We start from the raw sequence: 57,671 nt of genomic DNA on the forward strand, positions 1-57,671 counted from the left end.
GGAAGCTAAGCCTCACAGCGCCGATGGTACTGCAGGGGGGACCCTGTGGGAGAGTAGGACGCCGCCGAACAAATTTTGAGAAGAACCCCCGCCGGTTATCCGGCGGGGGTTCTTTGCGTTTCCCGTTGACGTGTCGTCACAACATGCCGAGCGGGATCATATGTGATTCTTGTCATGCGGGAGAGGGCAGAACCGTTTCGGTGTGGGGGGTGGGGCCCAGTTAGCATGTGAACACCCTCCTAGCTCGAAAGATGGACTTGTGACTGTCAACGACGACGTGTTCACGGACTGGAAGAACCGCGAGGAGATCGCGGAGTCGATGATCCCGATCATCGGCCGACTGCACCGGGAGCGGGACGTCACCGTCCTGCTGTACAGCCGTTCCCTGGTGAACAAGTCGGTGGTCAGCATCCTGAAGACCCACCGGTTCGCCCGCCAGATCGCCGGCGAGGAGCTCTCGGTCACCGAGACGCTGCCCTTCCTGCAGGCGCTGACGACCCTGGATCTCGGCCCCTCCCAGATCGACCTCGGCATGCTCGCCGCCACCTACCGCGCCGACAGCCGCGGTCTCTCGGTGGAGCAGTTCACCGCCGAGGCCGTCGCCGGCGCCACCGGTGCCAACAAGATCGAGCGCCGCGAGTCGCCGCGTGACGTGGTCCTCTACGGTTTCGGCCGGATCGGCCGCCTGGTGGCCCGTCTGCTGATCGAGAAGGCGGGTTCCGGCAACGGCCTGCGTCTGCGGGCCATCGTCGTCCGTGGCGGCGGCGACCAGGACATCGTGAAGCGCGCCTCGCTGCTGCGTCGCGACTCCATCCACGGGCAGTTCCAGGGCACGATCACCGTCGACGAGGCGAACAACACGATCGTCGCCAACGGCACCGAGATCAAGGTGATCTACGCCAACGACCCGTCCGAGGTCGACTACACGGCGTACGGCATCCGGGACGCCATCCTGATCGACAACACCGGCAAGTGGCGGGACCGCGAGGGTCTCTCGAACCACCTCCGTCCGGGCATCGAGAAGGTCGTCCTGACGGCGCCGGGCAAGGGCGACGTGCCCAACATCGTGCACGGCGTCAACCACGACACCATCAAGCCGGACGAGCAGATCCTCTCCTGCGCCTCCTGCACCACCAACGCGATCGTCCCGCCGCTGAAGGCGATGGAGGACGAGTACGGCGTGCTGCGCGGCCACGTGGAGACCGTCCACTCGTTCACCAACGACCAGAACCTCCTGGACAACTACCACAAGGCCGACCGTCGCGGCCGCTCGGCACCGCTGAACATGGTGATCACCGAGACCGGTGCCGCCTCGGCCGTCGCCAAGGCGCTGCCGGACCTCAAGGCGAAGATCACCGGCAGCTCGATCCGCGTGCCCGTGCCGGACGTCTCGATCGCCATCCTGAACCTCCAGCTGGCCCGCGAGACCACCCGCGATGAGGTCCTCGACTACCTCCGCAACGTGTCGCTGACCTCGTCGCTGAAGCGCCAGATCGACTTCACCACCGCCCCCGACGCGGTGTCGAACGACTTCATCGGCTCGCGCCACGCCTCGATCGTCGACGCCGGCGCCACCAAGGTCGAGGGCGACAACGCGATCCTCTACCTGTGGTACGACAACGAGTTCGGCTACTCCTGCCAGGTGATCCGGGTCGTCCAGCACGTCTCGGGCGTCGAGTACCCGACGTACCCGTCCGCGGCGGTCTGATCCGCGGGACGCACGACGCATGACGCCCGTGGGGCGGCAACCGGTCTCCGGTTGCCGCCCCACGGGCGTTTTCGCGGGCGGGTGGGAAGGGATGTTGGAGGAGTGTTCACGTCCGCTTGACCTGCTGCTTCGCGAGGGCGGGGGAGGTGGCGCGGAGGTGGCGTCCGGGAGCCGGACGCGGGATTAATGGTCTATACCAATGGGGTACTGTGGCCCGTGGAGCTGTCAGAAACACGGCTGTGGGGGCCATATGACTGTTCAACAGGTATCTCCTGTTTCCTTTGTGTCTTCTTCCTCTTCCGAATCTCCTGAACAACCGCCGCATCTGCCGCAACCGCCGACCGACCAGGAGTTGTACTGGTACTTCGGCCCGCAGCGCAGGTGGGTGCTCGTCGCCAGTTCGGCGGCGTTCGTGTTCACCGCCGGGACGATGCTGACGTTCGCGCTGCGGACGCCGGCGCTGTGGGTGTTCCTGGCGGTGCTCGCGCTCAACGTCGTCGCGCTGGTGCTGTCGTCCGTGAACAGCCTGCGGCAGCGGCGGCTCACCCGGCAGTCCCACGAGGTGCTGGTGCACGCGTGGGCGCCGGAGGAACTGCCGACCGTCGACCTGTACCTGCCGACCTGCGGTGAGCCGCTCGACGTCCTGGAGAACGCCTACCGGGCGGTCGCCCGGGTGGACTGGCCGGGCGCGCTGACGGTGTGGGTGCTCGACGACGCCGACCGGGCCGAGGTCGCCGACCTGGCCGCCGCGCACGGCTACCGGTACGTGGTGCGGCCCGACCGCGGGCACCTCAAGAAGGCCGGCAACCTCAACCACGCGCTCACCCTGAGCGGTGCCGAGCTCATCGCCATCCTCGACGCGGACTTCGCGCCGCGGCCGGACTTCCTGCGCCACCTCGTCCCGTACTTCGCGGACCCGCGGATCGGCATCGTGCAGAGCCCGCAGTGCTTCGACACCGATGAGACGATGAGCTGGATCGAGCGCGCCGCCGGTGCCGCGCAGGAGTGGTTCTTCCGCTGGATCCAGCCCTCCCGGGACGCCAGCGACGCCGCCATCTGCTGCGGCAGCAACGCCGTCTACCGGCGGGCCGCGATAGACGAGGCCGGCGGCTTCGCCCGGCTCGACCACAGCGAGGACCTCTTCACCGGCCTCGGCCTGTACGCCAAGGGGTACCGCACGCTGTACGTCCCGGTGCTGGTCGCCAAGGGCACCTCGCCGGACAACCTCGCCTCGTACGTCAACCAGCAGTACCGCTGGGCGATGGGCAACCTGCACCTGCTCGGCTCGCCCGAGCTCAAGCGGATCGGCGCGCCCTGGCGGATGCGGCTCTGCTTCTACGAGGGCATCGTCGGCTACCTGGCCGCCGCCGTGAACATCTTCGTCGCGCCGCTGCCGCCGCTGGTGATGATGTTCTTCTACCCGGACCAGATCCGGCCCTGGCACGTGCTGCCGATGCTCGCGCCGCTCTGGCTCTGGCACGTGCTGCTGCCCAGGGTCAGCCGGACCCGCTGGCGGATCGAGGTGATCCGCTCCAACGTGCTGATGAGCGTCGCCGCCGGTGTCGCGTTCTGGCACACGCTGCGCGGACGCAGCGCCGCCTGGGTGCCGACCGGCGCGGCGGGCGCGGGCGCGGGAGCGGGTACGGCCGAGACCGCGGGCGCGCGCCGCAAGGCCCGGTCCGGCGGGATGGCCCGCAAGGTGGTCCTGCTCTCGCTCGGCTGGCTCTGCGCCTCGCTCGGCGCCGGCGCCCTCGGCCTCGCCCTGGCCGTCGCCGGGTACGGCTGGGCGCCCAACTGGGGCCTCGGCCTCTACCTCCTGGTGCAGGCGCAGATCGGCCTGCCGCTGATCCGCGATCTCCTCGGCGAGCTGCGCGGCGGCGCCCGCCGTGACGCCGCCGCCGACGGGCCGAAGGCGTCCCGGATCGGCATGCTGCCCCGTCGGTGGCCCGAGGGCCTGGCCGCCACCGCCACCCTCGTGCTCACCGCTCTGCTCGCGTCCGGCTGGGTCCGCCCGATGCTGCCCTGGCTGGGTTGAAAGGTCGTCGCCTTCCATGCCGTCCTCCCCGATACCGTCACCGGTACCCTCAGCGCCACCGTCATCCCCGTCGGCCGTTCCCGAGCTGCGGCCGGACGCCTTCACCATCCCCGGCCGGAGCGCCGGCGCCGCCTCCCGGGGTTCCGATGCCCCGGGCCCGGCGCCCCGCCGGGCCGGCTTCCGCCCCGACATCGAGGGCCTGCGCGCGGTCGCCGTGCTCGCCGTCCTCGCGTTCCACGCGGCCGTCCCCGGCCTGGCCGGCGGCTTCGTCGGCGTGGACGTCTTCCTCGTCATCTCCGGCTACCTGATCACCGGCCTGCTGCTGCGCGAGGCCACCACCACCGGCCGGATCCGGCTCGGCGAGTTCTTCTCCCGCCGGGCCCGCCGGCTGCTGCCCTCGGCGGCGATCGTGCTCGGCGCGGTGGCCCTGTTCGGCGCCTGGCTGACCGTGCCACTGCGCCGCGCGGACCTGGAGTACGACGTGCTGGCGGCGGCGTTGTCCGTCGGCAACTGGCGCTTCGTCGCGCAGCAGACCGACTACCTGGCCGCCGGGCGGGACGAGAGCCCGCTGCTGCACTTCTGGTCACTGGCCGTCGAGGAGCAGTTCTACCTGCTCTGGGGCCCACTGCTGGCGCTGACCGTCTACCTGGTGCTGCGGGTGGTGCGGCGCGGCCGGGTGGACGGGCGCGGGCGGGCGGTGCGGCCGGTCGCGGCCGGGCTCGCCGCCGTGCTGACGGTCGGGTCCTTCGCGCTCTCGCTGCGCTGGACGCACGACTCCGTCTCGCTCGCCTACCTCGGCACTCCCTCCCGGGTCTGGCAGTTCGGGGTCGGCGCGCTGCTCGCCCTGCTGCCCTGGCACCTGCTGAGCGGCCCGCGCGTGCTGCGCGTGCTGGTCGGCTGGGGCGGGGCGGCGGCCGTCGTAGGGTCCGTGCTGGCGTACGACAACACGACCCCGTACCCGGGCTGGGCGGCGCTCGTCCCGACCCTCGGCACGGCCGCCGTGATCCTGGCCGGCACGCCCGGGCGGGACGGCGCAGCGGCGCCCGGGTTCGGGGTGGACCGGGTGCTCGGCCTGCGCGTGCCGCGGGCGATCGGCCGGCTCTCCTACAACCTGTACCTGTGGCACTGGCCGGTGCTGGTGCTCGTCGGGGCGAAGTTCGGCCCGCTGGACTGGCCGGTGAAGGTGGCACTCACGGCCGCCGCCGCGCTGCCCGCCGCCGCCGTGCTGCGCTGGGTGGAGCGGCCGCTGCGGCACAGCCGGACCGTCTCCGAACTCCCGCGCCGCGGGCTCTCGTTGGGCCTCGCCGCAGTGGTCATCCCGGTGGTGCTGGCGCTGGTGGTCGGCTCCGGCACGCTGCGGCTGCTCGGCCCGGCCGCGCCGGTCGACCTGCAGGGCCTGCCACCCGGGTCGGCGGACGGCACCTCGCTGCTGGTGCGCACCGCGGCGCAGACCCGGAGTCCCGCGGTGGTGCCGGACGCCGTCCAGGCCCGCAAGGACTTCCCGCCGGACGGCGAGTGCGAGGTCGCGCCGACCGCCGTCACCAGCCCCGACTGCCGCTTCGGTGTGGTCGGCAGCCCGGACCGGATGGTGCTGCTCGGCGACTCGCACGCCGGCCAGTGGTTCTCCGCGCTGCTCGCCCTCGCCGCCGAACGGCGTTGGGAGCTGGAGGAGTTGGTCAAGCAGGGCTGCCCGCTTCCGGAACTCGCGGTGGTCAACCCGCAATTGGGCCGCACCTACCGCGAGTGCGACACCTGGCGGGCGAACGCGCTGACCCGGTTGAAGGAGGGCCCCAAGCCCCGCCTGATCGTGGTCTCCACCCTCAACCGGTACACCGACGACCGCGAGCTGCTGCTCCAGGGCTGGGAGCGGACCCTCACCCCGCTGCGTGAACTCGGCGTCCCGATCGTCTACTTGCGGGACACCCCGATCCCGGGCACGGACGTGCCGGCCTGCGTGTCCGGCCACACCGACGATCCGTCCGCCTGCGAGTTCCCACGCGACAAGGCGCTGTGGGCGGACCCGCTCGCCGACGAGATCGCGGCCGGCCGGGTGCCGGGAGTGCGCGGCGTTTCGGTGAACGATGTCATCTGCCCGGGCAGCGGCCGCAGTTGCCCGGCGGTGCTGGAGCGCATCCTGCTCTACCGGGACGACGCGCACCTCACCAACGTGGCCGCCGTGGTGCTCACGCCGCGCCTGGAGCGGCTGTTGACGGAGTCAGGTGCCCTGCCGCCGAGGGCCGCGTCCGCCGCGGCGCCGCCGGCCACCGTGCCGTCGGTCACCGTGGACGGCTGGACGCAGCTGCTGCGCGACGACTTCGACGGTCCGGCCGGCAGCCGCCCGTCCGAGGCCGACTGGCAGTACGACCTGGGCACCTGCTACCCGGGCTGCCCGGCGCCGCAGTGGGGGACGGGCGAGATCGAGACCATGACGGACTCGACCGCGAACGTCCGGCTGGACGGCCGCGGCGCCCTGGAGATCGTGCCCACCCGGGACGCCGACGGGCGCTGGTCCTCCGGGCGGATCGAGTCCCGCCGCGCCGACTTCGCCCCGCCGCCCGGCGGTGTGCTGCGGATCGAGGCCGGGATCGCCCTGCCCGATGTGACCGGCCCGGCCGCGGCCGGCTACTGGCCCGCCTTCTGGACCCTGGGCGGCGAACTGCGCAACGGCTACACGGGCTGGCCGGCCATCGGCGAGCTGGACGTCATGGAGCAGGTCAACGGCCGGGACGCGGTGTTCGGCACGATGCACTGCGGAGTCCTCGACGGCGGCCCCTGCCAGGAGCCGCGCGGTCTGGGCTCCGGGGACCAGCCCTGCGGCGCCGAGTGCCGCACCGGCTTCCACCGCTACGCGGTCGAGGTCGACCTGCGGCCGGGCGCGGAGCAGGTCCGCTGGTACCTGGACGGCCGGGAGCACCACCGGGTCACCGCCGCGCAGATGGACCGGGCGACCTGGGACCGGGCCGTGAACCACGGCCTGTTCCTGATCCTCAACGTCGCCGTCGGCGGCAATCTGCCCGCCGCGTTCGGCGGCGCCGTCACCCCGGCGACCGAGCCCGGGCACCCGATGCGGGTCGACTACGTCTCCGTCGCCACGAAGCCGTAGCCGGGACAGCGAACGAACAGGCCCCGGGCCGGGGAGCGCACCGCTCCCCGGCCCGGGGCCTGTCGTCGGTCGGGGGCGGTCAGCCCCAGTTGCCGACCAGCGGGGTCCCGTTGGTGGTGACCGCCGCCCGGTAGACGGTCACGTCGCTGCCGACGGCCGCGCCGGAGAACGACCCGTCGGACGGGCGGTAGACGCCGATGCTGTCGATGCCGGTGCCGTCCCAGTCGCCCTTGACCGGGATGTCGCCGAGGTTGCCGTACGTGATGTCCTGGACGTGCTCGGTCTCGTTGGAGTTGTTCAGGTGGAAGATCCGCGTCTGCGGGTCGTAGACCGCGACGGTGGTCGTGCCGTTGCCGTCCCAGTCGCCGACCAGCGGCTTCCAGTCGGGGTTGCCGAGCTTGATCGGGTACTTGACGGTGGCGTTGTCGTCGGAGAGGTAGAAGAACTGGTCGGACGGGCGGTAGACGCCGATCGTGGTCTTCCCGCGCCCGCTCCAGTCCCCGACGACCGGGATGTCACCGGTGTTGCCGTACTTCACCGGGGTGCCGAAGGTGCCGTCGGGGCCGGGCAGGAAGAACTCCCGCGTGCTGGGGCGGTAGTAGCCGACGGTGTCGACGCCCGGTCCGTTCCAGTGGCCGACCAGCGGGACGTCGTCCGGGGCGCCGAGGGTGGCCCGGGCGATCGTGACGCCGTTGTGCGACGTCTGGGTGACGCTCCGGTCGGCCGCCTGGTACACGCCGACGGAGGAGGGGCGGCGGGTGGGGGTGGCGTTGACGATCGCCTTGCCGGCCGCCTGCTCGTGGGCGGCGGTCAGCGGCAGGGTGGCCGCCGTGTTGTCCACCCAGCGGAAGGGGTGCAGGTAGACGACGCGCGGGTCCTGCGCCGCGACGGCCTCGTACTCGGCGTTGAACGCGGCCATCTGCGCGTCGGTCTTGTCGCCGCAGCCCAGCGAGCCCTTGTGGACCTCCGGGTAGAGCATGAGGTGCTGGTTGTCGTCGGTGAGCTTGGACCGCAGCTTGTCCAGCAGGTTCTGGACGGTGTCGCGGCCCTGGCAGTACCGGTTGAAGCCGACGATGTCGGCCTGCCTGGGGGCGAGGTTGAGCCCGGGGCCCGTCAGGATGTCGCCCTCGGCGTAGTCGAAGATCAGCAGCTTGTCGGGGAAGGCCGCCCGCACCAGCTCGGCCTGCCGCTCGGCCTGGGCGGGGGTCATCCGGTGGTAGTAGGCCTCGTCGGTGAGGTAGACGGCGCCGATCTTGTCGAGGTTGGCGCCGATCCGCTTCTTCAGGTCGTCGAGGTTCTTGGTGACCACGTCGTCCGGCTTGGGCGTGAGGACGGGGTCAATGCCCGGGGTGACGGTTTCGGGGTTGACACCGAGGACGCAGGAGACGGGCAGGCAGCGGTCCAGGAAGTCCAGCGGGACGTCGTCCGCGTCGCGCCCGTAGCCGTTGAAGTTGGTCCAGCCCGCGAATTCGCGGGTGTAGTCCGGGTGGATCGTCCCGAGGGGCTCCACGGCGCCGTAGTACCCGTAGTAGCCGAGTCCGCCGAGCATGGAGATCCGCAGGTCGTCGACGGTGGTGACCCGGCCGGGGGCGGTGGTGTGCGAGCCGAGGACGACGTAGCCGTCGCGGGGCAGTTCGGCGGTGGTGGCGCCGGTGAAGACGGCGGTGCCGTTGACGGTCACGGTGGCGAGCCTCTCCGGCCCGGTCGCGAGCGTCAGGGAGACCTCGTAGGCGGGGGCGGCGGGCACGGTCGGGACCGGGAGGGTGAGGGTGGTGCCGCCCTGGAAGAGCGCGAGCCCGCCGTTCGCCTGCACGCGCAGGCCGAGTGCGACGTCGGGTGCGTCCACGGCGCCGGTGCCGTTGCTCGCGCGGCTCACCGCCAGGGAGGCCCAGTCGGTGGCGGTGGTGCTGCCGACGACGGGCGTCAGCTTGGCGCGCACGGTGTAGTCGCCGGCGAGGTTCGCGGTGGCGGGCTTGGTGAGGCGTACCGCGGCGGTGCCCTTGGGGAAGGACAGGACGTTGGGGTGGGCGGGGGAGTTGACCTGCACGGCGCCCGGGACGGGGTTGGCGATGAGGCCGTTGACCCCGGATTCGGCGGCGTAGTTGCCGGAGAGCAGGCTCGGCTGGCGGGCGCTCAGGTCCTGGTTCAGGCCGAAGTCGGCGGTGGCGGAGGGGGCGCCGTCGAAGGTGTCGACGAGCGGTCTGGCGGTGGCGCCGGCGGAGGTGTCGATGCGGCTGACCGACAGGCCGTGTCCGGCGTCGTCGCCGAAGGTGGTGACCTTGGAGGGGTCGGCCTGGAGGTAGGCGCCGAGGTAGAGGAAGGCGCTGCTCGGCCAGCGGGTGACCGAGGGTGGGGCGGTGGCGGTGAGCGTGGTGCCGTTGACGGTCAGTGTGACCGTGCGGTCCGCGCCGGTGGAGACGGTGAGGGAGACCGCGTAACTGGTGGCCGGGGTGACCTGGCCGGACCAGAACGCGGTCTCGCCCCCGCCGCCGTGGTACAGGGCGAGCTCGCCGTTCGACTTGACGGTGAGGCCGAGGTCGACGTCGGCGTTGGTGACGTAGCCGGCGCTGCGGTGGCTGCGGCTGAGGACGATCGAGGCCCACTCCTGGCTGGTGGTGTCACCGACCGAGGGGTCGACCACCGTGGAGACGGTGTACGTGCCGGTCTCGTCCGCGACGGCGGGCGCGCCCAGCATCACGGCCGAGATGCCGTTGCCGAACACCAGGCGGTTGGGCTGGTCCGGCCGGCTGACCTGGACCACCTGCGAGCCCGCGGGCTCGGCGGTCCACCAGCGGCCGGAGACCCGGGTGTAGGAGACCGCCCGTTCACCGCCCGTCGACTGCCGGGTGGTGAGGTTGTTGTCGAGCCCGCCGTTGAGCCCGTAGAAGGGGGCGGTGGCGAGTGCGGTTTCCTGCCGGAAGGTGTCGTTGAAGGCACGGGTGGTGTTCAGGTTCGCCGGCTTCGGCGGCGGCTTCGGCGCGGTGTCGGCGACGGCCGTGGCGCCGCCCGGTCCCGCGGGTATCAGTGCCAGGGTGAGGGCGGCGGTCGCGGCACCGAGGGCGCCGCGGACACGTGGGGTGAGGATCACCGAGTCTCTCTTCCGATCTCTCGTCCGGCCTGGTCGGACCTGATCGGGCCCGGCCGCCGGAGCGTCGGATCGGCGGTGCGGGTGCGCCGCCGATCGGGCGGACACACCGGCGCACCGCGCGCGGCACACCCATCCCCGGGCGGATCATAGAGGACGGACACGAACCTTCGGCAGAGTCGCGTGCCCACCGGGCTTCACCGAAGGGGCGATTGAGGGAGCATCGGGACTCTTGCCGTGCTGTGGCCCGCCGCTCCCCGGGATCCGGCCCGGGGTCAGGACGCCGGGTCGGGCGGGAAGGGCGCGGGGTAGGCCTCGGCGAAGTCGGCGGAGCGGGCCACCTCGCGCCACCTGGTGTCCTCGTCGAGCAGCCGGCGGTCCTGGGCGATGGAGGCCTCGGCCGCGTGGGCTCCGATCGGCAGGTGCTCGGGGATGTCCTGCCGCTTGGCCACCCGGACCAGGATCTCGGCGGCGCGCACCGGGTCGCCGGCCGCGCCCGCGCCGCTCTGCCGCACGCGCGCGTTCATGGCGCCGACCGTCTGGGCGTACGCCTCCGGGACGTCGTGGACGGTCATCGACGAGCCGGCCCAGTCGGTGCGGAACCCGCTGGGCTCGACCACCAGCACCTTCACGCCGAAGGGGGCGGTCTCGGCGCGCAGCACGCGGCTGAACCCGTCGATGGCGAACTTGGCCGCCTGGTACGAGCCGAGGCCCGGGGAGCCGCCGACCCGGCCGCCGACCGAGGAGAACTGCACCACCAGCCCGCCCCGCTGCTCGCGCAGCAGCGGGATCGCGGCCTTGGTGACGTGGTAGACGCCCCAGAAGTTGGTCTCGAACTGCGTGCGGAAGTCGGCGTCCTCGGTGGTCTCGATCGGCGAGACGTTGGCGTAGCCGGCGTTGTTCACGAGGACGTCGATCCGGCCGAAGCGGGCGTGCGCCTCGGCGAGGGCGGCCCGGGCGGCCGCCGGGTCGGTGACGTCGAGCGGGAGGGGGAGGATCCGCTCGCCGAACTCCTGGACGAGGTCGGCCAGTTGCTCGGGTCGGCGGGCGGTCGCGGCGACCCGGTCGCCGGCCTCCAGGGCCGCGCGGGTGAGGGTGCGGCCGAAGCCGCGGGACGTTCCGGTGATGAACCAGGTCTGTTCCATGGGTTTAGTGAAACACCGTTGCGCTAATAGTGCAACGGTGTTGCGCTACTCTGGATGAGTGACCGGATCCGACTTCCAGCGCGCCCGCTCGCCCGAGGCCAAGCGCCGGCGCGAGGCCGCGATCCTCGACGCCGCCCGCTCGCTCGGCGGCGAGCGCGGCATCAGGGACATCACCCTCACCGACATCGCCGCCGCGGTGGGCATGCACAAGTCGGCGCTGCTGCGCTACTTCGAGACGCGCGAGGAGATCTTCCTGCGGCTGACCGCGGAGGGCTGGGCCGAGTGGTCCGACGCGCTGACCGCCCGGCTGCGCGCCGCCACGGACCCGGGCCCGGCCGCCGTGGCCAGGGAGTTCGCCGCCACCCTCGCCGCCCGCGGTACCTTCTGCGACCTGCTCGCCCACGCGCCGCTCAACCTCGAACGCCATGTCTCGCCGGACGCGGTCCGCGACTTCAAGCTCGCCACCCTCGCCGCCCGCGAGCCGATCACCGCGGCCGTCCGCGCCCAGCTGCCCGCCCTGGACGAGCAGGACGTCACCGACCTCGTCGCCACCGCCGTCTCCCTCGCCGGCGCCCTGTGGCAGATCGCGAACCCGGGCCCCGAGGTCGCCGCCCTGTACCGCGGTGACCCCCGCCTCGCCCACGCCGTCGTCGAGCTCGAACCGCGCCTTGCCCGCATCCTCACCGCGACCGTCAGGGGCCTGGCGGCGGGCGCGGGCACGGGTGAGACCGGCGGGAAGGGCGGGCACGGCGGCTGAGCCCAGGGGCGGGACCGTGGAAGCCGCAGCCCGTCCGCTGCTCAGCGGTCGCTCGGCCGGCCCTCACACAAGCGGGTACGCCGTTGGAGGGAGATCGCCCCGCGTAGGCGTTGCCCACCGTCGGGGCTCGGGTGGCTCCGGATCACGGCATCACGTGCACGGCAGAGATGTCCGACGTGGTGTCCTCACAGGTCCGCGTACCAGTCCGGAGGCTCGGCCTCATGGATCCGGCGGAGTGGGAACTCATGGAGATCCAGCCGGCGTTCGGCGCGCTCGGCCTCCTCGTCGGAGAAGAGTTCGCGGAACCAGGGCAGGCAGACGGCGTACTCCACGCTCGCATCGAGGCGGCCGAGTGTCCACAAGGTGGTGAACCCGGCCGACGGACCCGCCGCGGACGCAAGAAGTCGCTTGGCGGCTCCCACCGCACCGTGCTGGCGGACCATCCGGAGGAACAGTGTCGGGTTGTAACCCCGGCGCTGGAGATCGGGTATCCCGGCGAGGACATACCGTTCGAACTGCCGGCCGAGGACGGCCTGCCTGTGTTCACTGTCCATGCGTGGAACTCCTCGGAAGTGTGGACGAGCCGGTCAGCGCGGCAGGAAGCGGCTGGGCCCGCCGTGCCAGGAGATGCTGAGGGAGTCGCGGGCGCGCGTCGTCGCGACGAAGAGCAGGGCGCGCGCCTTGCGGAGCTCACGTTGGTACCGGGCGTGGTCCGTGGTGCGGTACTGCTCGATGAAGGCCCGGGGAAGGATGCCCTCGCCGGCCGCGGCGATGGCGAGCCGCTGGTACTCAAGGCCCTTGAAACGGTGCATCGTCCCGACGTGGACCTCGCCCTCGCCGCGCGGTCCCTCCTTGGTGAGCTCGGCGCAGGTGATGCCGGCCGTAGTGGTCAGGTAGTACATGACCTCGTTGACCTTGTTGCGGTCGGCGACGCAGACGGCCATCAGGCCGCGGGCGTCGCGCTCGGTCCGTCCGGCCTCGTCGGTGGTGAGTTCGGTCCGCCAGGTCCGGAGGGTCTCGGCGAGTCCGGCGAGTTCCTCGCTCCAGGTGGAGTACCCGGTCAGGACGGGGTCGGGGCCGCTGAGCACGGAGCGGAACCCGTTGAGGTTGTCGCGGCCGTCGTCGAGGTCGTCGAACTCCACCTCCTTGCCGGTCACGACGGTGATGGCCTTGCTGAGGATCTCCTTGGTGGTGCGGTAGCTGAGGGTGAGCCTGCTGGAGCGGCCCCGGATGTTGACCCCGACGGCACCGAGGGAGACCTGGTTGTCGTAGATGCGCTGATGGGTGTCGCCGGCGATGAAGAGATCGTCGGGGCCGTCGGCGACCATGGCGCGGAGCATCTTCCAGTGCGCGGGGCTGAGGTCCTGGGCCTCGTCGACGATGATGTGCCGGTAGCGGTGGTGGAGGTACCGCATGCCCGACTCCGCGTCGCGGTGGATCAGGTCCTGGGCGCCGATCTGCTCCTTGTAGTCGGCACGGGCGCGGACCTTCGCGGCGCGGCCGATCTCGAACCGGGCGGCGCGCTCGGCGGCCTGGCTCCAGGTCTCCATGTTGAGCTTGTCCAGACGCGCGGTGTACTGCTCCAGCAGCTTCCAGACCGCGGTGCGCTCCGAGCGGTTCAGCGGCCGGCCGCGGCCCGCCCGCCGGGCCTGGAGGTAGGCGGTGCGGGTCGGAACGGCCTGCCCGAGGACGACCTGCTCCCATTCCTCCAGCAGGAATTCGGGCTCCCAGCCGCGTTCGTCGAGCTCCAGGAGCATGTCCCGCAGCTCCCTGAGGGCGACCTGGTTCTCCACCCGGCTCCGGGTGCGGCCGGCGAGGCTGTTCTCGGCGAGGACCCGGGCGGTGAGCTGGTCGATGTGCGCGACCTCGACCCGTGCCAGCTTCTCGGGCTCCAGCAGGGAGGCGAGCCGGGCCCGGAGGTCGGTGGTCAGGTTCTTGGTGAAGGTGGTGAGCAGGATCGGCTTGTTCTCGCCGGGCGTCAGCTGCTCGGCGAGGTGCGCGACCCGGTGCAGGGCGACGACGGTCTTGCCGGTGCCGGGCCCGCCGGAGACCCTGGCGGGCCCGCTGTAGGCACGGTTGGCCAGCTTGGCCTGGGTGGGGTGGAGGAAGACCTTCCAGGCACGGAAGTCGCCCTCCTCGATCGCGGCGGCGAGCGCCGCGTCCGAGGTGACCACGGTGACGGTGGTGCGGGCCAGGGCCGCGTCGAAGTCCTCGGGGTTGGGCCGCTCGTCCAGCTCCACCGGGGCGGTGATCTCCCGGCGGACCTCGTCGAGCGGGACCCCGGCGGCCAGGCCGTAGAGCACGTCCTTCGTCAGCAGCGGGGCGCCCTGGACGAGCTGGTCGAGTTCCTCGCTGGTGGTGATGACCAGCGCCAGCTCGACCAGCGCCTCGGCGACGCCCAGTTCGCGCAGCAGGTCGGCGTCGTAGGCGGCGAGCAGCGGGGTCGCGAGGTCCGCCGCCGGGTCGACCGGGGCGGGCGCGGGCGCCGGGGCGGCGGGAACCTCGTCCGGATCGGGATCGGGTTCGGCCGGAGTGAGCGCGATACCGGCTCTGCGCAGCGCGCTCTCGCCGACCACGGACAGGTCGACGAACTCGATCTCGCCGGTGACCCGGTTGACGGCCACGGAAAGCTGCTCGTACACGTCACGGCGGTGCCGCACAGCGATGGCCAGCCAGCTCTCCACACCGTCGGTGTGGACGCCCGTGCGGGTGAGCAGCACGCGGTACGAGGCGTTGAGGCGCGCGGAGAAGATCCGGCCGTCGCCCTTCAGGGGCTTGAGGCGGAGCTCGGAGTGCCAGGGGTTCTGCCGGAAGAGCCGGCTGAAGTCGTAGAACTTCCCCTTCACCTGGTGGTCGAGCTTGTAGAGCTCCTGTTCGGCCTTCTGGTACAGGCTGAGCCGGGCGGTCATCGCAGAGAGCCTTCCACGTCGTGCGGCGCGCCGGGCGAGGACGCGTCGGGGAGCAGGGAGTAGAGGGTGTCCAGGTGGTCGAGCCAGTCGGACGCGGTGCGGGCCGTCCATCCCGCAGCCCGGTAGGCGGCGATCCGCCGCTCGGTCTCGTCGTCCGCCGCGTCGTCGGGTTCGCCGGGCAGCTGCGGCGGGACGGGCAGGACGGCGACCTTGACGGCGTCGTCGGCCCAGACGAAGTCCGCCGGCCACCGGCTGTCGCCGAGCTCGTAGCCGAACACGGTCGGGGCCGACTTGCCGCGCTCGGCGAGCCGGACCGCCAGATCGAGCAGGGCGGCCTCCTCGTCGGGGTCGATCTCCGGCAGGAAGTCGTTGTCCCACGTGCGGTCCCGGAGCAGCACGACGACCTTCTCCTCGAAGGGGGAGAGGGAGGGGGACGGCGGCTCGGCCGGGGCCGCCTGCGCCGCGTTCAGCGACTCCAGCTCGCCCGCGCCGCCGCATACCGCGAGCGCTTCGAACGGGAAGCCGGCGGCCAGGCCGGTCGTCAGCTGGACGCCGTCGCCCCCGGCGCGGGGCAGGAACTGGAGCAGGTTGGACCAGTACAGCCAGGCCCGCCAGCGCTGCTTGTGCTCGTCGGTGTCCAAGCCGACCGGGTCGTCGTCCAGGCAGGCGAGCGCCGTCCAGGCGGGGGCCTGCTGATCGGCGTCGCGTACCGCGAGGACGAGCGTCAAGCCGTTGACGTCGGTGCTGCGCAGGACGTGCACCGGTTCGACCGGCCCGTCCTCGCCGCGCGCCCCCGAAGCGGGCAGGCCGAGGGCCGTCCGCAGCGTCTCCACGAGGACGCCGCGCCGGTCGGCGGAGCCGGCCAGTGCGGTGCCGGGGTGCGCGGTCAGCCCGCTGACCAGCGCGTTGGCCCGGCGCGCCCACAGCCGGGGCGAGGGGTCGCGGAGGTATCCGAGCAGGGTCTCGATCGGGTTGGTGTGGACCGCGCCCGCCAACTGCGGCCGACTGCCGCCCAACTCCTCGTAGACGCCCTTCGCCGCCTCCTGGGCGGCCCACTCGTACGGGGGCCAGACGGGAGTGCTCCGGGTCGGGCGCCCCTCGAACAGGTCGAGGTCGTCCCAGGTGAGCTGGAACACCACCGATCCGTCGGCGCGCAGCCCGGTGCGGGCAGCGGCGTCGGTGGCGAGGCGGTTGTGCTCCCGGCTGGCGTGGTAGCGGCGTCCGTCGAGGTAGACCTTGACGCTCCCGGAGGGGCTGCCGACCCGGGTGAAGGTGAAGTCGGTCCTCGAGCCGGCCGTCCGTTCCTGAGCGGTCAGCCGCCAGTGCAGCCGTCCGTCGTCGCCGCTGATCTTCAGATGGCCGCTGGCGCGGCCGTCCTCCTCCAGGACGGCGTCCTCGCTCTGCTCGCTCCACGTCCGCAGCGCGGCGAGGAAACGGGCCTCCAGGTCGGACTCGACCTGGCGGTCCAGGCCGATCAGGCCGGTGGAGGCGAGTTCGGTGGTCTGCCAGGCGTCCGCACCCTCGCGGTCGAAGAGCAGCGATTCCAGCAGGGCCAGCGCCTCCAGCCGGGAGACCTTCGCCTGGAAGCGCTCGGCGGTGTACCGGTAGAGGCAGCGGTGGCAGGCCCGGCGGTGCTCGTCGTCCTTGCAGGCGCAGTCGAGCAGCGCCGCCCGGGCCTTGAGCAGGGTGGCCCGGAACACGGCGGGGTCGGTCAGCCGGTGCAGGTACCCGGTGCCGCCGGGCAGGGCGTCGAACAGCACCAGGAACCAGCGCCGTTCACCGGTGCCGCTGTCCGGCATCGAGGCGAGCGTGTGCTCCAGGTGCTGGGGGTCGCCGCCGAACTGCTTGTCCACGCCGAGCCGCAGCGCCGCCCGGAAGGAGTGGATCTTCTCCTCGACCAGCACGGTCGCGGCCGGCAGCAGGACGCGCAGCGCCTCCGTGCGCAGCTCGTGGCCCAGCAGGACGGGAAGCTGCTCGGCCTCCGAGGCCTTCCCGCGGCGCACCGGGCACCACGGTCGGTGGTGCTTGAGCCGGGGGTCGCGGGCGGCGGAGGCGCTCAGTTCGTCGGTGTCGTGGTCGAACACCGGCCGGCCGTCGGCGGTCGCGGCGCCACAGCCGGTACAGACGTGGAACGGGTTGAGCCGCACCGTGTGCCCGGCGAACTCGTCGGCCGCGGGGATGTCGAAGCGGGCCGGGCCCACGTTCACGGTGCGGATCACGGCCGTGCGGGAGAAGTCCACACCGAAGGTCTCGGTCGTGTGCCGCCACGAGCCGGGCTCCAGCGACTCCTCCGGGATGTCGACGGCGTGCACGACTTCGTAGAAGCGCGGGTCGCGCTCGTCCCGGTCGTCCCGGATCCGGGCGTCGTCGCGCTTGTCCCGTGCCGTCACCAGGCGGGGCTGGACGACCTTGAACAGGCACGAGCCGTCGTCCGCTATCGCCCCGCTGCCGCAGCGCGGGCAGGCCGAACGGTCGCCCTCGGCGCCCGAGGTCCGGACGTAGCCGCACTGGGGGCAGACCCGCCAGGTCTGCCAGCCCGGCTGGGAGGCCGTGCCGATGTCGAGGCCGGTGATCTCGTGCCGGTACCGGTTGACGTAGAAGGTGTTCCCCGGCGCCAGTTCGGTCAGTGCGAGCCGCTGGGGCCGTTCGTAGGGGCGCAGCTCGGAGTCGTACGAGGGGCGTTCGCCCGGGGCCTTCTCCTCGGGCCAGTACAGCGTCGCCTCCAGCACGGTGGACGCGTCGACCAGGGCGTAGTTGGGCAGCAGCCCCAGTTCCACCAGGGCGCCCTGGCCCGGGGTCTCCTCCAGCAGCTTGCCGAGCTGCTTGCCGACGCCTCGGCGCTCGGCCTCCAGCTCGGCCTTCTGCCGGGCCTCCTCGGGGTCGGCGTCGTGCAGTTCTGCGACGGCCGCGTTGATGTGGGCGATCCGGGCGCGCAGGGTCTCCTCGCGAGCCGCCCAGGCCCGGCCGGCCTGCTCGATCGCGCCCCGCAGACCGCCGGTGGCGTAGACCCGGAGATCGGCGGCGGCCTGGTCGCTCACGCCGGTGGGGAAGAGCGCCAGGAACCCCGTGACGGCGGCCTCGCCGTGCGCGAGGGCCGCCTCCGTCAGGTCGACCAGGTAGCCGTGCGGACCGAAGAGCTCCTTGGCCCTGCGGGGGAGACCGGGCAGGACCCGCCCCCCGTGTCCGGTCAGCCGGCCGCGGGCCGCGAGGTCCAGCAGGTGGGCGAGGTACTGGCGGCGCAGGATCTCCACCGCGGAGAGGTGGCAGCCGGGCGGGGTGATCGGACCGGCGATCATGTCCTTGGGGCGGTCCAGGTAGTAGAGGTCGCGCTTGCGCCGCTCCGGGATGGTCAGCAGGAAGGCGTTGCCGGTGTGCCGGCCCGCCCGGCCGACCCGCTGCGCGTAGCTCGCCGAGGTGCGCGGCAGCGAGGCGAGCACCACGGCGGACAGGTCGCCGATGTCGATGCCCAGCTCCAGGGTGGGCGTGCAGGAGAGCACGTTGGGGTCGTTGAAGACCCGCCCGTCGCGCCGCTTGCGACGGAACGCCGCCTCGACGCTCTCGCGCTGCTCGCGGTTCAGCATGCCGGTGTGCTCGGCCGTCACCACTTGGTACGGGCCCGCGTTGTGGTAGAGGCGGCGGTAGTAGTCCTCGCGGAACTGCCGGTCCCGGGCGTGCACGTCCGCCTCGCGGGCGTGGGTACCGGCCACCAGCCGCCCGGCGGAGCAGCGGTAGGACGGGCATGGCGCGTCGTGCCACTGTTCCAACAGGGAGGGGTGAACGGTCTGCTCCCAGAAGCAGACCCGGCAGCGCACGTACGCCGTCTCCACGTCCTCGTCGGACAGCAGCAGGGCGTCGATCGCCCCGGGCTGGAGGCCGTGGATCCGGGTGGCGCCGTCCTTCGCGGTGCGCACGGACAGCAGCCCGGCGTCGTGCAGGGCGGGCAGCAGCGCGTCCCAGAAGGCGGGCGACTGCTCGCGCGGCACACCGAGGGTCCGCCCGGCCCAGCGCTCGTGCCAGGCGAGTCGGCCGCTCACCACGTCGAACTCGCTGCCGTTCTTCGCGGCGGAGAGCAGGAACACCGGCGCGGCGACGCCCTTCGGGAAGGCGGGCATGCCCTGCGGACGCCGTCCCCAGACGAAGTAGCGGCTGGTGCCGGTCTCGGAGAGGTACTGCTCCAGCCAGCGGTGCTTGATCGCGCCGCGCCAGCGCAGCCGCTCCAGGAAGACCCGCAGGAACGCCAGGTAGCGGGCGTCGTCGAGCGGCTCCAGCGTGTCCGCGCGCACGCTCGACGCGTGTGCCTCGCGGACGAGCGCGACGGCCGCCGCCGGGTCGTCGATGCGCACGTGAGCGGCCGCGGTGCGGGTGAGCTCCAGAGTGCGGCCCTGGCGGGCCCGCAGGCCGAACTCCATCAGGGTCTGGAAGGCCAGCCGCTCGCCGATCAGCTGCCAGGTGGCCTTGTCGCCCTTGGACTTCCCGGACAGCAGCCGGGCGACGCCGCGCAGGTCGTGCAGGTCCGGCGGGACGACGGCGACCAGGGTGTCGGCGTCGGTGCTGCCGGCGATCACCTCCGCGATCAGGTCGTTGAGCGCCGTCGGCCGCTCCTGTGACAGGTGTGAGACCAGCAGGGCGCGCAGCGAGAAGGTGTAGGAGCGGTTGGCGACGAAGCCGGCCCGGTGCGCCGCGTCCTGCACCGAGTCGTTGAACATCAGGGTCTTGCGCTCGTCGGCCTTCTCGTCGAGCTCGCCGCCGGTGAACAGCCGGGTGATGGAGGCCGCCGCGAGCGCCGCCTGCCCGGTACCGAGGTAGCGGACGGCGTTGCGCTCGCCGCAGGCCGGGCACCAGTCCTCCTTGGCTGCGGTGTTGGCGGTGGCACCCCGGTTGACCAGGACGAAGGCGGAGTCGGGCGTGCCGACCCGCGGTTCGCCCGTCTCCGGGTCGAAGTCGGCGACCGGGTCGGGCAGACGGAGACGGCGCCTACCGCCGTCCAGCACCATCAGGTCGCCGCCGGCGCCGTGCAGCTGGCCGCCCCGGGCACCCCGGGCCGAGGCCGCCACGGGCGCCTCGGCGGAGGCGCGCCTGGCCTCCGCGTCGGTGGCGGCGATCAGGTTCCGCACCCGGATCCGGTCCTGGCTGGTGGAGGCCCGGCGGATCTTCGACGGGGTGACCTCCACCTCCAGGTCGTCGCTCTCCGGGGTGAACACCGCCCAGCCGGAACGTCCGCAGTCACGGCAGTAGACCGCCGGGAGGAAGAGGTTGGCGCTCTCCCCGCCGTTGGCGGTCGTCATCGGGGCGCTGCGCACCGTCTCCGGCGCGCCCGCCTGTGAGGCGTCGCCGGCGTCCCACTGGAACTGGGCACGGGGCCAGGGCAGCACGCCGCGCAGGACCCGCGACACCGACCGGGCCCACTGGTGCACCTCGATCTGGACCAGCGGCCGGGGCCTGCCGGCGCGGGACTCCGGCGCGCGGGCGGTGGACAGCAGCGCGACGAACCTGGCCAGCGCCTCGGCCGCCTGCTCGGGCCGCTGGGTGATCGCCTGGCCCCAGGAGTAGGCACCCGCCCGCCAGAGGACGGCGAGGACCTCGTCGACGGACTTCAGCTCGCCGTCGAGTGCCGTCATCACGGCCTGGGTCAGGATGTGCGTCTTCAGGCGGGCGCCGAGCTCGAAGCGGTCGAGACCGCGCTCGCCGGTGAAGGCCTCCGCGAGGGCGTCGAACGCCGCTTCGTCCAGCGTCGGATCGGCCATCGCCGCGAGCTTGTCCGGGGTCGGCACCGGCAGCGGGTCGATCGACTCGGAGGGGATGAACTCTTCGGGGGAGAGGCGCTGTTCGCCGACGACCGCGTCCGCGGTGAACGGCGTGCCGAACACCTCGCCCGCCACCTGGAGCATCGCCTCCGCGCTGTCCGGGCCGGAGTCGGAGGAGAGGGTGGCCGAGGTCGCGACGGGGCAGATCGTGCCCAGCGGCCGGTCCGGCTCGGACACGCCGAGCGCGGAGGCGAGTCGGCGCAGCAGCATCGCGACGTCGGTGCCCTGCGCGCCGTCGAAGGTGTGGAACTCGTCGACCACGACGTAGCGCAGGTCCGCGCCGCTCCAGAGCGGGGCGTCGTCGCTGCGCTGGAGGAGCAGGTCGAGCATCTTGTAGTTGGTGATCAGGATGTCGGGCGGGGAGCCCTGCATCGAGGCCCGGTTGGTCTCGACCCGCTCGTAGCGGGTCTTGGAGACGTCGCCGATGTAGAGACCGGCGGTGACGGCGGAGAGCTCGTCGTTGTTGCGGAGGTAGTCGTTGATGCGCAGGGCCTGGTCGGTGGCCAGCGCGTTCATGGGGTAGAGGAGGACGGCCTTCACGCCGTACCGACCGGCGGCCTTCTCGCGGCGGCAGTGGTCGAGGACGGGGATGAGGAAGGACTCCGTCTTGCCGGAGCCGGTGCCGGTGGTGACCATCGTCGGCTGGGGTGTGCGGCCGTGGGCCGAGCTGAGCCGGGCGAAGGCGCGGGCCTGGTGCGCGTACGGCGTCCAGCCGTCGCCCGGTGCCCAGTCGAGGGAGGCGCGCCAGGACGGGTCGGCTTGGAGGAAGGGCGTGCGGATCCGCAGGAACGGGCCCCGGAACATGCCGGTGGTCTCGTCGCCGAGGAAGCTGTGCAGCGCGAGCCGCGCGCCCTCGTCCGTCAGTGCGTAGGTGGTCGAGAGGTACTGCAGCAGGCTCTCCTTGAGCGCCCGCGCCTCCAGCGTCGGCCTCACGGTGTGACGGTCCCCCTCGTGGTTCTTCCCCGCCGGGTGTTCGGGTTGTGGTGGCGGGGTGAAGTTTACGGTCGGACACGGACAGTCGCCGTGGCCGGGGCCCGTGGGGCGCTTCGGGGCAGCCCATCGGGTCCCCGAGCCTACTGCGGGGGCGGGTGGGACAGGGGGGTCGTGGCGGAATCGGAATCGGTTGTTCGTGCCGGTCGGGGTGGCTCGGCCGCCGGGGCGGCTGCTCTTCCCCGGGGGTGGCGTGGGCTACTGGGGGCGGGCGGGGGCGATGGTGCACCAGACGGCCTTGCCGATGCCGTCGGGGCGGGGGAAGCAGCCCTAGCTGTGGGAGAGGCGGTCGACGAGGAAGAGCCCGCGCCCGGCCTCGGCGTCGAGGTCGGGGTGCTTGGTGGTGGCGACGGTGGAGGGGAGGGGGCGGCCGGCGTCGTGCACCTCGATGTGGAGCTCGGCGGGCGAGAGTGCGAAGCGCACGAGGAGGAGGCGGTCGGCGGGCACCCGGGCGTGCTGCACGGCATTGGTGACCAGCTCGCTGAGCAGCAGCTCGCCGGTCGACGAGAAGAGGTCGGCGAGCCCGGGCGGGGAGGCGCGGAGGAAGTCGAGGAGGAGTCGGCGGGCGATGCCGACGGAACGGCGGTGCTTGGGCAGCCAGGTGGACTGCTCGTGGGGCGAGGGGGAGGGGGCCGGGGGGAGGTTGTTGCAGACGTCGGACACGGCTGATCACCCTTCGGTGGTGCGAGTGGTGTGACGGCCGGGGCCGGTGGGCAGGTACCCGCGCCGTGGATCGGGCATGGGGATGCCCGGTAGAAGATCGCCTTGATCACTGTGTGTCGAGCGATCGACTACTGCATGTAGCTTGCTCCATGGTCCGCGTTTTGTGCAACGTTTCCTGAAGAAACACTGACGGCGCCTACGCTGTTGCTCAGCGCATCCGGCGGATAGCAGACTGAAACTGACTCAAGGAGGTTTGGTGTCACAGGAGAAGACGCCCAACGCACCGTCAACCGTGCTGGGACGTCAGCTGGGAGACGAACTGCGTGCGATGCGGGAACGGGCCGGACTGACCACGGCCGACGTCGCCGCCGAACTTGACTGCACCAAAGGGAAGATCTCCCGGATCGAGAACGGCAGGTCACCCCTCCGTGCGCCTGACCTCGCCGCGATGCTCCGCATGTACGGCCGGGACGATGACGCAACGTCGGAACGCCTCGCCGAACTCGCACGGGCGGCCAACAAGCGTCGGCGTGGCGGATGGTGGAACGAATACGGTGGCGTCCTGGCCGACACCTATCGCGACTTCATCGCCTTGGAAGCCGTCGCGTCGTCGGTCCGCACGTACCAGAGTCAGATAGTGCCCGCGCTGCTCCAGACACCTGACTACGCTCGGGCGTTGTCGGTCGCGAGCCGGCGTTGGACCCGGCCCGAGGAGATCGAGCAGTTCGTCTCTGTCCGCCTTCTGCGGCAGCACCGGCTGACGGAGGAAGAGCCGTTGGCGGTCTGGGCGGTACTCGCGGAGGGCGCGTTGCGGCAGGAGGTCGGAGGCCCTGCCGTCATGCGGGACCAGCTGGCCCATCTGGCCGAGATGTCGACCCGGCCCAACGTCACCGTGCAGGTGGTCCCATTCCGTGTCGGGGCGCATGCCAGCATGGTCGGCCCCTATGTGATCCTGAGCTTCCCGTCCGCCAGTGCGATGGACGTCGTGCTGCTCGACAATCCCTCGGGTTCGATGTGGTTGGAGCGGGCGCCGGAGATCGCGACCTACTCGGAACTCTGGGACGACGTGCGGACCAAGGCGCTGTCTCCGGTGGAATCACTGGAGCTGATCAACTCGATCAAGGAGTTCGGTACATGACCTCGACCTCTGACGCCACCGGTGCGGTATGGCGCAAGAGCACATACAGCGGGCCCGACAACGAGTGCGTGGAGGTGGCCGATGGCCTGCCAGGCGCTATACCGGTGCGCGATTCGAAGGATCCCGAGGGGCCTGTGCTGCTGTTCGCCGCTGATGCGTGGGCGGCGTTCGTCGGCGGGCTGAAGGCGGGGGAGTTTCCGCTCGCCTGAGGGAGTTGGATGTGCGGGCCGTGGTGAGCCACGGCCCGCACTGCTTGGGTACGGCCGGCTGCTACCAGGCGGTCAGATCGTCGAGGAAGTCGCGGTAGGAGTGGTTGCTGCCCTTGGGCTTCGCCGGCGCGTGACCGAGGCGGACGGCGGCCTGAACGACCGTCTGGCTGTCGCTCTCCCTGTAGGGCGGCTTTCCGAGGCGGCGTTGCAACTCCTCCTTCGGGTTGCGTATCTGCGCGGTGTCCCGGTTTCTGAGTTGCTGCGGCACCGTCCAGCCCGGATGGACCTCGGGAAAGGCGTCGGGGAACAGCAGCAGCCAACCCTCGGTCTCCCAGGTCGCCAGCGCGAGGGCGAGCGGCGCGGGGCAGCGGTCGGCGAACTCGGCCCGGAGTTTGGCGCGTACGGCGTCGTAGCGCTCGCGCGAGACGTCGTCGAGGTCGAGGTGCATGGCGAGGCCGTGCAGGTCCGCCTTCTCCTTGGCCGCGAGTGCTTTGGCCTTCTGGACGATCTTCGTCACCCGCGAGGAGAGGTTCGTTCCGGTGGCGTCCTTCAGGGCGACCGGGTCGTTGATGGACGCGACCTTGCCGGTGAAGGCGCTCAGATGAGCCCTGACGAGGTGGGTGAGCGCCTCCCGGTCGTTCGTGCTCTCGCCCGCCACGACGATGATCCGGGCCTTGCTACCGCCGCCCTTTACGCCTTTGGGCGGCTTGCTCACAGGCCGCCGCCCAGGGCACCGGAGAACCACAGCTCGCCGAGCGGAAGCCCTTCGCTGGCGGTGCGGATCTCGCGCACCTCGTCAGCACTGAGCGACGGAATGCGTGAAGCGCCGTAATGGTCGCGCTCGCAGACCACGAACTCCTCAGGTTCGAGCCGGTCCACTAGGGCGGGAGAGTGCGTCGTTACGATGAACTGACTGCGTTCACTCGCCTCGCGCAGGCGCTCGACGAGCAATTCGAGCGCCTGCGGGTGCAGGCCGTGGTCCAGCTCCTCCACGCACGTGAGTGCGGGCGGCGCTGGGTCGTAAAGCATGGCAAGCAGGCTCAGGAGGCGCACTGTCCCGAAGGAGGCATCGGCGAGCGAGGTCGGCCGCCGTAGACCCTGCTCGGAGAGCTGGACCTCAACATATTCACCAGCTCCACCGATCGTGGCAAAGTTGATGTCCTCCAGATTCGGAAGAGCAACCCGAGCATCCTCGACCAGCCTGTTCCAGGCCGTCTCGTCGTGCGCTGCGAGATTGGTCAGGAAGAGAGCAAGGTTGGCGGCGTTGTGTCCCAGTTGCACTGGACGGCTGTGCGGTACACCCGTGATGAGCATCTGTCGTGCGGTACTGGTGCCTCTCCGGACCGGCCGGGTCAGAGACGGGCCGGCTGGCACTCGTTGAGGTGTGCGAGCCGCAGCCACATTCACGTCGAACACTCGGAAGGACGACAGCACCTCTGCAATGGTCGCCACCTCCTGCCCGCCCTCGGTCGGAGCGAGTCGCGGAAGGGTGGAGAGGCCGCTGCTGAGCTTTCGAATTCCGAGGCTTCGTTCCCCTGAATCCTCGATGTCGTCGGACGCCGTATGCCCGATCGTGTCAGTAACCACCGCTTCCTCACCTGAGACGGTGATTCGTCGGCCTCTGCCCTTGTTCCGCTTGAACGTGAACGACTCGCTGCGGCTGATGCTGTAGCCCTCGATGGCGCGCTTGTTGCCGCGCCGGTTGATGGTCAGCTGGTACTCGTCGGGAGCCGCAGCCGATGCGTGGGACGTCCACCGTGCCTGCAGCCGGATGCGCATCATCGTCGGCGGGCGGTCGCCGCCCCAGAACGCCAACTCGTCAAAGCCTCCCCGTGACGAGAGGGCGGGGTCGAGGTCGGTGTTGATGATGTCCGCGAGGAAGCGGAACACCTGGAGTACGTTCGACTTGCCCACGCCGTTCGGACCGACCAGTACGGTCAGGCCACCGAGGGGCAGGGAGATCCGCTGAAGGCTGCGGAAGTTCTCCACGTCGAGTCGGAGGAGCCGGCGGTCTGTCATGGCCCGACCTTACTGTCATCGTCGGACACCGCCGCAGAGGCGCCCGGCACCTCCTGCCGCACCGGATCCCACTTGCCACGGGCCACCTCCGCGTCCAGCCGCGCCTGGAACACGGCGTGCGCCTCGCGCATCTCGCGCTCGCGGTCGGCCTTGTAGAAGGGGGCGGTGTAGCCGTCGGGGACGGGCGCGTTGTCCGGGTCGGCGAGGTAAGCAGTGAGCTGGGCGAAGCTCTCCTTGGACTGGCGCTGCCCGATCGTGCGGGCATTGCCGGCCAGCTTCCAGCCCTCGGCGTCGAACCAGGTGACGGCCTCGTACTTCTGGAGAACGGGGAACCGGCCCCGGTAGGCAGCGATCAGCGCATCCGCATCCATGCCGAGCCAGACCGCGACGAGCGCATCGATCTCCACCAGCGCGGACCGGCGGGCCCGCTCCGAGCGCAGCGGAGTCTCCCGCCGCCATTCCGGAGTGACCTCGTGCAGCGGCTGGATGCCCGGCCAGTCACAGGCCCACGGCTCGTACGCGGGCCAAATCGGGTCGTACAGTTCGGACCAGAGGTCGGCGTAGGCGCGGGTAAGACAGTTCAGGCGCAAGGTTCGGAGGAGGAGAGCGGAAGCGAGGGGGTGATCAGGGGAGGGAGCGGGCATGGCTTTGGCGCCAGTGACCTGCAGGTCGCCTCGTCCGGTGGCGCGAAGGAAGTAGTCCAAAGGCAGCGCGGCCCAGAATCCCGAAACAAGCGCAGTTAGGCGGTTTTTTGGCATGGCGAGACTGTGTACGGCATGAATGTGTGCCGTACCTGGAGGGATCAGGGCCGCATACAAGGCCCTTTCGGTGTTCGGCGCTACCTGGCGGCGCCAGGCTACGCGATGGAAGATTGCATACCTTCGCCGGGAGCGGGCGGTGAGTACTGCATCGATATCTTCGGCTGACACCTCATCCTGGGAAATCATCTGTCGCATCGCCACAGTGCTCCGTGCGGCGGAAACTGCTGCGGGATTTGCTCGCAGACGATCAAGATCTTCGTGGCTGATCCAGCGGTCCTGCGCTGCCAGATACTGCGAATTATTGCCCTTTACTCGGATGTAGGCAGTGTCAGGGACAAAATCATCAGAAAGATTGACGAGATCAGCCCCGAAGGCGTCATTGCTGTTGGCGTCGTGGCGCTTGAAGATGGGAGTGGCCACGCTCAGCTGAGTGCCCTTGAGGATCACCTGGCGCCAGCGGTTGGGTTGGAACGCGCTTGCCTCAGAGGCTGTGGGGTGATTGTAGTCGATCAGCCCAGAGTCCTTTGCTCCACTTTCTTCGAGGGCTCGGGTGATCTGCGGTTGCAGGGCACCCAATCGAAGCGGATAGTTCGCCAGGGCCGAGATAGCTGATGCCTCCTCCGTGCTGACTGGGAAGAGGAGGTGCGTCTGGTCTACTGGGTTCCCTTCCCTGCCCAGTAGGCGCTGCCAGATCGCGAGCTGTTCACGATTGACACGAATCACCCGGGATAGATGCGGGCGCTCATCGAACTCGCCGTTGCGGTAGCGGACGCCCGGCGCTTCGCCGGATCCGTCATGGCTTGCCGACAGTCTCAGTGCGTCAACTGACACAAGTGAGGAGAGGTGGTCGAACCTGATTTCACCAAGGGGTCCGTAGATGTGCACGCCGAAATGGGTTGTGTCACTGACTGGCCTGACGAAGAAGCGCTGTCCGGAATTAACGAATTCTCCGTGAATTCGCAGCCTTCGGAACGCCGCCGCTCGAATCCTTGCCTCCTTATCGCCTGTAAGATGAGAATCCGGGTGCACTAGCCCTGCTGTTCCCATAGCTGAACTATGGGCCCAGACCTGGGTCATGAAAGCCCTGTACAGGTCCGGCTGCGTACCCGTCAGAAGCGGGTACATCTGCTCCGAACCGAACAATTCAACCTGGGCGCCGATGGCCGTCAATTCATCCAGCACGTACCTCTGCACCTCTGTCGAGCGAAGCAACTCGCCCTTTCGGCGCTGCTTCTCCGTCGCCGATGCCTTCTCGGTGAGCATGAACCAGGGCTCGTGCTCGGCCAACACTGCCGACTCGTCCCAACGCGGCCGTACCCAGGGCGGGTTCCCCACCTGCAAGTCGAATCCCCCGTACCGGGCGAAGACCACGCCGAAGTCCAGTTCCCAGTGCAGGAAGCCCTGATGCTCCGCGATCTCCTGGGCGATGGCCAACCAAGGGAAGCGTTCGTCGAGCTTGGACACTGAGTCCATGCCCATGAACACGGGCAATCCGTCCTCGTATGCCCTGATGTCTTTGAGGTTGTCGAGATCGGCAATGAGTGTGCCTTCGGGCTGGTCGTATGTGCCGAGCAGGGCCTCGGCGAAGTCCAGCCAGTCCGTGAACTCTGCCAAGGCGATGACTGGGCGCCGTGTGGGAGCCGGCATACGCCGCCGCATCCCAGTGGAGGCCTTGCGTGGCGCCGCGACAGGGGCGGCGTCGCTGAGAGCGGAGAGCAAGGACTCCTGCTCGTCGCCCATGCTGAACAGTGACGACTGTTCCGCGATGCCCAGTCCAACGGCAGGTAGGGTCGGCTCGACCTCGCCCACCTGCGGCAGCCCGGCCAACGCGGCCACCGCGAGTTCGTCGTCGTTGGCCTCGTACACCGCCGCGCTGCCGTCCAGCAGCGCGGCCTTCTCCACCGGCCAGAACCACAACGCGCACCAGGTGTCCATCATGGTCTTCAGCCGCCAGTACGGCGTCCCGGGCGTCTCGAAGAGGTCCCGGTAGACCTTCTCCTTCGGCACCGCGCCCTCGGGCCGGCGCAGGAATGCGTACTCCGCCGGGTCTTCCGAATCCGAGGCGTCCGCGCCCCACACATCTATCCGCCGCGAGATCTCGCCCTCCGAGATCTCCATCCTCCGAACAACCAGCTCCCACAGGAACTCCGCCCGCCGCGCCACCGCCTGCAGCCTCGCCAGCTGCGACAGCTTCTGCCCCCGCGCCGCCTTCACCGTCGGCGGCTTGAGGATCCCCTTCTTCCACGCCGCGAGCTGCTTCGTCTCCTCCGGCGCGAGGGCCCGCGCCTCCTTCTCCCCAGCAACCGCCGCCCACCCGGGCGCCGGCAGGAGGAACTGGTGCACCGCCCCGTCCGGCAGCTCCTGTCGCGTGACACCTTCCTCGCCGATGAACGGCAGCGGTGTCGGGCCCAGTGCGCCCTTGGCCTTCAGCCAGAGCTTCTCCTTCGCCCCGACGTCCTCCCCGCTGAACACGGCCCGACGCCCGCCGATGAGCGAGTTGCCGCGCCGCAGGTGCAGGCCGAACCACGGGGCCTGCATGCCCGGGTGCATCGTGTTGAGCCAGAGCGAGACCTCCGCCAGCTCCACGCCCGTCGCATTGAGGTCGACCCCGTACGCGTTGTGCAGGGCGATGTACGCCTTGGCCTTCTGCTCCTCCTCCAGCGCCTTACTGGTGGGGATCGAGACGCCCAACTCGTCCTGGCGCCGCCGCAGGTACTCCTTCGCGACCTGGTTGATCGCCTCGTTGAGGAACGCGCCCGATCCGAGGGCCGGCTCGCAGATCCGGTACTTGAGCAGCTCGGAGGCCCGAGTCCGGACGACCTCCCCGTGCTCGTCCTTCTCCTGGTCCAGCCGGTGCTTGAGCGTCAGCTCCACCGTCACCTTGGTCAGCGACTCGGGCGTGTAGTAGGAGGCAGAGGTCTGCCGCTCCCGCCCCGCCAACCGGTAGACGAACGAGCCCTTCCGGTACACCTTCCGCCCGCGCAGACCCTTCCGCGCGTCCCGCTCGCCGTACTCGACGAAGACCTCGTCCGGGTACTCGCCCTGCCGGTCGGCGGGGATCATCCAGGACCCGTCCTTCGGGTCGCCGCCCTTGGCGACCTCCCGGAGCTCCTGGTCGGCGATGAAGCCGGTGTACGACATCAGCCCCTCGTACACCGCCCCCAGCTGGTTGATGCCCAGGTTGCGGTAGGAGATGAAGCCGCCGCGCTCGCCGCGCCGCGCGTTCTTCATGGTCAGCAGCCGCAGTACCTCGTGCAGCGCCGCGTTCCGGAGCCGCAGGTCCAGCCAGGCCGGGCAGTCGTCCTCCGCACGCGGGTCCAGCGCATTGCCGCCGATCAGGGTGACGGACCTGTCCTCGAACAGCGTGCTGTGCAGCGGCTCGAAGCGCAGCCCGCGGTCCTCGCTGCGACGTGCGGCCTTGGCCTTCCTCGTCTCCACGTCATCGCCGGGCAGGTCGTCGTCCGGCTCGGTGCCGTAGCGGCGGTGGCCGTGGTTGACCTTGTGGAACAGCACGTCCAAGGACGAGTACAGGTGGTACCCCTCCCGCGCCGCCGGCTCGACCAGCTCCTCGTCCCGGGCCACGAGTTCGCGCAGCCGCGCCATCGAGTAGCCCGCCTCGTAGCTGCCGTCGTCCGCCGGGAGGATGCCGAGCTCCGGCCGGGCCTCGGCGTACAGCAGGAAGAGGATCCGGTACAGGTACCGCAGCGTCTCGCGGGTGAGCCGCTTGGCGAACGGGGTGCGGCCGTCCTCCAGGTCGGCGGGGGTCAGCCCGGCGGCGGCGATCCGGTCCAGGACCTCCTGGGCGATGATCTCCACGGACCGCTGCAGGCCGTCCCGCAGCTCGCCGCTGACGCCGACGGCGTTGGTGGCGGAGGCCTTGAGCAGGGTGTCGAGCAGGGGTTCGGCGCCGTTGTCGCCGGGGCGCAGCATGTCCCGGCCGAACAGGGCGGCCAGCATGGCGAGTTCGCCGCCCTGCCTGCGGTCGTTGCGCTCCAGCGCCGCGTCCAGGTTGACGGCCAGGTACCGGCCCTCGCCCCAGCTGTTGCGGTCGGCGAGGACGAGCACGCCGCCGATCAGCAGCAGCACGAAGCGCGGCGGGTTGCCCTCGGGCCCGCCGATCTTGCCGGCGAACAGCCAGGAGGCGAGCGCGGCGCCGTCCGCGTAGCTCTCGGCGGCGCTGACCCGCAGCGGGGCGAGCAGCCGCCCCGGCCCGCCCGCGTCGAGTGCGGCGTCGTTCTCCGCCGCCCAGCCGCAGTCCACCGCCACGACGCCGTGTCCGTGGTAGGCGACCTGGACGGTGTGGTCCTTGCCCGCCCGGTGGACGGTCAGCTCGGCCGGGCCGCCGTCGTCGTACCCGAGGGCGCGCAGCACCGACCGGTGCCATTCGGTGAGCCGCTTCGTCCACTCGGCGTTGCCGTACGTGCGGCGGGCGTACTCGTCCTCGGCGTCCGTGCGGTCCGCTTCGGCGAAGAACGGGCGCATGTCGTCGCCGAAGTACGCGGCGCGCAGGGTGCGGACGCGTTCGCGGGCGGTGGTCCGGTGGTCGTGCTCGTCGCCCTCGCGCAGCGTCCACGGATCGAAGACGTGCTTCTTCAGGTCGGCCGGGAGCTGCTCCGCGAAGTAGTGCGCCGCGAAGTACTCACCGCGGTTGCCGAAGGAGTCGTGGACGGTGCTCATCGGTTCTCGGTCTCCAGGTGCGAGGGTCCGGCCGGGGCGGTGCCGGCGTCCAGGGGCTCCAGGACGGCGAGCAGGCGCAGCATCGGCGCGCCCGCCGTCTCCAGCGACTTGACCAGGTCGAAACGGCGGCTCGCGGTCAGCGCCGCCTGCTGCTTCCCGGCGCTGCCGCCGCTGAACAGGGCGCCCTGCTTCCAGTGGGTCAGCCGCTTGCGGTAGGGGGCGAGGGTCGCGTCGACCTGCTGCCGGTAGGCGTCCTCGCGGGACTCCAGGTACCCGGTGGCCGCCGCGATCGCGGCCGGGACCAGGCCCTGGAGGCCGGGCAGGTCGTACGGCGCGGCCCGGCCCGGCATGGACGGGTTCACCCCCGCGCGGGTGAGCCAGTCGTTGTCCAGGGTCTCCACCACGGGCTCGCCGGGCAGGCCGGAGACGGCCATCCACTCGACGACGGTCGGGCGGCCGAGCGCGTTGGAGTAGATCCCCTGGACGAGGAAGACGGGAGCGGGGACGGCGGCGGCCAGCACCGGGGCCTCGTGGCGGCCGATCTCGACGAGCACCTTGTCGGTGAGCCAGTCCAGCACCGGGTGGATGTCGGTGAGGTAGGAGACGTTGGGCCACAGCGACTCCGAGGAGTTGCGGGCGACGGCCAGCCGCTTTCCGGCGAGCTCCTTGGAGAAGGTCACCCGGAGCCGGCCGGGTTCGTCGCGGCGGGGGAGGATCCGCTGCTCGTCCAGGTAGGACTTGGGCAGGGCCCGGAACCGGTAGGCGAGGTCGCGCGGCGGTTCGAACGCGATGGTTCCGTCCGGGTCGCGGCGCAGGGAGAGTTCGTCCTCGGGGTTGGTGCGGCAGACCTGCCGCAGGCCCGCCTCGAAGTAGGCGGCGGTGTCGGGGAACAGCCTCAGGATCTGCGCGCGTGGCACCTCCCGGCGGGTGGGCGCGGCGCCGACCTGAGCGAGCAGCCCGGCGAGCAGTCCGCCGCCGGCCTGCCGGGAGGCCTTGATGGACTGCTCGACGGTGCGGCCGGCGATCAGGTCCTTGGTGAGGCGGTTCTCCTCCTCCTGGGCCCGGTAGAGGCCGGTGGCGGCCTCGGCGGAGCCGTCGATCTTGTGCGCCTCCTCCTCGCGCCGGAGCAGCTTCTCGCCGACCAGCCGGTCGTCCAGGGTGCGGGGTTCGCCCGTGACGGGGTCGGTGCGCCAGGGCAGGTCACTGGTGAGGACCAGGGCGCGGAACTGCGGTGAGCGCTTCTGCCCGTAGCGGTCGATGCGGCCGTTGCGCTGCTCGATCCGGATCAGTGACCAGGGCAGGTCGTAGTGGATCAGCAGGTGGCACTGCTGGTGCAGGTTGACGCCTTCGGAGGCGACGTCGCCGGTGAAGAGCAGCCGGACGGGGTCGTCCCGCAGACCGAAGCTCTCGATGATCTTCATCTGCTCCTGGTCGCTGGTCGCCTCGCCGTGCATCACCTGGACGGCGTGCGTGCCGCCGCGGCCGTGGCCGTAGGCGAGCCAGGGCTTGCGGTCGTCCGGGCTCGGGCCCTTGGTGAAGCCCAGCGCCGCCGGTACCGCCTCGGCCAGCCACTTCAGGGTGGGGATGCGCTCGGAGAAGACCACCACGCGGACGTCCGAGCCGGGGCCGACACCCAGCTCGCGCAGCTCGGCGACCAGCGCGCGGAGCTTCGCGGAGTCGTCGTCGCCGATGGCGCCGGCCAGCCGCTCCAGTTCGGTCAGGGCGGCGAGTTCGGTCGCGGTCTCCTCGGCGGTGCGCCTGCGGCGGCCGGACCGCACGGTGGCCGGTCCGTCGTCCGCCGGCTGCTCCTTGGCCGCCGTGCTCAGCGTCTTCTTGCGGGTGGCGATGGTCTGGAGGAGGGCGTGGTGCGAGGAGAGGAAGGACTTGAGCAGGTTGTAGGCGTCGAGCTGGCTGAAGGCCGCCGAGGCATCGGCACCGTCGCGCGGGATCCAGCGCGACGCCAGCTCCTCGAAGACGGCGAGCTCGGCCGCGCTCGCGGCGGCGGGCACGGGTACCGACGGTCCCCGGTCGGCCCAGGCGCCCTTGAGCGAGTCGCGGACCTCCGGGGTGGTCTTGGTCCGGCGGATGTAGAGGTGTTCCAGGTCGGACACCTCGTAGCGGTCGGGGTCGACGATGGCCGCCGGGTCGAGCAGCTTGATCAGCTCGGCGAACGAGCGGGCGTCGCCGTTGTGCGGGGTCGCGGACGCCAGGACCAGCGCGTCGGTGCGCCGGGCGAGGAGCTGGGCGAGGGCGTTGGTGTCGGTGCCGCGGTTCACCAGGCGGTGCGACTCGTCGATCACCACCGCGTCCCACTCGGTCTTGTCCAGGTGGTGGGCGTACTGGCCGTCCCGCTTCAGGGTGTCGACCGAGACGATCACGCGCTTGAAGTAGGCGAACGGGTTGCGGCCCGAGGGGATCTCCTGCTGGATCCGCTGGATGCCGGTGGAGTCCAGCCGCACCAGCGGGATCGCGAAGCGCGTCCACAGTTCGCGCTGGAACTGCTCCAGGACGTGCTGGGGGGTGACCACCAGGATCCGCTCGCCGCGACCGCGGCGGATCAGCTCGGCCAGGACCAGGCCGATCTCCAGGGTCTTGCCGAGGCCGACGACGTCCGCGATCAGCAGGCGCGGCTGCGGGTTGGCCATGGAGAGGGCGAGTTCGGCGGGGCGGAGCTGGTGGGTCTGGGCGTCCATGAGGAAGTTGTCCGCCAGCCCGAGGCCGTGTTCGGTCTGCGGGAGGAAGGACTTGCGGACCACCGCCTCCAGGTAGAGGCGGGCCCGGCGGTGGTTCGGGGAGTTGTCCGCGACCAGGGTGGTCTCACGGGGATCGAGGACCTGGATGTCGTCGAGGCGGCTGTAGAAGACGGCCTCGGTGCCGCGGACGAAGGAGGAGACGCCGGTGACCTCGACCATGAACCTGTCGTGGGTGGTCGCCGTCACCTTGCGGACCAGCCACTGCTCGTCCCGGACCAGGACCTGAGAACCCGGGGCGAACCCGGGCCCGGCCGCCCGGTCGCCGGGGGACGTGGGTGGGGCCGGTTCGGGCTCCCAGTCGGTCCAGCCGGAATCGGACGCCTCCGTTGTCCCGGTTGCCGCCGCTCCGGTCGCCGTCATGTCGCCGGACTCCGCGTCGACCGCCACGCCGTACTCCCACTCACTTGCTCTCGCCGGTTTCCTGCCCCGCTCCGCCCGCACCGCAGGTGTCCGGGCGTGGCAGGTGCCACCGTGCCATCCAACCAGGCCCGAGGCTGAACCGGGACCGTTCGGGTGATCGTCCGGGAGGTTCTAGAGCGCGGGCCTCGACGCGTAGGCCTTGCGCAGTTCGTCGGCGACCCGCCGGGAGGCCGGCACCCGGGGGCGAGCCGGTGCGGCGGGCGCGGGGGGTTCGGGCTCGGGCGCCGGTGTCTCGGGGATCTCCTCGACGGCCGGCGGCTCCGCGAGGACGGCGTCCGTGCCCGGTGCCGGTACGGCGAGATTCCGCAGGCGGTCCTCGACCTCCGGGGTGAGCCGGGCGGCCCCCGGGCCGCCGCCGGCCGTGCGGGCGATCAGCGTCTGCCGGGCCGCGGCCGCGGTGACACCGGCAGCGGACATCACGGCGGCGCACGCGTCCGCGACCTGCTCCAGCGTCGGCCGGTCCTGCGGCTCGTGCGCGAACACGGCCGTGAGCAGAGGCAGCAGTGCCTCGGGCACGCCGGACAGGTCGGGAGCGTGCTCGGGGCTCGCGACCTGGGCGACGATCGACTCCCAGCGGGTGCCGTCGTACGGAAAGTGGCCGGCCGCCGCGTAGAGGAGGACGGTGCCGAGGGCGTACACGTCGGCCGCCGCGGTGACGTGAGGATGGCCTGCGGCCTGCTCGGGCGGCATGCACCGCACCGTTCCGACGATCATGCCGCTGTGCGAGAGGGACTCGTGCGTCGCATCGGTGAACGCTGCGAGCCCGAAGTCGATGATCACCGGGCCGTAGTCGCCCATGATGACGTTCTGCGGCTTCATGTCGCGGTGCAGCAGGTCGGCGGCGTGAACGGCGGCGAGCCCCTCCGAGAGCAGCGCGCCCAGACTCGCGACCTGCACCGCCGGCAGCGGACCGCGGGCGTCGATCTCCTCCAGCAGGGTGCGGCCCGGGACGTAGTCCATGGCCATCCACGGGCGGTCCGCGTACGGGTCGGCGTCGAGGAAGCGTGCGACCCGGCCGGTGCCGACCACCTTCCGCGCGGCCCGTGCCTCCCGTTCGAAGCGTTCCCGGGTCAACGGGTCCAGCCGGTCCGCGCGGATCAGCTTCACCGCGACCGGGTCCCCGGCGGGAGAGAAGGCGAGGAACACCTCTCCCATGCCGCCGGATCCGAGAGTGGACGCCACCGTGTACCGGCCGATCCGCTCGGGCACTCCCGGCATGCGCACACCCCTTCGTGGTTTCGCGGCGTGGCCACCGCCGTGGACGCCGGTGGCCAGATTAATGGGAAGGGCCCGGGAGTCGTGTACGGAGGGGACGAGTCTCCCGGCGCCGGGTGGATCGCCGGTTCGGGTGATGGGCGGCGGGGTGTGCGCCGGTTCGGTGGGGCGGGCGGGTGGCGGTGTGTATAGGTGGCAGCCGGAGAACGCCAACGGAAGGGGACGCCATGACCCAGTCGGTCGCGAGGGCCGCCCGGAGCACCGAGGACGTCGTCGCCCGGATGCGGGGGATCGGGGCGGGGCTGGACCCCCGGGACGGGGTGGCCTGCTTCAACCGGGCGTACCTGGCGGTGATGGAGCTGGTCGGGCAGGGGTTCGCCGCCGGGCGGTTCGCGGACCGGGCGTTCGCCGAGCGGCTGGCCGTGGTCCTCGCCAACCTCTACTTCGACGCGGTGGACGCCGCCGCGGCCGGGCGGCCGGTGAACCCGGCGTGGCAGCCGCTGTTCGAGGCCCGGGGGAGCCGGAAGGTGTGGCCGGTCCAGTTCGCGTTCGCGGGGATGTACGCGCACGTCAACCACGACCTGGCGCCCGCCGTCGTCGCGACGTGCATCGAGTGCCGCACCACGCCCGACACGCCGCCGGTGCACGCCGACTACCTCGCGGTCGGCGAGCTGTTCGCGCGGGTGGAGGCGCAGGTGCGGGCGGAGTTCGGGGCGCGGATCGGCCGGGTGGCGCCGGAGGCGGCGCAGCCGCTGGAGCACATCGTCTCCGGCTTCTCGGTGGAGCGGGCCGGCGAAGCCGCCTGGGCGGCCGTCCAGACGCTCTGGCACCAGCGCAACATCCGCCCGATGTACGACGCCACGCTCGCGGCGGTCACCGCGAGCACCGCGCTGGCGGGGCGGATGCTGGTCACACCCGTGCTGTCGCCGGTGGAGGAGCGGGACGGGGAGGGGTGAGGAGCCTCCGGTCGGCGGAGTCCGGCGGGCGGCCGGGTACCGGCCGGGGTGGACTGGTGGCATCCCCTGACGGAGACCCGAAAGGCTGACGACCATGTCCTCCCCGCCCGCCGAGTACGGCGACCTGAGCGCCCTGGTGATCAACTGCACGCTCAAGCGCTCGCCCGAGCGGAGCCACACGCAGGGCCTGATCGACGTCAGCACCGGCATCCTGGAGCGCCAGGGCGTCGCGGTCGACGTGGTCCGCGCGGTGGACCAGGACATCGCCACCGGCGTCTGGCCGGACATGACCGAGCACGGCTGGGAGACGGACGAGTGGCCCGTCCTCTACAGCCGGGTGATGGCCGCCGACATCCTGGTGCTGGCCGGGCCGGTCTGGCTGGGGGACAACTCCTCGGTGATGAAGAAGGTCGTCGAGCGGCTGTACGCCTGCTCGTCGATCCTCAACGAGCGCGGCCAGTACGCCTACTACGGCCGGGTCGGCGGCTGTCTGATCACCGGCAACGAGGACGGCGCCAAGCACTGCGCGATGAACGTGCTCTACAGCCTCCAGCACCTCGGCTACACCGTCCCGCCGCAGGCGGACGCGGGGTGGGTGGGGGAGGCCGGGCCGGGGCCGTCGTACCTGGACCCGGGGTCGGGCGGGCCGGAGAACGACTTCACCAACCGCAACGCCACGTTCATGACCTGGAACCTGCTCCACCTGGCCCGGATGCTCAGGGACGCCGGCGGCATCCCCGCGTACGGCAACCAGCGCTCGGAGTGGGACGCCGGCTGCCGCTTCGACTTCGAGAACCCCGAGCACCGCTGAACCGGCCGCGCCGCGCCGCGCCCGCCCGGTTCGGCGGCCCGGTCCGGCGGCCCGGTGGTGGAGAAACCTCTACTCCGGATCCGCCACACAGCGTCACTGTGCCGGAGCGCCCCCGTTCCTAGCGTGGTCAGCAGCGCGCGTGAGGCGCGCGGTGGACCCGGTGGTGGGAGTTCGAGTGCTGACGCAAGGGATCGGGCAGGGGACGGCGGCCGTCCGTCTGGTGGCCGTCGAGAAGGTCTACGGCAGGGGCGACAACGAGGTGGCCGTGCTCAAGCGGCTGAGCCTGGACTTCGCCGCCGGCAGCTTCACGGCCGTGATGGGGCCCTCGGGGTCGGGAAAGAGCACCTTCCTGCACTGCTCCGCGGGTCTGGTGAAGCCGACCCGGGGCACTGTGCTGATCGGTGACACCGACCTCGCGGACCTGGACGAGGTGGGGCTGACCAGGCTGCGCCGCGACCGGATCGGCTTCGTCTTCCAGTCGTACAACCTGCTTCCGGCGCTCACGGTGCGGCAGAACATCGTGCTGCCGTCGCAGTTGGCCGGCCGGCGTCCGAACCGGAGCCAGGTCCTGGCCGTGGTCGACCGGGTCGGGCTCGCCGACCGGCTGGACCACCTGCCCGGGCAGCTCTCCGGGGGGCAGCAGCAGCGGGTGGCGATCGCCCGGGCGCTGGTGACCCGGCCGGCCGTGGTCTTCGCCGACGAACCGACCGGCGCGCTGGACACCCGCACCGCCGCGGCCGTGCTCGGCCTGCTGCGGGAGACGGTGGACGCCGGCGGGCAGACGCTGGTGATGGTCACCCACGACCCGGTGGCCGCCTCCTACGCCGACCGGGTGGTCTTCCTCGCCGACGGCCGCTTCGCCGGCGAGCTGCACCGGCCGACCGCCGAAGCCGTCGCGGCGCGGATGACCAGGCTCGGCGCCTGGAACGACGCGACGGTCCCGGCCTCCGCCGCCGCCCACTCGGAGGGTGGCCGCTGATGCTGCTGCCGGCTCTGCGCACCCTGAGGTTCCGCAAGGCCGGGTTCGCCGCCACCTTCGTGGCGATGTTCCTCGGCTCCGCGATCGTGATGGCCTGCGGCGGCCTGTTGGAGACCGGCCTGCGGATGGCGGTCGCGCCGCAGCGCCTGGCCGGGGTGCCGATCGTGGTGACCGGTCAGCAGACCCACGGCTCCGCCGCGCTGACCGAGCGCAACCGGACCGGTCCGGGGGTGCTCGACGCGGTCCGGGCGGTTCCCGGCGTCGGCGCCGTGATCCCCGACCTGTCCTTCCCCGCGACCGTGGTGGTGGACGGCAGGGCGGTCGACGCCGGCTCCGTCGGCCACACCTGGAGCGGCGCCGCGCTGACCCCCTACACGCTGACCCGGGGCTCGGCCCCGGGCAGCGGCCAGGTGGTCCTCGACACCGGGCTCGCGGCCGACGCGGGTGTCACGGTCGGCTCCGCCCTCCAGCTCACCGTGCACGGCGTCACCCGGACGTTCACGGTCTCCGGCACCGCCCGCCCGGACACCGGCCGCGCGCTCGGGCCGACCCTGTTCCTCTCCGACGACCAGGCGCGGCAACTGGCCGGATCCGACGGGCGGTTCGACGCCATCGGGGTCCTGCCCGCGCCCGGCGCCGACGTCGCGGAACTGCGGCGGGCCGTGCGGTCGGCGGTCGGCGGCGCGGCGGTGGTGCTCACCGGTGAGCGGCGCGGTCTGGCCGATCTGCCGGGGGCACTCGCCGGCGGGCCGACCGTGACCGTCCTGGCGGCGATCTTCGGGAGCTGGGCGGTCCTGATCGTCATGTTCGGCGTGGCCTCCACGCTCGGGCTCTCGCTGCGGCAGCGGGCGCGCGAGACGGCTCTGCTGCGGGCGATCGGCGCCACCTCCCGGCAGGTGCGCCGGATGGTCCTCGGGGAGACCGCCGTGCTGGCGGTGCTCGCCGCCGCGCCGGCGGTCGCGCTCGGCTCCGTCGTCGGCAGGCTGCTGTTCGGGCAGCTGGCCGCCAACGGTGTGGTGTCCGAGGAGGTCGTCTTCCACCAGGGCCCCCTGCCGACCGCGGCCGGCGCCTGCGCGGCGATCGCGGCCGCCCTCGGCGCGGCGCTGTTCGCGGGCCGCGGGGCCGCGCGGACCGAGCCGGTCGCGGCGCTGGCCGAGAGCGCAGTGCCGACCGGGCGGCTCACCCGGACCCGCCTGCTGTCGGCGGTGTTCCTCCTGCTCGGCGGCGTGCTGCTGGCGGTCGTCACGGCCACCGTGATGGCCGACGGTCCGACCCTGGCGAGCACCGCCGGGCCGGCCTCGGTCCTGTGCGCGATCGGCCTGGCGCTGCTCGCCCCGGGGATCACCAGGGCGGCCGTGGCGGTGCTCGGCCGGCCGGTCCGTGCGCTCTGCGGGCTGTCCGGGTACCTGGCGCAACGCAACGCCGCCGTCCACCACGTCCGGACGGCGGGCGCCGTGGCCCCGATCGTGCTGCTGATCGGCATCGCCACCGGCACCCTGTACATGCAGGCCACCGAGGACGACGTCTCCGCCGCGAGCCGCGTGGGCGGCGTCCCGGCCGACCACGTGCTCACCTCCTCGACCGGCGGCTTCGCACCGGGCGTGGTCGATTCGGTCCGCGCCCTCCCGGGGGTGGCCGGCGCCTCCGAACTGGTCGGCTCCACCGGCTTCGTGGACTCCGCCGGCGGCGGCACCGTGGACCTGCGCGGGGTCTCGGCCGACGGCGCGCGGCAGACCGTCGCGCCCGAGGTGCTGGACGGGTCGATCGGCGACCTGCGCGGCAACACGGTGGCCCTGTCGGAGCAGCGGGCGGAGGACTTCGGCGTCCGCGTCGGGGACACCCTGCGGATCCACTTCGGTGACGGCGACGCCGCCGACCCGAGGGTGGTGGCCACCTACGCCGGTGGCCCGCAGGAGCGGTACCTGCTGCTGCCCGCCGACGTGCTGGCCGCGCACACCACCGCCGGGCTGCCGACCGAGATCCTGGTCCGGGCGGAGTCCGGCGCCGACCCCGCCCGGATCCGGTCCGCGCTGGACGGTGTGGCGGCCGGGCTGCCCGGCACCGCGGTCGCCGACCGCTCCGCGCTGACCGGTGCCGACCACCGGATCGAGCAGATCCTGGCCTCCTCGAACTACACCGTCGTCGCCATGATCGTCGGCTATGCGGCGATCACCGTGATCAACAGCCTGGTCGTGGTGACGCGCGGGCGCCGGGGCGAGTTCGGTCTCCAGCGTCTGACGGGTGCCACCAGGGCCCAGGTGCTGGGCATGCTGAACGTCGAGGGCGCGCTGATCGCCGTCGTCGCGACCGTCCTGGGCACCGCCGCCTCGGCGGCCACGATCGTCCCGTACAGCCTGGTGAAGGCCGGCTCGGTGCTGCCGCGGGGCTCGATCGGCATCTACCTCGCGATCGTCTTCGGCGCGCTCGTCCTGGTGCTCGGCGCGACCCTGCTCCCCTCCTGGCGGGGCATGCGGACCGCGCCGGTCGAAACGGCCCGCTGACCGCCGCGCGACCGCGTTCTATGCCGTGGCGCCCGTCGGGGAAACCCGCTAGCCTGACCAGCCGGAACGATTTGGACGTACGTACGTATGAAGGGGTCGGGCTCGCGGGACCGCCGCCGTCACCGCCGTCAGGGAGGGACGATCGCTCAGGTGTCAATCGCTCACCGCAAGGGCCTGCAGGCGTTCCCCGCCCGACTGCGCGGGGCCGGGGAAGACCTGGTGGCCGGCGTGCTGATCGCCCTGGGCGCCATGCTCTCCGTCTGCCTGTTCGTGGTCACCGGCTACTTCGTGATCCTCCTCGTCATTGGGATCGGCGCGGCGGCGCTGCCGATCCTGACCGGGTGGGTCCGCCGGCTGTGCAACGCCAACCGGCGTGCGGCCGCCCGGGTGGGGGTCCTGGTCGACGTTCCCTACCGGCCGGAGCCCCCGGAGTTCGAGAAGGACATCGTGGGCTGGATCCGCCGCTGCAAGTGGATCCTGACCGACCCGGCCAGCTGGCGGGACCTGCTCTGGCTGCTGCTCAACTCGGTCGTCGGCATGATCGGATTCCTGCCCGCCGCGGTGCTCTACTACGTGCTCGAAGGGCTCGCGCTGGCCCTCGGCCTGTGGCGGCCGGTCCTGCGGGCGCAGGGCAGCCCGCGCGCGTACCTCTTCATCCCGGTCCAGAACCGGCCCACCGCTCTCCTGGCGGCGCTGGCGGCCGTGGCGCTCTTCGCCGTCTGGGTCCGGTACGGCCGGCTCTTCCTCGTCGTGCACGCGCACTTCACCCGTCTGCTGCTCGGCCCCACCGAACGCTCCCGGCTCGCCCTGCGGGTCCGGCACCTGGCCGAGACCCGGTCCGGCGCGGTGGAGACGGCCGCCGCCGAACTGCGCCGGATCGAACGCGACCTGCACGACGGCGCCCAGGCCAGGCTGGTCGGCCTCGGCCTGACCCTCGGGGCGCTCGAACGCCACCTCGGCGGCGAGTCGGAGGAGGCCCGCAGACTGCTGCGCGACGCCCGGGCCTCGTCCGTCGCCGCCCTGCGCGAGCTGCGCGACCTGGTGCGCGGCATCCACCCCCCGGTGCTCGCCGAACGCGGCCTGGCCGACGCGCTGCGCGCCCTCGGCCTGGCCAGTCCGCTCCGGACCGAGGTGGTGGTGAGCCTCCCGGGCCGGGTGCCGCCACCGCTCGAATCCGCCCTGTACTTCGCGGTGTCCGAGCTGCTGACCAACGCCCTGAAGCACTCCGGCGCCGAGCACGTCCAGGTGCGTGCCTGGCACGACGGCGCCGTGCTGCACGCCCGGGTCGCCGACGACGGCCGCGGCGGTGCCGACGCCGCCGGGGGAACCGGCTTGCACGGCATCCGCCGCCGGCTGGCCACCTTCGACGGCACCCTCGACGTCGCCAGCCCGCCGGGCGGCCCGACCGCGATCACCATGGAGATACCGTGCGTGTTGTCCTCGCCGAAGACCTCTTCCTCCTCAGGCAGGGGCTGATCCAGCTGCTGGACGCGTACGGCTTCGAGACCGTGGCGGCCGTCGACAACGGCCCCGACCTGCTCGAAGCCGCCGCCCGGCACCGGCCCGACATCCTGATCGTCGACGTCCGGCTGCCGCCGACCTTCACCACCGAGGGACTCCAGGCCGCCCTGCGGGCCAGGCGCGAGATCCCCGGACTGCCGATCCTGGTGCTCTCCCAGCACGTCGAGCAGATGTACGCCGGGGAGCTGCTCGCCGACGGCACCGGCGGCATCGGCTACCTGCTCAAGGACAGCGTCTTCGACAACGAGCAGTTCATCGACGCGGTCCGCCGGGTGGCCGCCGGCGGCACCGCCATGGATCCGGCGGTGATCTCCCAACTGATGGTGAGCCACGCCCGCGACGAACCGCTCGGCTCGCTCACGGCGCGGGAACGCGCCGTCCTGGAGCTGATGGCCGAGGGCTGCTCCAACACCGCGATCGCCCAGCGGCTCTTCATCACCGAGGGGGCGGCGGCCAAGCACATCTCGAACATCTTCGCCAAGCTCATGCTGGCCCCGGACAGCGACAGCAACCGGCGCGTGCTGGCGGTCCTCGCCTACCTCAACGCCTGAGCCGGCCGGCATCCCCCGAGCCCGGTGGCCGGCCACCGGGCTCAGCGGGCCCGGGTGCGCGGCAGCCGGGCGCGGAAGGTGACGCCGTCGGGTCCGTCCTCGACGGTGAGCGTCCCGCCGTGGAGGGCGGCGATGTCCCGGGCGATGGGCAGGCCGAGGCCGGTGCCGCCGTCGTCGCGGCTGCGGGCGTCGTCGAGCCGGGTGAAGCGTTCGAAGATCCGCTCCCGGTCGGCGGGGTCGATGCCGGGGCCGTCGTTGGTGACGTCGAGGACGGCGTCGCCGGTGGCGGTGTCGGTGGACAGTCGCACGGTGACCCGGCCGCGGGCGTGCCGCCGGGCGTTGTCGAGCAGATTGGTCAGCAGCCGGCCGAGCCACAGCGGGTTGCCGTCGACGGTGACGGGCCCGGAGGCGTCGACGGAGACGTGGACGGTGACCGGACGGGCCTGCGGTCCGCCCGGGGCGACGCTCGCGCGGACGAGTTCGGCGAGGTCCACCGCCTCGCCGGGGCGCTCCTGGCCGGTGGTGTCGAGCCGGGCGAGGAGCAGCAGGTCGGCGGCGAGGGCCTGGAGGCGTTCGGTGTCCTGGAGGGCCCCGGCGACCAGCTCCTGCCGCACCTGCGGGTCGGGGTGGGCGAGGGCGACCTCCAGCTGGGTGCGCAGCACGGTGAGCGGGCTGCGCAGCTCGTGGGAGGCGTCGGCGATGAAGCGGCGCTGGCGGGTGCCGGCGGCTTCGAGCCGGTCGAGCATGGCGTTCATGGTGCGGGCCAGACCGGCGATCTCGTCCTCGCTGCCCGGGACCGGGACGCGCCGGTCGAGGTCGCGGTCACCGATCGCGGCGACCTCGGCCCGGATCGCCTCGACCGGGCGCAGCGCCCGGCCGGTGGCCCGCCAGGTGAGCACGCCGACGGTCGGCAGCAGGACGGCGCCGAGGCCGGCGAGGGCCGCGGTGGTGAGGTCCTCGGCGGTGTCGACGGTGCGCAGCGAGGCGCCGACCCGGACGGTGACGGGGCCGGTGGGGGTGTCGGCGGTGAGGGTGGTGACGCGCTGGTGGTGCTCGTCGCCGAGGAAGCCGAGGTCGAAGGTGCCGCGGCCGGCCCCGGCGTCGGTCAGCGGCGGATGGCCGGCGAGGTTCTGGCTGGCGGCGACCACGGTGCCGGCGTGGTCGGTGACCTGGATGAAGTCGGTGCCGTGGTCCAGGGCGAGCTGGGCCGGCAGGTGGCCGCCGGAGGCGAGGCGGGCGACGGCCTGGGCCTGCTCGCGGGCGCCCGTCTCGACGGTGCGTTCGAGGTTGGCGCGCAGCAGCAGGAGCACGGCGGCGGAGGCGACGAACAGGACGACGGCGACGCTCGCGCAGGCCGCGAGGGTGGTGCGGGTGCGCACGGAGCGCGGCGCGAGCCGGTCGAGCAGCGCGGCGGCCCGGGGGTGCCGGGCGAGCCGGTGCAGCAGGGCGCCGGCTCCGCGCGCCGCGCCGCGTCGGCGGGCGGGGTGCGTCGGATCAGCCACCGTCGGCCGCCAGCCGGTAGCCGGCGCCGCGCACGGTCTGCACGGCGGCGCGGCCGAACGGGGTGTCGATCTTGCGGCGCAGCGCGCTGATGTGCACCTCGACGGTGTTGGGGTCGCTGTCCGGCCCGCTGTCCCAGACCTGTTCGAGGATCTCGCGTTTGGAGACGGCCTCGCCGGCCCGGCGGGCCAGGTGGTCGAGCACGGCGAACTCGCGCGGGGTCAGCGCGATGCCGGTGCCGGCGCGGGTGCAGGTGCGGGCGGCGGAGTCGACGACGAGGTCCCCGAGCACGGTGCGCCGGGGGGCGCGGGTGCCGATGCGGCGGGCGAGGGCCCTGAGGCGGGCGACCAGGACGACGAAGGAGAACGGTTTGGACAGGTAGTCGTCGGCGCCCGTGTCGAGGGCCTCGGCCTCGTCCCACTCGCCGTCCTTGGCGGTCAGCATCAGGATGCCGGCGTCGCTGCCGGCGGCCCGCAGCCGTGAGCACACCCGGTAGCCGTTGAGGCCGGGCAGCATGATGTCCAGCACGATCACGTCGTAGGCGTGCTCGGTGGCCCGGGCGAGGCCGGTGAGGCCGTCGTGGGCGAGGTCGACGGTGAAACCCTCGGCGGTCAGCCCGAGCCGCAGTGCCTGGGCCAGCCGTCGTTCGTCCTCCACCACGAGTACGCGCATGTCCCCAGGGTGGCAGGTGTCCGGGCCGGTCGGGGGCGGGGGCCGTGCCGTCTTCAGCGGATCTTCAGCATCGGCCCGCCATGCTGGCGCTGTCGTCCGGGTACCGGGCCCGGACCGTAGCGCTCCCGCTCACGGAGAGGTCCCGACCATGCCGTCGCCCTCGGCCGCCCTGCTGGCCGTCAACCCCCTGGACGCCGGATCGCTGCTCGGCGCGTTCGGCGCGCTGGGCATCGCCGTCGTCCTGTTCGCCGAGACCGGGCTGCTGGTCGGCTTCTTCCTGCCCGGCGACTCCCTGCTGTTCACCGCGGGCCTGCTGTGCACCACCGGCACCCACAGCGGCCCCCACCTCAACCTCGCCCAGGTCCTGGCCGCCTCCGCCGTCGGCGCCCTCGCCGGGGCCCAGACGGGCTACGTCATCGGCCGGCGCGGCGGGCGCGCCCTGCTCGCGCGCTCCCGCAACAAGCGGCTGCACGAGGGCGCGATGCGGGCCGAGGAACTCCTCACCCGCTACGGGCACGCCAAGGCCGTCGTCCTCGCGCGTTTCGTCCCGGTGGTGCGCACCGTGCTCAACCCGCTGGCCGGCGCGCTCGGCGTGAACGTGCGCACCTTCACCCTGTGGCAGGTGGTCGGCGGCCTGGTCTGGACGTTCGGCCTCGTCCTCGCCGGCTACGCCCTGGGCTCCTCGGTGCCGAACGTCGACCGCTACCTGCTGCCGATCGTCGCGGTCGTCGTGGTGCTCTCCCTGCTGCCCCTGCTGCTGGAGCTGCTGCGCTCCCGCCGCCGGGCCGGGCACCGGTGAGCACGAGGGCGGTCGCGGGCCGGCTCGGTCGTCCGGACCCCGGCTCGCTGCTCCGCCCGCCACCTCGCCCGCTACCCTGGCCGCGCGGAGCCGCGGACCGGTGGCCCGGGCACGGGCAGGAGGGCTGAGCCGATGGGCGACCGCATGACGGGGCGACGGTGGCCGGCCGTGCTCGCCGCCACCTGGGCGGCCTTCGCGGTGCTCGCGGTGGTGGTCGCCGCCCACGGCTGGGCACCGTTCGCCTTCGAGCGGTCCGCCGTCGACTGGGGCACCGCCCACCGGCCGCCGCTCGCCCGCGCCGTGGCGATGGCCGTCACCTCCCTCGGCACCGACCTGTTCCCCTACCTGCTGGCGCTGGCCGCGGGCGTCCTGATCGCCCGGCGCGGCGCCGGATCGCCCCGGTCCCGTTGGGCGGTGGCCCGGGCGCTGCTCCTGCCGGTGCTGTGGCTGGCCCTGGGGCAACTGCTGCGCCAGGGCCTGATGCACGCCTTCGGCCGGCCCCGGCCGCCGGAGACGGACTGGGCGTTCAGCGCCTCCGGCTTCGCCTTCCCCTCCGGGCACGCCTTCACCTCCGCCCTCTGCGCCGGCCTGCTCGCGCTCGCCGTCGCCCGCGTCCGCCCCGCCGCCACCCGCCCGGCCGTCGTCGGCGCGGTGCTGTTCGCGGGGGCGATCGGCCTGACCCGGATCTACCTCGGGGTGCACTGGCCGCTGGACGTGCTGGCCGGCTGGCTGCTCGCCGTCGGCTGGCTGGCCGCCGGCGCGGCCGCCTCCTCGCTGCTGCCGGAGCACGCGCGGCGGTGACACGGCGCGGAGCCGGACCGGCGCTCCGTCGGTACCGGAACGATCCTTGTAAAGCGGCCCCGCCAACCCGGCGGGGCCGCTTTGCCATTGGTGGCGGTCCGAACCGATCATCGGATGCGCCATTTCAAACGCGACTGATGTGAACGTTCACCCTTTCGAGTGCACAGGATCATGGGAAGCGGCCCAGATCGTTCCGCCCCGCCTACGGTTGGGCCCAAGCGAGACGGGACCGCCGCAGCAGCGCGGAGATCCCCTCTTCCCGGGGCGGAGGCGACGGCCGACGACCCGTCATGGCCCGTCCCCCTTCACAGAGGAAGGTTCTCCCATGCCCGTGGCCACGAGCTACGAGACACCGCCGGCGTCGCAGCGGCAACCGCACCCGTTCCGGCGCGCGGCGGTGCGGTCATGAGCGGGACGGTCCTGGAGCAGCTGCTCCGCGGGCCGAGCGGGATCGGCACCGCCGGACTGAACCTGACGCGGCGTCAGGTCGCGGAGGCGCCGGCCGGGGCGGTGGCGGAAGTGCCGTCCGGCAAGCCGAAGTCCGGCGACCCGGTCCCCGGCCTGTACTTCCACCCCGTGGCCGAGCCGGACGCCGAGCGGGTGGCGGAGGTGAACCGCCGGATCAAGCTGTGGGCCGAGGAGATCGAGCTCTACCCGCCGGACTGGGAGGACCAGTTCGACGGCTTCTCGGTGAGCCGGTACATGGTCGCCTGCCACCCGGACGCCCCGAGCGTCGACCACGTCATGCTCGCCACCCGGCTGATGGTGGCCGAGAACGCCGTCGACGACTGCTACTGCGAGGACCTCGGCGGCTCGCCGGTCGGCCTCGGCAGCCGGCTGCTGCTCGCCCACACCGCCCTCGACCCGGTGCACACCACCGCGGAGTACCAGGGCGGTTGGCAGGAGTCGCTGCTCTCGGACGCGCCCCGGCGGGCGTACCGCTCGGCGATGGAGCACTTCACCGGCGCGGCCACCGCCTCCCAGGCGGACCGGTTCCGGCACGACATGGCGCGGCTGCACCTCGGCTACCTCGCCGAGGCCGCCTGGGACCAGGAGGGCCACGTCCCGGAGGTTTGGGAGTACCTGTCGATGCGGCAGTTCAACAACTTCCGCCCCTGTCCGACCATCACGGACACCGTCGGCGGCTACGAGCTGCCCGCCGACCTGCACGCCCGCCCGGCCATGCAGCGGGTCATCGCGCTCGCCTCCAACGCCACCACCATCGTCAACGACCTGTACTCGTACACCAAGGAGCTGGCGAGCCCGGGCCGGCACCTCAACCTGCCGGTGGTGATCTCCGAGCGCGAGGCCGTCGGCGACCGCGACGGCTACCTGAAGGCCGTCGAGGTGCACAACGAGCTGATGCACGCCTTCGAGGCGGAGGCCGCGGCGCTGGCCGCCGCCACCCCCGTCCCGGTGGTGGTGCGCTTCCTGCGCGGGGTCGCCGCGTGGGTCGACGGCAACCACTACTGGCACCAGACCAATACCTACCGCTACAGCCTGCCCGACTTCTGGTAACCAAGGAGCTGAACCGTGTCCGTCACCGACACCACCCCCGTCACCCGCACTGCCGTCCCCGGGCCGGCCACTCCCTACCAGGGCGACATCGCCCGTTACTGGGACCATGAGGCCCGGCCGGTGAACCTGCGTCTCGGCGACGTGGACGGCCTTTACCACCACCACTACGGCATCGGCGAGGTCGACCAGTCGGCGCTGGGCGACCCGGACGACAGCGAGCGCGAGAAGAAGCTCGTCGCCGAACTGCACCGGCTGGAGTCCGCGCAGACCGACGTCCTGCTCGACAGCCTGGGCGACATCCGCCCCGAGCACACCCTGGTCGACGCGGGTTGCGGCCGCGGCGGCTCGATGGTCATGGCCCACCAGCGCTTCGGCTGCAAGGTCGAGGGCGTGACCCTGTCGGCCAAGCAGGCCGAGTTCGGCAACCGGCGGGCCAAGGAGCTCGGCATCGACGACTCGGTGCACGCCCAGGTCCGCAACATGCTCGACATGCCGTTCGACAGCGGTACGGTGCGGGCCTCGTGGAACAACGAGTCCAGCATGTACGTCGACCTGCACGACCTGTTCGCCGAGCACTCCCGGATCCTGTCCGTCGGCGGCCGGTACGTGACCATCACCGGCTGCTGGAACCCGATCTACGGCCAGCCGTCGAAGTGGGTCTCGCAGATCAACGCCCACTTCGAGTGCAACATCCACTCCCGCCGCGAGTACCTGCGCGCGATGGCCGACAACCGTCTCGTCCCGAACGCCGTCGTCGACCTGACCGCCGCCACCCTCCCGTACTGGGAGCTGCGGGCCACCGTGCCGTCCCTGGTGACCGGCATCGAGGAGGCGTTCATCAACTCCTACAAGGACGGCTCCTTCCAGTACCTGCTGATCGCCGCCGACCGGGTCTGACCCCGCGTCGCCGTACGGCGAGGACCCGGCCCGGCCGAACGACGGCGGGGCCGGGTCCTGTCGTCCGGTCCGGCCGGGTCCGCCGCCCTCCGGCGGGGCCCGGGCGGGGGCTCCCGGAAGAGGGCTGCTCACCGGGACGTCGGTGGCACGTGATATGCAGTGCATCATCCGATTGGCCACTGCGAGGCCATACGAACGATGCCGACGACCGTGCCGGTCGACGAGGTCTCAGGGGGGCCGCACCATGTCCATTTTCCGCCGCCTGACCGGGCGGAAGACGCCGCGCGCGCTGCCTCCCGTGCTCGACCTCTCGCACGGCGACGAGGAACTGCGCCGGCTGCGCGCCCTCGCCGACGCCGGCGACTGGGCCGCCCTCGGCCCCGCCCTCGCGGCCGTCCCCGACCAGGGCGAGCTGACCTGGCTGGTGCACCGGATCTCCGACGTCGAGGGCACCGAGGAGTGGCTCGCCAAGGCCGTCGCCGAACGGCCCGAGGACACCCTGGTGCTGCTGCTCTCCGGTGCCCGGCAGATCGCCTGGGCCTGGGACGCCCGCACCGGCGCCCGCGCCAAGCACGTCACCGAGGACCAGTGGCGGCTGTTCGGCGAGCGGCTGGAGACCGCCGAGGAGCAGTTGCTGGAGGTGGCCGAGCGCGAGCCCCGCTGGCTCGCCCCCTGGTTCTTCCTCCAGATCGCGGCGCGCGGCGCCTCGCTCGGCCGTACCGTCGCCACCACCCGCTTCGAGGCCGCGCTGCGCCGCGATCCGGAGCACCAGGCCTCCCACCAGCAGCGCCTCCAGCAGCTCTGCGCCAAGTGGGGCGGCTCCCACGAGGAGATGCACGCCTTCGCCCGCGCCGCGATGCTCGGTGCCCCCGAGGGCAGCCCGCTCGGCGAACTGGTCGCCCTCGCCCACCTGGAGCACTGGCTGGACCTGGCCGACGGCGAGGACCACGCCTACCTGACCGGCCCCGCCGTGCGCTCCTCGCTGCGCGAGGCGGTGCTGCGCTCCGTGCTGCACCCGGCCTACCGGCGCCGGCGCGACTGGCGGGCCACCCACAACGCCTTCGCCATGGTGCTCTCGCTGGCCGACGAGCGCGAGCTCGCCCACGCGGTGTTCGCCACCCTCGACGACGTCGTCACCGAGTGGCCCTGGTACTACCTGGGCGGCGACGAGGCCGACAACTTCCAGGTCCACCGGGACCGCTGCGTGCCGCGCTGAGCCGGCGCGACCAGCCTGCACAGAGCCTGCACAGATCCTGTAGAGCGGCGCCCGAACGCGCCGCCCGGCGGCCCGGGCCGTCCCGCCCCGAGGCCGCCGAAGTCCGACCCGCCCCTTGCGATCGAAAGAGCCACCGGTGTCCCCATCCGAGAACCCGACGAGCGCGCACACCTTCCAGGTCGACCTGCGCGGCCTGGTCGACCTGCTCTCCCACCACCTCTACTCCAGCCCCCGCGTCTACCTGCGCGAACTCCTGCAGAACGCGGTCGACGCGATCTCCGCCCGGCAGGCCCTGGACCCGTCCGCGCCCGCCGCCATCACCGTCCGCGCCGACGGCGAGCTCAGCATCACCGACACCGGCATCGGCCTCACCGAGCAGGACGTCCACACCTTCCTCGCCACCATCGGCCGCAGCTCCAAGCGGGACGCCGACGGCCGCCTCGACGGCGACGGACTCGCCCGCGCCCGCGGCGACTTCATCGGCCAGTTCGGCATCGGCCTGCTCGCCTGCTTCGTGGTCGCCGACGAGATCACCGTCGTCACCCGCTCCGCCGCGACCCCCGACGCCCCGGTCATCGAGTGGCGCGGCGGCTCCGACGGCCGCTACACCATCCGCACCCTGCCCGCCGACGCCAAGCCCGAGCCCGGCACCACCGTCCGCCTCGCGCCCCGCGCCGACGCCGCCGAGTGGACCCGCGCCGACCGGGTGCTGACCCTCGCCCGGGACTTCGGCAGCCTGCTGCGCCACGAGGTCACCGTCATCGACGGCCGCGGCGACGCCACCCGGGTCAACCACACCCCGCCGTGGGCCGCCCAGCACGGCTCCCCGCTGGCCCGGCGCGAGGCGCTGGCCGCCTACTGCCGCTCCACCTTCGACTTCACCCCGCTCGACACCATCGAGCTGGACCTCCCGCTGGTCGGCCTGCGCGGCGTCGCCTACGTGCTGCCCGATGCCGTCCCGCCGTCGCGCCGGGCCGGCCACCGGGTGCACCTCAAGGGCATGCTGCTCTCCGACCACGCCGACGAACTCCTGCCCGACTGGGCGTTCTTCGTGCGCTGCGTGGTCGACACCGACGGCCTGCGGCCCACCGCCAGCCGGGAGGGCCTGTACGCCGACGAGACGCTCGCCGCCGTCCGCGACGCGCTCGGCGCCCGGATCCGCGACTGGCTCACCGGCCTGTCCGCCAGCGACCCGGCGCTGCTCCACCGGTTCATCTCGGTGCACCACCTGGCTGTCAAGGAACTCGCCCGCTACGACGACGAGTTGCTGCGGATGCTGCTGCCCTGGCTGCCGTTCGAGACCACCGACGGCAACGTCACCCTGGACGAGTTCGCCCGCACCCACCCGGTGGTGCTGGTCACCCGCACCGTCGAGGAGTTCCGCCAGGTCGCCCCGATCGCCGGCGCCGCCGGCCTCGGCGTCGTCAACGGCGGCTACACCTACGACCGCGACCTCGTGCACCGGCTGCCCGAGATCCGCCCCGGCACCTCCGTCGCGGACCTCGACCCGAGCACCGTCACCGCGCACCTGGACACCGTCGACCCGGCCGCCGAACTCGCCGCCTCGGCCTTCCTGACCACCGCGCGCGAGGTGGTCGGCCGCTTCGACTGCGACGTCGCCCTGCGCAGCTTCCACCCGACCAGCGCGCCCGCCCTGCTGCTCGACAACCGGGAGGCCCGGCACGAGCGCACCCGCGCCCAGCTCGCCGACGAGGCCGACGGACTGTGGGCCGACATCCTCGGCTCGCTGCGCGCCGAGGTGCCCCGCGCCCAGCTCGTCCTCAACCACCTCAACCCGCTGGTCCGGCGGGCGGCCTCGATCGGTGACCGCGAACTCGCCGTCACCGCCGTCGAGACGCTCTACGGGCAGGCCGTGCTGCTCACCCGGCGGCCGCTGACCTCCAGCGAGAGCGCGCTGCTGAACCGCTCGTTCATCAGCCTGCTCGACCACGCGATGCTCGGGCACGAGGCCGCGTCCGGCGGCTCCGGCGGCGGTGGCGGCACCGGCGGCGCTGGCGGCACCGGCGGCTCCGACGCGAAGGAGGCGTGATGCTGAACAGCATCGACGCGGTGATGGCCGCGCTGCGCGAGAACGACGACCGCCCCTACGGGCGGCAGCGGACCGTCACCGCCGAGGAACTCGTCGACGCCGCCGAGCAGTTCGACGACACCGCGGTCCGCTCCATGGCCCTGCTGGAGCTGATGGAGGCCTACGAGTACGACGGCGAGCGGAGCAAGTCCCCGGTCGTCTTCGCCCGCGTCCTCAAGCTCTGGGACACCGACCCGGACGGCTTCGGCGAGTGGTCGCAGCAGCAGGTGTTCTGGCGCTTCAAGTGGGTCGCCACCTCGCTGCTCGGCACCCCCGACGTGCCGCTCGCCGCGATCCGCCGCTGGCACGACGAGATGCGCAGCCGCTACCGCGCCGCCGGGCACGGCCTGCAGCCGTACTACGCCCAGCGCTTCCACCTCGCCGCGCACCTCGGCGAGGACGTCCAGGACGCCTACGAGCTGTGGGCCGGGCGCCCGCGCACCGAGCTGAGCGACTGCCACGCCTGCGAGATCCGCGCCCGCGCCGTCCACCACCTGCGCCGGGGCGACGACGCGACCGCGCTGGACGTCTGGCGGCCGGTGCTCAGCGGCGAGGCGACCTGCGCCGAGGAGCCCTACGTCAGCCACGCCCAGGCGCTGCTGCCGCTGCTGCGCCAGGGCCGGCTCGACGAGGCCCGCTCCAGCCACCTGGTCGGCTACCGCTTCGCCCGCGGCAAGAGCGGGCTGGCCCGCTCGGTCGGCCTGCACATCGAGTTCTGCGCGCTGTCCGGCAACGAGCCGCGCGGCCTGGAGCTGCTCGCCGAGAACCGCGACCTGTTCGGCATGACCGGCGACCCGGTCAGCCGGCTGGACTTCCTCACCGGCGTCGAGGTGCTGATCGCCGGCCTCGCCCGGGCCGGGCACGGCGAGCTGACCGTCAGCGGCCCGCCCGGCGCGAGCTGGACCGTCGACACCCTGCTCGCCCACCTGCGCACCGAGGCGGACGCGCTCGCCGCCCGTTTCGACGCCCGCAACGGCACGGCGGCGGTCAGCGGCCGGCGCCGCGACCGGCTCGCCCGCCGGCCGCTGCTCGCCGAGCCGCTCGCCCTCGGCGTGCGGGCGGCGGCCGCGCCGGAGCTGGCGGCCGTGCCGGTCGTCCCGGCGGTCCCGGCCCGGGAGACCGAGCCGGAGCCGGAGGACTTCACCGCGCTGGTGCTGCGCGCCCGCGAACTGCAGCTGGTCGGCCACCCGGACGCGGACCGGCTCTGGAAGCGGATCGCCGAGCGGTTCACGGCCGCCGAGGAGGACGCCGTCGAGGACGGCGCCGTCGAAGGGCTGCTCGGCGCGGAGGCCGGGACGCTCGGGCAACTGCGTGCCGAGCTCACCGAGCGGCGGGCGCACGACGCGCTCGACCGCGGCGACTGGGAGGAGGGCGCCGCGCAGCTGCTGGCCGCGGGTGGGCTGTTCCGGCGGGAGGGGCTGCTCGGCCGGGCGCTGGCGGCCCGGACCAGGGCGCTGGTCGCCGAACTCATCCGGGAGGACCCGGAGGACGGGGAGGACGGGGAGGGTACGGAGGCCGACGGCGCCGGTGGGGCGGTCGCGGTCGCGCCGTCCGCGCCGGTCATCGACTGGGCGGCCCTGGACGCCGCGCTCGTCAGCGCCGGGGAACTGGCCGCCGCGCCGGCCGCCGACGGGGCGCCGGGCATCACCGACGACGACTACCTGGTCGTCCTCCAGTGCCGCGCCTACGCCGCCCACCAGGAGCTGGTCCGGGCGCTGCCCGGGCGGCCGGACCAGCCGCCCGCCGAGCAGGCCGCGCGCTTCGAGGCCGCCGTCACCGCCTACCGCGACGCGGCCGCAGCCCGTGGCTCCGTGCGCCGGCTGGCGGTGGCCCGCCAGTACGCCGCCGACGCCGCCGCCCGACAGGGCCGGACCGATGAGGCGGTGGAGGAACTGCGCTACACCATCGCCGAGTTGGAGCGGGGCGGGCAGCCCTGGCACACCCCTCGGGCGTACGGCCTGCTGGGTCAGGCACTGCTGCAGAGCGGCGAGCAGGCCGAGGCCGTCGAGGTGCTGCACCGCGCCCTGGCGGCGGCCGCCCGCTGGGCCGACGACTCGTACCCGTTCGCCGCCACCTATGTGATGGCCGGGCACGCCAGCGCCCACCTCGGGGACACCGGCGCCGCGATCCGGTCGCTCTCCGAGGCCGCCTCCCGCTTCGACCGCAAGGGACCGGGGGCCGCCGAGGACGCCGCCCGGACCAGGCTGCAGCTCGCCGACCTGCTGACCGGCGCCGACCGGACCGCCGACGCGGTGGCCGTCCTGGAGTCCGTCCTGGCCGACGGGGCCACCGCCGGCCTGGACGAGCGGGTGCTCGCCCAGGCCCGGCTGGACCTGGCGCGCGGCCTGTTCGCGCTGGACGAGGACCGTGACGCTGCCGAGGAGTTCCTGCGGCTGGCCGCGATCCTGGAGGGCTGGACCGAGGACCTCCACCTGCGCACCATGGTCGCCTCGGAGGCGGCCGTCGCGCTGGTGCACGCCGACCGCTGGGAGGCCGCGCACGCCGCCCGCACCCGGGCGCTCGCCGCGCACGAGCAGTGGCCGCAGCCCGGCCCGGTCTCCGCGATGCTGCGGCAGTTCGCCCGGCTCACCGCGCAGAAGGAGGGCCCGGACGGCGTGGAGTCGGCGCTCGCCCGGCTGGCCGAGGCGGACGCCGTGCGCGAGCGACTGGAGCGTGAGGAGCCCGGGGCCGAGACCTGGTACCCGCGCGCCGCCGTCCACTACGAGCGGACCCGGGTCCACGCGGTGGCCGGCCGCTACGAGGAGGCGCTGGCCGAGGCCGAGCGGGCGATCGCCGCCTACGAGGAGGGCGGCGAGCAGGCCGAGACACCGCGCGCCGAGGCCGTCCGGCTGGCCGCGTTGATCGAGGGCACCGACCTCGGCCGCGTCGCGGCGGCCCGTCAGCGGCTGACCACCGCCGCCGAGCGGTGCCGGGCGCACGGGCTGGAGGAGGCGGCGGAGATCCTCACCGACCTGCGCGAGCGCCTCGCGGACTGACGGCCGGGGCCCCTGCCGTGTGCCCGCCCGGAGCGGCGGCACGGCAGGGGCCCGGCGGGTGTCAGGGGCTCGATGGATTCCGGGGGCTCAGGGGGTTGCGCGGTGCGCAGACCTCCCCCCTCGTCCAGACGCCCCACTCGCCGCCGGCGGTCGGCTCCTCGTTCAGCGTCCACCACTTGGCCTGGTACGCGTGGCCCTGGTACGAGACCTTGGCGCCGGCGGTGTACACCGTGTCGCGCTGCCACTCCGGGTCCTTGCAGACCCCCGGCATGGTGTACGTCGGCGAGGCGGACGGGGACGTCGGCGAGACGGTGGGGTCGGTGGGCGGCGTGGCCCCCGCGAACCGCACCGTGAACTTGGTGAAGTCCCAGTCGTTCTGCACCACGCTGGAGCAGGAGCCGGACAGCCCCGGGTCGACGGTGCCCGGGCACTGCCGGTCACGGTTGACCGACCAGTAGGTGTAGCGGGCCATCCTGTGCGCCAGCGCGAAGTCCAGCACCGTCTGGAAGTCCGCCTGCCGGAAGTACTCGGCGGCGTCGGTGCGGCCGTTCATCTGCGACACGCCCTCGTGGGCGTAGGCGTCCGCCTCCGACCAGCCGAACGTGGTGCGCAGGATCTGGTTGAAGTTCACCAGGGCGGAGGTCTGGGCCGCCGCGCCGTTGAAGCCGCCGTCGAACGGCATGATCGAGAAGTTGTCGGGCGTGAAGCCCTGCGCCTTCGCCTCGTTGAGCATCTGCTGGCCGAACCAGCCGGTGCCGGCGGCGGTCCCGGCTGTGGTGACCGAGATGTACAGCCCCGGGTTGGAGCGCTGGAGGATGCGGGCCGCGCCGATCTCGTTGTGGATCGCGGCCGTGTTCTCGTACTCCGGCTCCTCCAGGTCGAAGTCGAGCGCCTTCAACTGGTACGTGTCGACGACCTTCTGGTACGCGGCCGCGGTCGCCTCCGGCGTGCCGCAGGTCTGGCCCAGCTTGGTGCCGTTGTAGCCGCCGATGGAGACCGAGACGTCGCCGCCCTTGGCGCGCACGGTCTGGATGACGTTCGGCATGGTGGTGTCGGTGTCGATCGGCGACGTCCCGCCCCAGGCCGGGACGCAGCCGCCCTTGGCCAGGATGAAGGCGAGCTGGAAGGCCTTCTGGCCGGTGGCGTCCATCACCGTGGCGACGTCCGGCGGGCTGTTGTCCTCGGGCATCAGGTACGGCGCGGAGGCGTACCAGTTGCTGCCGATGCCGCCGGCGAGGGCGCCGGTGGCGGTCGCGCCGGCGGCCGCGGTGGGCGCCGCGTGCGCGGCGGCGACGGCCACCAGGCCGCCGGCCACCAGACCGAGCACCCCGGCCACCGCGGCGGCGGCCCGCTGTCGGGGGGCCCGGTGGGAGGGACGTGGCTGCTGAGGTGACGGTGTCCGTGGGGGAAGTGCGCGTTCCATCGGGATCGACCTCTCCAGGAAACGGCGGAGTACGGCCCACCCGCGCCAACTGTGGGGGCGGCGCGCCGGGCCGACGGGACCCCGCGTCGGGGTCGGGCCGCCGCAAGGTCCTCACTGGTATAGACCTGTCCTGAGGGGCCGTCAACCACCCGGACCGCTGCTCCGGGTGAGAATCCGGATCCCGCCGGGCGGTCGCCGCCGGAGCGCGCACGCCCCAGCTTCCGGCTGGGACACGCCCCAGTCTCCGGCCGGGAGGTGTCGCCACCTTTCGCACCGCCGACGCACGCACTCCGACGACGCCCGCTTGTCCGACGCGATCCGGAAGAGAGGCCCTAGAGTTGACGGGTGGCCGAAGAGACGTGGAACAGGGTGGAAGGGCCGGTGCGGGCCGGCGCCATCGTGCAGGCGGGCTCCGTCGGGGAACTGCACGTGCACGAGGCGGCCGTGCCGGTGGCCGCCGTGCCGTGCCAGCTGCCGCCGGCGCTCGCGCACTTCGAGGACCGCGCCGACGAACGCGCCAGGGTGCTGGCCGCCGTCGCCGAGGGACCGGGCGACGGTGGCGGGCCGCTGGTCGTCGCGCTCAGCGGGATGGGCGGGATCGGCAAGACCGCGCTGGGTTTCGAACTCGCCCGCGCGCTGCTCGACCACTGCCCGGACGGCGCCCTCCACGTCGACCTCGACGACCTGCGCCGCGACGGCGCCGTGGAGACCGCCGACGCGCTCGGCGACCTGCTGCGCTCGCTCGACCCGCAGGCCCGGCCCGACCAGGAACTCCGCGGCCGCGCCCGCCAGTACTGGACCGCCACCCAGGGGCGGCGGCTGGTTGTGGTCGTCGACAACGCCCGCAGCGGTGCCGAACTGCGCCCGCTGCTGCCCGCCTCCGCCGCGAGCGTCGTCATCGTGGCCGGCCCGGGGCCGCTGTACGACCTCGACGGCGTCCGCCTCCTCGACCTGCCGCTCGGCCCGCTCGGCCCCGAGGACGCCGCCAACCTGCTGCGCCGGATCGTCGCCGACCCCCGGCTCGCCGCCGACCCCGAGGCCGCCGCCGAA

Annotated in this window: 34 protein-coding genes (1 of these 34 running past the window's edge); 20 read left to right on the top strand and 14 right to left on the bottom strand. The window is 72.5% G+C overall.

Going from position 1 to position 57,671, the window contains the following annotated elements:
- Window positions 1-259: 259 nt before the first annotated feature.
- The 3 genes from ACFU9E_RS21315 to ACFU9E_RS21325 all read left to right on the top strand — a co-directional run bounded on the left by ACFU9E_RS21315 (window position 260) and on the right by ACFU9E_RS21325 (window position 6,846).
- Window positions 260-1,708: a glyceraldehyde-3-phosphate dehydrogenase gene (locus tag ACFU9E_RS21315; RefSeq protein ID WP_380690235.1), complete on the top strand. Its 1,449-nt coding sequence runs from the start codon at window positions 260-262 to the stop codon at window positions 1,706-1,708.
- 325 nt (window positions 1,709-2,033) lie between these two features.
- Window positions 2,034-3,743, top strand: coding sequence for a glycosyltransferase family 2 protein (locus ACFU9E_RS21320; protein ID WP_380688536.1), 1,710 nt, complete (start codon window positions 2,034-2,036; stop codon window positions 3,741-3,743).
- Between the two features lie 16 nt (window positions 3,744-3,759).
- Window positions 3,760-6,846 carry an acyltransferase family protein gene (locus ACFU9E_RS21325; protein ID WP_380688534.1) on the top strand — a complete coding sequence of 1,029 codons (3,087 nt, stop codon included), beginning with the start codon at window positions 3,760-3,762 and terminating at the stop codon, window positions 6,844-6,846.
- Between the two features lie 79 nt (window positions 6,847-6,925).
- On the opposite strand, the gene ACFU9E_RS21330 is transcribed toward ACFU9E_RS21325, so the two are convergent.
- Both ACFU9E_RS21330 and ACFU9E_RS21335 read right to left on the bottom strand, forming a co-directional pair.
- Entirely contained in the window at window positions 6,926-9,934 is a 3,009-nt protein-coding gene (locus ACFU9E_RS21330; protein WP_380680662.1) for a hypothetical protein, read from the bottom strand.
- Between the two features lie 272 nt (window positions 9,935-10,206).
- Complete coding sequence (locus ACFU9E_RS21335) at window positions 10,207-11,076, bottom strand: SDR family NAD(P)-dependent oxidoreductase (RefSeq protein ID WP_380680659.1); 870 nt, start codon at window positions 11,074-11,076, stop codon at window positions 10,207-10,209.
- 58 nt (window positions 11,077-11,134) lie between these two features.
- Between ACFU9E_RS21335 and ACFU9E_RS21340 the strand changes: the two genes are divergently transcribed.
- On the top strand, window positions 11,135-11,833 hold the full coding sequence (locus ACFU9E_RS21340) for a TetR family transcriptional regulator (protein WP_380680656.1): 699 nt from the start codon (window positions 11,135-11,137) through the stop codon (window positions 11,831-11,833).
- A 185-nt stretch (window positions 11,834-12,018) separates the two neighbouring features.
- On the opposite strand, the gene ACFU9E_RS21345 is transcribed toward ACFU9E_RS21340, so the two are convergent.
- The 4 genes from ACFU9E_RS21345 to ACFU9E_RS21360 form a co-directional block, all read right to left on the bottom strand.
- The gene (locus ACFU9E_RS21345) at window positions 12,019-12,387 is read right to left on the bottom strand and encodes a hypothetical protein (protein ID WP_380680653.1); all 369 of its coding nucleotides are present in this window, start codon (window positions 12,385-12,387) and stop codon (window positions 12,019-12,021) included.
- Window positions 12,388-12,420: 33 nt separating this feature from the next.
- A complete protein-coding gene (locus ACFU9E_RS21350) occupies window positions 12,421-14,742 on the bottom strand; it encodes a UvrD-helicase domain-containing protein (protein WP_380680650.1) in 2,322 nt (773 codons plus the stop codon).
- Entirely contained in the window at window positions 14,739-21,479 is a 6,741-nt protein-coding gene (locus tag ACFU9E_RS21355) for a DEAD/DEAH box helicase (protein ID WP_380680647.1), read from the bottom strand. The genes ACFU9E_RS21350 and ACFU9E_RS21355 overlap by 4 nt, the downstream gene beginning before the upstream one ends.
- 327 nt (window positions 21,480-21,806) lie before the next feature.
- Window positions 21,807-22,199 (bottom strand): ATP-binding protein, encoded by a 393-nt coding sequence (locus ACFU9E_RS21360; RefSeq protein ID WP_380680644.1) that lies wholly within the window; start codon window positions 22,197-22,199, stop codon window positions 21,807-21,809.
- A gap of 256 nt (window positions 22,200-22,455) precedes the next feature.
- On the opposite strand from ACFU9E_RS21360, the gene ACFU9E_RS21365 reads away from it, so the two are divergent.
- Together ACFU9E_RS21365 and ACFU9E_RS21370 are read left to right on the top strand one after the other, a co-directional pair.
- On the top strand, window positions 22,456-23,337 hold the full coding sequence (locus ACFU9E_RS21365; RefSeq protein ID WP_380680641.1) for a helix-turn-helix domain-containing protein: 882 nt from the start codon (window positions 22,456-22,458) through the stop codon (window positions 23,335-23,337).
- Entirely contained in the window at window positions 23,334-23,546 is a 213-nt protein-coding gene (locus ACFU9E_RS21370) for a DUF397 domain-containing protein (protein ID WP_380680638.1), read from the top strand. The genes ACFU9E_RS21365 and ACFU9E_RS21370 overlap by 4 nt, the downstream gene beginning before the upstream one ends.
- A gap of 61 nt (window positions 23,547-23,607) precedes the next feature.
- On the opposite strand, the gene ACFU9E_RS21375 is transcribed toward ACFU9E_RS21370, so the two are convergent.
- The 5 genes from ACFU9E_RS21375 to ACFU9E_RS21395 all read right to left on the bottom strand — a co-directional run bounded on the left by ACFU9E_RS21375 (window position 23,608) and on the right by ACFU9E_RS21395 (window position 35,394).
- Window positions 23,608-24,261, bottom strand: coding sequence for a hypothetical protein (locus ACFU9E_RS21375; protein WP_380680635.1), 654 nt, complete (start codon window positions 24,259-24,261; stop codon window positions 23,608-23,610).
- The gene (locus ACFU9E_RS21380) at window positions 24,258-25,565 is read right to left on the bottom strand and encodes an AAA family ATPase (protein ID WP_380618331.1); all 1,308 of its coding nucleotides are present in this window, start codon (window positions 25,563-25,565) and stop codon (window positions 24,258-24,260) included. The genes ACFU9E_RS21375 and ACFU9E_RS21380 overlap by 4 nt, the downstream gene beginning before the upstream one ends.
- Window positions 25,562-31,003, bottom strand: coding sequence for a hypothetical protein (locus ACFU9E_RS21385; protein WP_380680632.1), 5,442 nt, complete (start codon window positions 31,001-31,003; stop codon window positions 25,562-25,564). The genes ACFU9E_RS21380 and ACFU9E_RS21385 overlap by 4 nt, the downstream gene beginning before the upstream one ends.
- Window positions 31,000-34,143: an SNF2-related protein gene (locus tag ACFU9E_RS21390; protein WP_380680629.1), complete on the bottom strand. Its 3,144-nt coding sequence runs from the start codon at window positions 34,141-34,143 to the stop codon at window positions 31,000-31,002. Before ACFU9E_RS21390 ends, ACFU9E_RS21385 begins: the two co-directional genes overlap by 4 nt.
- A 144-nt stretch (window positions 34,144-34,287) precedes the next feature.
- Window positions 34,288-35,394 (bottom strand): serine/threonine-protein kinase, encoded by a 1,107-nt coding sequence (locus tag ACFU9E_RS21395; protein WP_380680626.1) that lies wholly within the window; start codon window positions 35,392-35,394, stop codon window positions 34,288-34,290.
- Window positions 35,395-35,618: 224 nt separating this feature from the next.
- Here ACFU9E_RS21395 and ACFU9E_RS21400 point away from each other — a divergent pair, with 224 nt between their 5' ends.
- The 6 genes from ACFU9E_RS21400 (at window position 35,619) to ACFU9E_RS21425 (ending at window position 42,710) form a co-directional block, all read left to right on the top strand.
- Window positions 35,619-36,347 carry a DUF5995 family protein gene (locus ACFU9E_RS21400; RefSeq protein ID WP_380680623.1) on the top strand — a complete coding sequence of 243 codons (729 nt, stop codon included), beginning with the start codon at window positions 35,619-35,621 and terminating at the stop codon, window positions 36,345-36,347.
- A gap of 94 nt (window positions 36,348-36,441) precedes the next feature.
- Complete coding sequence (locus ACFU9E_RS21405; RefSeq protein ID WP_380680620.1) at window positions 36,442-37,158, top strand: flavodoxin family protein; 717 nt, start codon at window positions 36,442-36,444, stop codon at window positions 37,156-37,158.
- 175 nt (window positions 37,159-37,333) lie between these two features.
- Window positions 37,334-38,137, top strand: a complete 804-nt coding sequence (locus tag ACFU9E_RS21410) for an ABC transporter ATP-binding protein (protein ID WP_380680617.1) — start codon at window positions 37,334-37,336, stop codon at window positions 38,135-38,137.
- Window positions 38,137-40,638, top strand: coding sequence for an ABC transporter permease (locus tag ACFU9E_RS21415; RefSeq protein ID WP_380680614.1), 2,502 nt, complete (start codon window positions 38,137-38,139; stop codon window positions 40,636-40,638). The genes ACFU9E_RS21410 and ACFU9E_RS21415 overlap by 1 nt, the downstream gene beginning before the upstream one ends.
- A 249-nt stretch (window positions 40,639-40,887) precedes the next feature.
- On the top strand, window positions 40,888-42,114 hold the full coding sequence (locus tag ACFU9E_RS21420; protein ID WP_380680665.1) for a sensor domain-containing protein: 1,227 nt from the start codon (window positions 40,888-40,890) through the stop codon (window positions 42,112-42,114).
- A complete protein-coding gene (locus ACFU9E_RS21425; RefSeq protein ID WP_380680611.1) occupies window positions 42,066-42,710 on the top strand; it encodes a response regulator in 645 nt (214 codons plus the stop codon). Before ACFU9E_RS21420 ends, ACFU9E_RS21425 begins: the two co-directional genes overlap by 49 nt.
- A gap of 41 nt (window positions 42,711-42,751) precedes the next feature.
- Here the strand turns inward: ACFU9E_RS21425 and ACFU9E_RS21430 are convergent, their stop codons facing one another.
- Both ACFU9E_RS21430 and ACFU9E_RS21435 read right to left on the bottom strand, forming a co-directional pair.
- Window positions 42,752-44,212 carry a sensor histidine kinase gene (locus tag ACFU9E_RS21430; RefSeq protein ID WP_380680608.1) on the bottom strand — a complete coding sequence of 487 codons (1,461 nt, stop codon included), beginning with the start codon at window positions 44,210-44,212 and terminating at the stop codon, window positions 42,752-42,754.
- Window positions 44,205-44,882 carry a response regulator transcription factor gene (locus ACFU9E_RS21435; RefSeq protein WP_380680605.1) on the bottom strand — a complete coding sequence of 226 codons (678 nt, stop codon included), beginning with the start codon at window positions 44,880-44,882 and terminating at the stop codon, window positions 44,205-44,207. The genes ACFU9E_RS21430 and ACFU9E_RS21435 overlap by 8 nt, the downstream gene beginning before the upstream one ends.
- A gap of 148 nt (window positions 44,883-45,030) precedes the next feature.
- Here ACFU9E_RS21435 and ACFU9E_RS21440 point away from each other — a divergent pair, with 148 nt between their 5' ends.
- The 7 genes from ACFU9E_RS21440 to ACFU9E_RS21470 all read left to right on the top strand — a co-directional run bounded on the left by ACFU9E_RS21440 (window position 45,031) and on the right by ACFU9E_RS21470 (window position 55,198).
- Window positions 45,031-45,681, top strand: a complete 651-nt coding sequence (locus ACFU9E_RS21440; RefSeq protein WP_380680602.1) for a DedA family protein — start codon at window positions 45,031-45,033, stop codon at window positions 45,679-45,681.
- Window positions 45,682-45,813: 132 nt separating this feature from the next.
- Window positions 45,814-46,482 carry a phosphatase PAP2 family protein gene (locus tag ACFU9E_RS21445; RefSeq protein ID WP_380680599.1) on the top strand — a complete coding sequence of 223 codons (669 nt, stop codon included), beginning with the start codon at window positions 45,814-45,816 and terminating at the stop codon, window positions 46,480-46,482.
- Between the two features lie 171 nt (window positions 46,483-46,653).
- The gene (locus ACFU9E_RS21450; protein WP_380687550.1) at window positions 46,654-48,000 is read left to right on the top strand and encodes a family 2 encapsulin nanocompartment cargo protein terpene cyclase; all 1,347 of its coding nucleotides are present in this window, start codon (window positions 46,654-46,656) and stop codon (window positions 47,998-48,000) included.
- Window positions 48,001-48,015: 15 nt separating this feature from the next.
- Window positions 48,016-48,897, top strand: coding sequence for a geranyl diphosphate 2-C-methyltransferase (locus ACFU9E_RS21455; protein WP_380687548.1), 882 nt, complete (start codon window positions 48,016-48,018; stop codon window positions 48,895-48,897).
- Window positions 48,898-49,141: 244 nt separating this feature from the next.
- Entirely contained in the window at window positions 49,142-50,113 is a 972-nt protein-coding gene (locus tag ACFU9E_RS21460) for a hypothetical protein (protein ID WP_380687546.1), read from the top strand.
- Between the two features lie 136 nt (window positions 50,114-50,249).
- Complete coding sequence (locus ACFU9E_RS21465) at window positions 50,250-52,163, top strand: HSP90 family protein (protein WP_380687544.1); 1,914 nt, start codon at window positions 50,250-50,252, stop codon at window positions 52,161-52,163.
- Window positions 52,163-55,198 (top strand): hypothetical protein, encoded by a 3,036-nt coding sequence (locus ACFU9E_RS21470; RefSeq protein ID WP_380715246.1) that lies wholly within the window; start codon window positions 52,163-52,165, stop codon window positions 55,196-55,198. Before ACFU9E_RS21465 ends, ACFU9E_RS21470 begins: the two co-directional genes overlap by 1 nt.
- Before the next feature lie 61 nt (window positions 55,199-55,259).
- Here ACFU9E_RS21470 and ACFU9E_RS21475 read toward each other — a convergent pair whose 3' ends face one another.
- Entirely contained in the window at window positions 55,260-56,525 is a 1,266-nt protein-coding gene (locus tag ACFU9E_RS21475; protein WP_380682080.1) for a chitinase, read from the bottom strand.
- A gap of 441 nt (window positions 56,526-56,966) precedes the next feature.
- Between ACFU9E_RS21475 and ACFU9E_RS21480 the strand changes: the two genes are divergently transcribed.
- On the top strand, window positions 56,967-57,671 hold the start of the coding sequence (locus ACFU9E_RS21480) for a hypothetical protein (protein ID WP_380682079.1). Its footprint extends 1,386 nt past the window's final position; the window shows 705 of its 2,091 coding nt (coding positions 1-705); its start codon is at window positions 56,967-56,969; its stop codon lies off the right edge, out of view.

This window comes from Kitasatospora sp. NPDC057595 (genome assembly GCF_042800875.1).
In the GTDB taxonomy this organism is placed as follows: Bacteria; Actinomycetota; Actinomycetes; order Streptomycetales; family Streptomycetaceae; genus Kitasatospora.

What these genes read in the sequence shown, in the direction of transcription:
- ACFU9E_RS21450 (WP_380687550.1), top strand. Translation starts at nt 46,654, where the DNA reads ATGGGAAGCGGCCCAGATCGTTCCGCCCCGCCTACGGTTGGGCCCAAG.
- ACFU9E_RS21350 (WP_380680650.1), bottom strand. Translation starts at nt 14,742, where the DNA reads ATGACCGCCCGGCTCAGCCTGTACCAGAAGGCCGAACAGGAGCTCTAC.
- ACFU9E_RS21405 (WP_380680620.1), top strand. Translation starts at nt 36,442, where the DNA reads ATGTCCTCCCCGCCCGCCGAGTACGGCGACCTGAGCGCCCTGGTGATC.
- ACFU9E_RS21325 (WP_380688534.1), top strand. Translation starts at nt 3,760, where the DNA reads ATGCCGTCCTCCCCGATACCGTCACCGGTACCCTCAGCGCCACCGTCA.
- ACFU9E_RS21370 (WP_380680638.1), top strand. Translation starts at nt 23,334, where the DNA reads ATGACCTCGACCTCTGACGCCACCGGTGCGGTATGGCGCAAGAGCACA.
- ACFU9E_RS21395 (WP_380680626.1), bottom strand. Translation starts at nt 35,394, where the DNA reads ATGCCGGGAGTGCCCGAGCGGATCGGCCGGTACACGGTGGCGTCCACT.
- ACFU9E_RS21440 (WP_380680602.1), top strand. Translation starts at nt 45,031, where the DNA reads ATGCCGTCGCCCTCGGCCGCCCTGCTGGCCGTCAACCCCCTGGACGCC.
- ACFU9E_RS21345 (WP_380680653.1), bottom strand. Translation starts at nt 12,387, where the DNA reads ATGGACAGTGAACACAGGCAGGCCGTCCTCGGCCGGCAGTTCGAACGG.
- ACFU9E_RS21460 (WP_380687546.1), top strand. Translation starts at nt 49,142, where the DNA reads ATGTCCATTTTCCGCCGCCTGACCGGGCGGAAGACGCCGCGCGCGCTG.
- ACFU9E_RS21400 (WP_380680623.1), top strand. Translation starts at nt 35,619, where the DNA reads ATGACCCAGTCGGTCGCGAGGGCCGCCCGGAGCACCGAGGACGTCGTC.
- ACFU9E_RS21435 (WP_380680605.1), bottom strand. Translation starts at nt 44,882, where the DNA reads ATGCGCGTACTCGTGGTGGAGGACGAACGACGGCTGGCCCAGGCACTG.
- ACFU9E_RS21445 (WP_380680599.1), top strand. Translation starts at nt 45,814, where the DNA reads ATGGGCGACCGCATGACGGGGCGACGGTGGCCGGCCGTGCTCGCCGCC.
- ACFU9E_RS21385 (WP_380680632.1), bottom strand. Translation starts at nt 31,003, where the DNA reads ATGAGCACCGTCCACGACTCCTTCGGCAACCGCGGTGAGTACTTCGCG.
- ACFU9E_RS21335 (WP_380680659.1), bottom strand. Translation starts at nt 11,076, where the DNA reads ATGGAACAGACCTGGTTCATCACCGGAACGTCCCGCGGCTTCGGCCGC.
- ACFU9E_RS21470 (WP_380715246.1), top strand. Translation starts at nt 52,163, where the DNA reads ATGCTGAACAGCATCGACGCGGTGATGGCCGCGCTGCGCGAGAACGAC.
- ACFU9E_RS21420 (WP_380680665.1), top strand. Translation starts at nt 40,888, where the DNA reads ATGCTCTCCGTCTGCCTGTTCGTGGTCACCGGCTACTTCGTGATCCTC.
- ACFU9E_RS21380 (WP_380618331.1), bottom strand. Translation starts at nt 25,565, where the DNA reads ATGACAGACCGCCGGCTCCTCCGACTCGACGTGGAGAACTTCCGCAGC.
- ACFU9E_RS21415 (WP_380680614.1), top strand. Translation starts at nt 38,137, where the DNA reads ATGCTGCTGCCGGCTCTGCGCACCCTGAGGTTCCGCAAGGCCGGGTTC.